This is a genomic window from Promicromonospora sp. NPDC059942, from assembly GCF_042731755.1.
In the GTDB taxonomy this organism is placed as follows: Bacteria; Actinomycetota; Actinomycetes; order Actinomycetales; family Cellulomonadaceae; genus Promicromonospora.
This window is the reverse complement of record NZ_JBHWLR010000002.1, coordinates 501,230-555,443: the sequence shown is the minus strand read 5'-3', so window position 1 is coordinate 555,443 and position 54,214 is coordinate 501,230. Positions and strand designations below refer to the sequence as shown.

The 54,214-nt window shown below is 72.1% G+C and carries 60 protein-coding genes (1 of these 60 only partly in view); 35 read left to right on the top strand and 25 right to left on the bottom strand.

The genetic code is table 11. The annotated features are described in order from the left end of the window. Positions 1-574, top strand: the 3' portion of a protein-coding gene (locus ACFV9Q_RS05030; protein ID WP_377233438.1) for a hypothetical protein. It extends 188 nt beyond the left edge of the window; the window shows 574 of its 762 coding nt (coding positions 189-762); the start codon falls outside the window, past its left edge; the stop codon is at positions 572-574. A gap of 27 nt (positions 575-601) precedes the next feature. Here ACFV9Q_RS05030 and glgA read toward each other — a convergent pair whose 3' ends face one another. After that, entirely contained in the window at positions 602-1,825 is a 1,224-nt protein-coding gene (glgA, locus tag ACFV9Q_RS05025; RefSeq protein ID WP_377233453.1) for a glycogen synthase, read from the bottom strand. A 161-nt stretch (positions 1,826-1,986) separates the two neighbouring features. On the opposite strand from glgA, the gene glgC reads away from it, so the two are divergent. After that, the gene (gene glgC / locus ACFV9Q_RS05020; RefSeq protein ID WP_377233437.1) at positions 1,987-3,228 is read left to right on the top strand and encodes a glucose-1-phosphate adenylyltransferase; all 1,242 of its coding nucleotides are present in this window, start codon (positions 1,987-1,989) and stop codon (positions 3,226-3,228) included. A gap of 162 nt (positions 3,229-3,390) precedes the next feature. Next, complete coding sequence (serB, locus tag ACFV9Q_RS05015; RefSeq protein WP_377233436.1) at positions 3,391-4,011, top strand: phosphoserine phosphatase SerB; 621 nt, start codon at positions 3,391-3,393, stop codon at positions 4,009-4,011. A gap of 108 nt (positions 4,012-4,119) precedes the next feature. Here the strand turns inward: serB and ACFV9Q_RS05010 are convergent, their stop codons facing one another. The 3 genes from ACFV9Q_RS05010 to fabG all read right to left on the bottom strand — a co-directional run bounded on the left by ACFV9Q_RS05010 (position 4,120) and on the right by fabG (position 6,354). Continuing rightward, positions 4,120-4,659, bottom strand: coding sequence for a SixA phosphatase family protein (locus ACFV9Q_RS05010; RefSeq protein WP_377232292.1), 540 nt, complete (start codon positions 4,657-4,659; stop codon positions 4,120-4,122). 17 nt (positions 4,660-4,676) lie between these two features. Beyond that, a complete protein-coding gene (fabI, locus tag ACFV9Q_RS05005; protein WP_377232293.1) occupies positions 4,677-5,447 on the bottom strand; it encodes an enoyl-ACP reductase FabI in 771 nt (256 codons plus the stop codon). Between the two features lie 160 nt (positions 5,448-5,607). Then, complete coding sequence (gene fabG / locus ACFV9Q_RS05000) at positions 5,608-6,354, bottom strand: 3-oxoacyl-ACP reductase FabG (protein ID WP_377233435.1); 747 nt, start codon at positions 6,352-6,354, stop codon at positions 5,608-5,610. Positions 6,355-6,608: 254 nt separating this feature from the next. Between fabG and ACFV9Q_RS04995 the strand changes: the two genes are divergently transcribed. The 3 genes from ACFV9Q_RS04995 to ACFV9Q_RS04985 are packed head-to-tail and all read left to right on the top strand — an operon-like array spanning position 6,609 to position 8,202. Then, positions 6,609-7,013, top strand: coding sequence for a DUF3099 domain-containing protein (locus ACFV9Q_RS04995; protein WP_377233434.1), 405 nt, complete (start codon positions 6,609-6,611; stop codon positions 7,011-7,013). Continuing rightward, positions 7,013-7,264 (top strand): hypothetical protein, encoded by a 252-nt coding sequence (locus ACFV9Q_RS04990; RefSeq protein ID WP_377232295.1) that lies wholly within the window; start codon positions 7,013-7,015, stop codon positions 7,262-7,264. Before ACFV9Q_RS04995 ends, ACFV9Q_RS04990 begins: the two co-directional genes overlap by 1 nt. Then, positions 7,261-8,202: an SURF1 family protein gene (locus tag ACFV9Q_RS04985; protein WP_377233433.1), complete on the top strand. Its 942-nt coding sequence runs from the start codon at positions 7,261-7,263 to the stop codon at positions 8,200-8,202. The genes ACFV9Q_RS04990 and ACFV9Q_RS04985 overlap by 4 nt, the downstream gene beginning before the upstream one ends. A 152-nt stretch (positions 8,203-8,354) precedes the next feature. Here the strand turns inward: ACFV9Q_RS04985 and ACFV9Q_RS04980 are convergent, their stop codons facing one another. Next, on the bottom strand, positions 8,355-9,953 hold the full coding sequence (locus ACFV9Q_RS04980; RefSeq protein ID WP_377232507.1) for an ABC-F family ATP-binding cassette domain-containing protein: 1,599 nt from the start codon (positions 9,951-9,953) through the stop codon (positions 8,355-8,357). 127 nt (positions 9,954-10,080) lie between these two features. On the opposite strand from ACFV9Q_RS04980, the gene ACFV9Q_RS04975 reads away from it, so the two are divergent. Together ACFV9Q_RS04975 and ACFV9Q_RS04970 are read left to right on the top strand one after the other, a co-directional pair. After that, positions 10,081-11,271, top strand: coding sequence for an MFS transporter (locus ACFV9Q_RS04975; RefSeq protein WP_377233432.1), 1,191 nt, complete (start codon positions 10,081-10,083; stop codon positions 11,269-11,271). Between the two features lie 53 nt (positions 11,272-11,324). Then, entirely contained in the window at positions 11,325-11,981 is a 657-nt protein-coding gene (locus ACFV9Q_RS04970; protein WP_377233431.1) for a hypothetical protein, read from the top strand. A gap of 43 nt (positions 11,982-12,024) precedes the next feature. Here ACFV9Q_RS04970 and ACFV9Q_RS04965 read toward each other — a convergent pair whose 3' ends face one another. The 4 genes from ACFV9Q_RS04965 to ACFV9Q_RS04950 all read right to left on the bottom strand — a co-directional run bounded on the left by ACFV9Q_RS04965 (position 12,025) and on the right by ACFV9Q_RS04950 (position 16,919). Then, a complete protein-coding gene (locus ACFV9Q_RS04965) occupies positions 12,025-13,497 on the bottom strand; it encodes an aminoacyl--tRNA ligase-related protein (RefSeq protein ID WP_377233430.1) in 1,473 nt (490 codons plus the stop codon). Between the two features lie 163 nt (positions 13,498-13,660). Then, positions 13,661-14,548, bottom strand: a complete 888-nt coding sequence (locus ACFV9Q_RS04960) for a neutral zinc metallopeptidase (protein ID WP_377233429.1) — start codon at positions 14,546-14,548, stop codon at positions 13,661-13,663. Between the two features lie 278 nt (positions 14,549-14,826). Beyond that, the gene (locus ACFV9Q_RS04955; protein WP_377233428.1) at positions 14,827-16,257 is read right to left on the bottom strand and encodes a serine hydrolase domain-containing protein; all 1,431 of its coding nucleotides are present in this window, start codon (positions 16,255-16,257) and stop codon (positions 14,827-14,829) included. Positions 16,258-16,274: 17 nt separating this feature from the next. Beyond that, positions 16,275-16,919, bottom strand: coding sequence for a DedA family protein (locus ACFV9Q_RS04950; protein WP_377233427.1), 645 nt, complete (start codon positions 16,917-16,919; stop codon positions 16,275-16,277). 127 nt (positions 16,920-17,046) lie between these two features. Between ACFV9Q_RS04950 and ACFV9Q_RS04945 the strand changes: the two genes are divergently transcribed. From ACFV9Q_RS04945 to ACFV9Q_RS04930, 4 genes are all read left to right on the top strand, one after another. After that, on the top strand, positions 17,047-18,222 hold the full coding sequence (locus tag ACFV9Q_RS04945; RefSeq protein ID WP_377233426.1) for a sensor histidine kinase: 1,176 nt from the start codon (positions 17,047-17,049) through the stop codon (positions 18,220-18,222). Next, positions 18,213-18,851, top strand: coding sequence for a response regulator (locus ACFV9Q_RS04940; protein ID WP_377233425.1), 639 nt, complete (start codon positions 18,213-18,215; stop codon positions 18,849-18,851). The genes ACFV9Q_RS04945 and ACFV9Q_RS04940 overlap by 10 nt, the downstream gene beginning before the upstream one ends. Before the next feature lie 107 nt (positions 18,852-18,958). After that, positions 18,959-19,861, top strand: a complete 903-nt coding sequence (locus ACFV9Q_RS04935) for a hypothetical protein (protein ID WP_377233424.1) — start codon at positions 18,959-18,961, stop codon at positions 19,859-19,861. A 163-nt stretch (positions 19,862-20,024) separates the two neighbouring features. Then, positions 20,025-20,294 carry a DUF1905 domain-containing protein gene (locus ACFV9Q_RS04930; protein WP_377230036.1) on the top strand — a complete coding sequence of 90 codons (270 nt, stop codon included), beginning with the start codon at positions 20,025-20,027 and terminating at the stop codon, positions 20,292-20,294. A gap of 12 nt (positions 20,295-20,306) precedes the next feature. Here ACFV9Q_RS04930 and ACFV9Q_RS04925 read toward each other — a convergent pair whose 3' ends face one another. Continuing rightward, positions 20,307-21,422: a serine hydrolase domain-containing protein gene (locus ACFV9Q_RS04925; protein ID WP_377233423.1), complete on the bottom strand. Its 1,116-nt coding sequence runs from the start codon at positions 21,420-21,422 to the stop codon at positions 20,307-20,309. Positions 21,423-21,587: 165 nt separating this feature from the next. Here ACFV9Q_RS04925 and ACFV9Q_RS04920 point away from each other — a divergent pair, with 165 nt between their 5' ends. Continuing rightward, entirely contained in the window at positions 21,588-22,172 is a 585-nt protein-coding gene (locus ACFV9Q_RS04920; RefSeq protein ID WP_377233422.1) for an NAD-dependent epimerase/dehydratase family protein, read from the top strand. Between the two features lie 19 nt (positions 22,173-22,191). Here ACFV9Q_RS04920 and ACFV9Q_RS04915 read toward each other — a convergent pair whose 3' ends face one another. Together ACFV9Q_RS04915 and ACFV9Q_RS04910 are read right to left on the bottom strand one after the other, a co-directional pair. Beyond that, on the bottom strand, positions 22,192-22,704 hold the full coding sequence (locus tag ACFV9Q_RS04915) for a hypothetical protein (RefSeq protein WP_377233421.1): 513 nt from the start codon (positions 22,702-22,704) through the stop codon (positions 22,192-22,194). Between the two features lie 36 nt (positions 22,705-22,740). Beyond that, positions 22,741-23,286, bottom strand: coding sequence for a hypothetical protein (locus ACFV9Q_RS04910; RefSeq protein WP_377233420.1), 546 nt, complete (start codon positions 23,284-23,286; stop codon positions 22,741-22,743). A gap of 426 nt (positions 23,287-23,712) precedes the next feature. Between ACFV9Q_RS04910 and argS the strand changes: the two genes are divergently transcribed. From argS to ACFV9Q_RS04895, 3 genes are all read left to right on the top strand, one after another. Continuing rightward, positions 23,713-25,503, top strand: coding sequence for an arginine--tRNA ligase (argS, locus tag ACFV9Q_RS04905; RefSeq protein ID WP_377233419.1), 1,791 nt, complete (start codon positions 23,713-23,715; stop codon positions 25,501-25,503). A gap of 69 nt (positions 25,504-25,572) precedes the next feature. Further along, entirely contained in the window at positions 25,573-26,148 is a 576-nt protein-coding gene (locus ACFV9Q_RS04900; protein WP_377233418.1) for a dihydrofolate reductase family protein, read from the top strand. 81 nt (positions 26,149-26,229) lie between these two features. Next, positions 26,230-26,889 (top strand): DUF998 domain-containing protein, encoded by a 660-nt coding sequence (locus ACFV9Q_RS04895; protein ID WP_377233417.1) that lies wholly within the window; start codon positions 26,230-26,232, stop codon positions 26,887-26,889. Between the two features lie 8 nt (positions 26,890-26,897). On the opposite strand, the gene ACFV9Q_RS04890 is transcribed toward ACFV9Q_RS04895, so the two are convergent. After that, positions 26,898-27,836, bottom strand: coding sequence for an aldo/keto reductase (locus ACFV9Q_RS04890; protein WP_377233416.1), 939 nt, complete (start codon positions 27,834-27,836; stop codon positions 26,898-26,900). Positions 27,837-27,967: 131 nt separating this feature from the next. Between ACFV9Q_RS04890 and ACFV9Q_RS04885 the strand changes: the two genes are divergently transcribed. Continuing rightward, entirely contained in the window at positions 27,968-28,588 is a 621-nt protein-coding gene (locus ACFV9Q_RS04885) for a TetR family transcriptional regulator (RefSeq protein WP_377233415.1), read from the top strand. Positions 28,589-28,609: 21 nt separating this feature from the next. Here the strand turns inward: ACFV9Q_RS04885 and ACFV9Q_RS04880 are convergent, their stop codons facing one another. From ACFV9Q_RS04880 to ACFV9Q_RS04865, 4 genes are read right to left on the bottom strand one after another with little or no spacing between them, the layout of a single operon-like run. Beyond that, positions 28,610-28,951, bottom strand: a complete 342-nt coding sequence (locus ACFV9Q_RS04880) for a hypothetical protein (RefSeq protein ID WP_377233414.1) — start codon at positions 28,949-28,951, stop codon at positions 28,610-28,612. Between the two features lie 56 nt (positions 28,952-29,007). Further along, positions 29,008-29,289 carry an ASCH domain-containing protein gene (locus tag ACFV9Q_RS04875; RefSeq protein WP_377233413.1) on the bottom strand — a complete coding sequence of 94 codons (282 nt, stop codon included), beginning with the start codon at positions 29,287-29,289 and terminating at the stop codon, positions 29,008-29,010. Next, positions 29,220-29,747 carry a cytidine deaminase family protein gene (locus tag ACFV9Q_RS04870; protein ID WP_377233412.1) on the bottom strand — a complete coding sequence of 176 codons (528 nt, stop codon included), beginning with the start codon at positions 29,745-29,747 and terminating at the stop codon, positions 29,220-29,222. The genes ACFV9Q_RS04875 and ACFV9Q_RS04870 overlap by 70 nt, the downstream gene beginning before the upstream one ends. A 42-nt stretch (positions 29,748-29,789) precedes the next feature. Further along, positions 29,790-30,266, bottom strand: a complete 477-nt coding sequence (locus ACFV9Q_RS04865) for a DUF4291 domain-containing protein (RefSeq protein WP_377233411.1) — start codon at positions 30,264-30,266, stop codon at positions 29,790-29,792. A 346-nt stretch (positions 30,267-30,612) separates the two neighbouring features. On the opposite strand from ACFV9Q_RS04865, the gene ACFV9Q_RS04860 reads away from it, so the two are divergent. Continuing rightward, positions 30,613-31,284, top strand: coding sequence for a hypothetical protein (locus ACFV9Q_RS04860; protein WP_377233410.1), 672 nt, complete (start codon positions 30,613-30,615; stop codon positions 31,282-31,284). A gap of 144 nt (positions 31,285-31,428) precedes the next feature. Here the strand turns inward: ACFV9Q_RS04860 and ACFV9Q_RS04855 are convergent, their stop codons facing one another. Continuing rightward, a complete protein-coding gene (locus ACFV9Q_RS04855; RefSeq protein ID WP_377233409.1) occupies positions 31,429-32,463 on the bottom strand; it encodes a serine hydrolase domain-containing protein in 1,035 nt (344 codons plus the stop codon). Between the two features lie 393 nt (positions 32,464-32,856). Between ACFV9Q_RS04855 and ACFV9Q_RS04850 the strand changes: the two genes are divergently transcribed. Beyond that, complete coding sequence (locus ACFV9Q_RS04850; protein ID WP_377233408.1) at positions 32,857-33,372, top strand: GNAT family N-acetyltransferase; 516 nt, start codon at positions 32,857-32,859, stop codon at positions 33,370-33,372. A 5-nt stretch (positions 33,373-33,377) separates the two neighbouring features. Here the strand turns inward: ACFV9Q_RS04850 and ACFV9Q_RS04845 are convergent, their stop codons facing one another. Further along, positions 33,378-34,553 (bottom strand): GTP-binding protein, encoded by a 1,176-nt coding sequence (locus tag ACFV9Q_RS04845; RefSeq protein WP_377233407.1) that lies wholly within the window; start codon positions 34,551-34,553, stop codon positions 33,378-33,380. Between the two features lie 125 nt (positions 34,554-34,678). Here ACFV9Q_RS04845 and rpmB point away from each other — a divergent pair, with 125 nt between their 5' ends. The 6 genes from rpmB to rpmF are packed head-to-tail and all read left to right on the top strand — an operon-like array spanning position 34,679 to position 36,059. Next, positions 34,679-34,915: a 50S ribosomal protein L28 gene (gene rpmB, locus ACFV9Q_RS04840; protein WP_026365262.1), complete on the top strand. Its 237-nt coding sequence runs from the start codon at positions 34,679-34,681 to the stop codon at positions 34,913-34,915. Beyond that, complete coding sequence (rpsN, locus tag ACFV9Q_RS04835; RefSeq protein WP_377232391.1) at positions 34,915-35,220, top strand: 30S ribosomal protein S14; 306 nt, start codon at positions 34,915-34,917, stop codon at positions 35,218-35,220. Before rpmB ends, rpsN begins: the two co-directional genes overlap by 1 nt. A 59-nt stretch (positions 35,221-35,279) precedes the next feature. Continuing rightward, the gene (ykgO, locus tag ACFV9Q_RS04830; RefSeq protein ID WP_020013141.1) at positions 35,280-35,402 is read left to right on the top strand and encodes a type B 50S ribosomal protein L36; all 123 of its coding nucleotides are present in this window, start codon (positions 35,280-35,282) and stop codon (positions 35,400-35,402) included. Positions 35,403-35,418: 16 nt separating this feature from the next. Continuing rightward, on the top strand, positions 35,419-35,721 hold the full coding sequence (locus ACFV9Q_RS04825) for a type B 50S ribosomal protein L31 (RefSeq protein WP_377232392.1): 303 nt from the start codon (positions 35,419-35,421) through the stop codon (positions 35,719-35,721). Continuing rightward, a complete protein-coding gene (gene rpmG / locus ACFV9Q_RS04820; RefSeq protein WP_285106734.1) occupies positions 35,721-35,888 on the top strand; it encodes a 50S ribosomal protein L33 in 168 nt (55 codons plus the stop codon). The genes ACFV9Q_RS04825 and rpmG overlap by 1 nt, the downstream gene beginning before the upstream one ends. A gap of 3 nt (positions 35,889-35,891) precedes the next feature. Continuing rightward, the gene (rpmF, locus tag ACFV9Q_RS04815; RefSeq protein ID WP_377232394.1) at positions 35,892-36,059 is read left to right on the top strand and encodes a 50S ribosomal protein L32; all 168 of its coding nucleotides are present in this window, start codon (positions 35,892-35,894) and stop codon (positions 36,057-36,059) included. Between the two features lie 83 nt (positions 36,060-36,142). Here the strand turns inward: rpmF and ACFV9Q_RS04810 are convergent, their stop codons facing one another. Both ACFV9Q_RS04810 and ACFV9Q_RS04805 read right to left on the bottom strand, forming a co-directional pair. After that, complete coding sequence (locus ACFV9Q_RS04810) at positions 36,143-37,429, bottom strand: ATP-grasp domain-containing protein (protein ID WP_377233406.1); 1,287 nt, start codon at positions 37,427-37,429, stop codon at positions 36,143-36,145. Positions 37,430-37,558: 129 nt separating this feature from the next. Then, complete coding sequence (locus ACFV9Q_RS04805; protein ID WP_377233405.1) at positions 37,559-38,968, bottom strand: MFS transporter; 1,410 nt, start codon at positions 38,966-38,968, stop codon at positions 37,559-37,561. A 256-nt stretch (positions 38,969-39,224) separates the two neighbouring features. On the opposite strand from ACFV9Q_RS04805, the gene ACFV9Q_RS04800 reads away from it, so the two are divergent. Then, positions 39,225-39,749, top strand: a complete 525-nt coding sequence (locus ACFV9Q_RS04800) for a VOC family protein (protein WP_377233404.1) — start codon at positions 39,225-39,227, stop codon at positions 39,747-39,749. Here ACFV9Q_RS04800 and ACFV9Q_RS04795 read toward each other — a convergent pair. Then, positions 39,746-40,642 (bottom strand): LysR family transcriptional regulator, encoded by an 897-nt coding sequence (locus tag ACFV9Q_RS04795; RefSeq protein ID WP_377233403.1) that lies wholly within the window; start codon positions 40,640-40,642, stop codon positions 39,746-39,748. The two genes, ACFV9Q_RS04800 and ACFV9Q_RS04795, sit on opposite strands and share 4 nt — an antisense overlap. An 81-nt stretch (positions 40,643-40,723) precedes the next feature. On the opposite strand from ACFV9Q_RS04795, the gene ACFV9Q_RS04790 reads away from it, so the two are divergent. After that, a complete protein-coding gene (locus ACFV9Q_RS04790; protein ID WP_377233402.1) occupies positions 40,724-42,028 on the top strand; it encodes an MFS transporter in 1,305 nt (434 codons plus the stop codon). Positions 42,029-42,132: 104 nt separating this feature from the next. Here ACFV9Q_RS04790 and ACFV9Q_RS04785 read toward each other — a convergent pair whose 3' ends face one another. Beyond that, the gene (locus tag ACFV9Q_RS04785) at positions 42,133-42,633 is read right to left on the bottom strand and encodes an SRPBCC family protein (protein WP_377233401.1); all 501 of its coding nucleotides are present in this window, start codon (positions 42,631-42,633) and stop codon (positions 42,133-42,135) included. 1 nt (position 42,634) lies between these two features. Then, entirely contained in the window at positions 42,635-42,997 is a 363-nt protein-coding gene (locus ACFV9Q_RS04780; protein ID WP_377228377.1) for an ArsR/SmtB family transcription factor, read from the bottom strand. Between the two features lie 178 nt (positions 42,998-43,175). Between ACFV9Q_RS04780 and ACFV9Q_RS04775 the strand changes: the two genes are divergently transcribed. Beyond that, positions 43,176-44,450 carry a sialidase family protein gene (locus ACFV9Q_RS04775; RefSeq protein ID WP_377233400.1) on the top strand — a complete coding sequence of 425 codons (1,275 nt, stop codon included), beginning with the start codon at positions 43,176-43,178 and terminating at the stop codon, positions 44,448-44,450. A 148-nt stretch (positions 44,451-44,598) separates the two neighbouring features. On the opposite strand, the gene ACFV9Q_RS04770 is transcribed toward ACFV9Q_RS04775, so the two are convergent. Next, the gene (locus ACFV9Q_RS04770) at positions 44,599-45,633 is read right to left on the bottom strand and encodes a LacI family DNA-binding transcriptional regulator (RefSeq protein ID WP_377233399.1); all 1,035 of its coding nucleotides are present in this window, start codon (positions 45,631-45,633) and stop codon (positions 44,599-44,601) included. A 141-nt stretch (positions 45,634-45,774) separates the two neighbouring features. Here ACFV9Q_RS04770 and ACFV9Q_RS04765 point away from each other — a divergent pair, with 141 nt between their 5' ends. The 7 genes from ACFV9Q_RS04765 to ACFV9Q_RS04735 all read left to right on the top strand — a co-directional run bounded on the left by ACFV9Q_RS04765 (position 45,775) and on the right by ACFV9Q_RS04735 (position 54,086). Next, complete coding sequence (locus ACFV9Q_RS04765) at positions 45,775-47,004, top strand: amino acid ABC transporter substrate-binding protein (RefSeq protein ID WP_377233398.1); 1,230 nt, start codon at positions 45,775-45,777, stop codon at positions 47,002-47,004. A 4-nt stretch (positions 47,005-47,008) separates the two neighbouring features. Next, on the top strand, positions 47,009-47,893 hold the full coding sequence (locus ACFV9Q_RS04760) for a branched-chain amino acid ABC transporter permease (protein ID WP_377233397.1): 885 nt from the start codon (positions 47,009-47,011) through the stop codon (positions 47,891-47,893). Continuing rightward, on the top strand, positions 47,877-48,980 hold the full coding sequence (locus ACFV9Q_RS04755; protein WP_377233396.1) for a branched-chain amino acid ABC transporter permease: 1,104 nt from the start codon (positions 47,877-47,879) through the stop codon (positions 48,978-48,980). Before ACFV9Q_RS04760 ends, ACFV9Q_RS04755 begins: the two co-directional genes overlap by 17 nt. Continuing rightward, positions 48,977-49,714, top strand: a complete 738-nt coding sequence (locus ACFV9Q_RS04750; protein ID WP_377233395.1) for an ABC transporter ATP-binding protein — start codon at positions 48,977-48,979, stop codon at positions 49,712-49,714. The genes ACFV9Q_RS04755 and ACFV9Q_RS04750 overlap by 4 nt, the downstream gene beginning before the upstream one ends. Further along, positions 49,704-50,498 carry an ABC transporter ATP-binding protein gene (locus ACFV9Q_RS04745; RefSeq protein ID WP_377233394.1) on the top strand — a complete coding sequence of 265 codons (795 nt, stop codon included), beginning with the start codon at positions 49,704-49,706 and terminating at the stop codon, positions 50,496-50,498. Before ACFV9Q_RS04750 ends, ACFV9Q_RS04745 begins: the two co-directional genes overlap by 11 nt. A gap of 115 nt (positions 50,499-50,613) precedes the next feature. Continuing rightward, a complete protein-coding gene (locus tag ACFV9Q_RS04740) occupies positions 50,614-51,663 on the top strand; it encodes a ThuA domain-containing protein (RefSeq protein WP_377233393.1) in 1,050 nt (349 codons plus the stop codon). A 71-nt stretch (positions 51,664-51,734) separates the two neighbouring features. Beyond that, positions 51,735-54,086, top strand: a complete 2,352-nt coding sequence (locus ACFV9Q_RS04735) for a PQQ-dependent sugar dehydrogenase (protein WP_377233392.1) — start codon at positions 51,735-51,737, stop codon at positions 54,084-54,086. The last annotated feature ends 128 nt before the right edge of the window (positions 54,087-54,214 follow it).

The window sequence follows — 54,214 nt, the reverse complement described above, 5'->3', positions numbered from 1 at the left end:
CGAGGTCTGCGCGCTGCTGCCCGCGCCGGGTGACGCCGCGGGCGTCCCGGCGGCCGCGAACCACGAGGCCACGGAGGCCGGCGAGTGCGTGGTGATCACGACGCCGGCCGGGAGCTGGGCCGCCGTGCCGCGGGTGCAGGCGTTCGGCAGCCACATCGAGCCGGGGCACCTGGTGACGTGGCGCGTGCTGCCGGTCCCCGCGTGGAGCACGCTGGTGCACGGCACGATCGGCTCGGTGGCCGACGCCGAGCGCGAGCTGCGCACGAGCCTGATGACGGCCACGGACGCCCTCGACCAGCTCGACGTCGCCCGCTGGCGCGACGACGCGGCCGACGCGATCGAGCGCATCCGCTCGGCCAGCACGTCGTCGTGGCCGGTGCCGCACCTGGACGGCCGGCGCGCCCGCGTGCTGGACCTCGCCAGCCGGCTGCGCGCGATCGTCGCGCTGGGCACGGTGGACGACGGCGGGGCCGTGAACGTCTTCCAGGTCGACCAGCGCTCCACGGCGCTGCGCGAGGTGGACCGCACGGCACGCCACGCGATGAGCGCGGCGACCTACGGCCAGATCGCCTGACGGGCTGCGCCTGAGGCGTCCGGCGCGCTACGCGCCCGCGAGCACCCGCTCGTAGACGTCCATGGTGCGGTCCGCGATGGCGGCCCAGGTGAAGTGCTCCTCGGCCCGACGGCGGCCGGCGGCTCCCATCGCCGTCGCGCCGTCGGCGTCGGTCGCCACGCGGGTCAGGGCCGCCGCGAGGTCGGCCACGAAGCCGTCGGGGTCGAGCGGGGTGCCGGTGCCGTCGTCGGACTGCTCGATCGGCACCAGCAGCCCGGTGACGCCGTCGTCGACCACCTCGGGGATGCCGCCCGTGGCCGTGCCCACCACGGGCAGGCCCACGGCCATGGCCTCCAGGTTCACGATGCCGAGCGGCTCGTAGACGCTCGGGCAGACGAAGACGGTGCACGCGCCCAGGACGGCGATCAGGTCGGGCCGCGGGAGCATCTCCTCGATCCAGACGACGCCGGTGCGGGTCTCGCGCAGGCGCTCGACCAGACCCCGGACCTCGGCCATGATCTCCGGAGTGTCGGGCGCCCCCGCGCACAGCACGAGCTGCACCTCCGGCGGCAGCTCGGCGGCCGCGCGCAGCAGATACGGCAGACCCTTCTGCCGGGTGATCCGGCCGACGAACACGACGGCGGGCCGGCCGGGGTCGATGCCGTGGCGGCGGACGGTCGCGGCGGCGTCCGCCTGCGCGACGTCGTCGTCGGCGTCGGGCCGCCGCCAGCCCGACAGGTCGATGCCGTTGTGCACCACGTGCACGCGCTCGGGGTCGAGCTCCGGGTAGACGCGCAGGATGTCGGCCCGCATGCCCGCGGAGACCGCGATGACGCCCGCGGCGCCCAGGTACGCGGTGCGCTCGGCCCACGAGGAGAGCGCGTAGCCGCCGCCGAGCTGCTCGGCCTTCCAGGGCCGCAGGGGCTCCAGGGAGTGCGCCGTGACGACGTGCGGCACGCCGTGCAGGAGGCCGCCGAGGTGCCCCGCCATGTTGGCGTACCAGGTGTGCGAGTGCAGCAGGTCGGCGCCCGCGACGTCGTCGGCCATCACGAGGTCCGTGCCCAGGGTGGCCAGGGCGGCGTTGGCGTCCGCGAGCGCCGTCGGCGTCGTGTAGCCGGTGACGCCGGACGCCTCGGTCGCGGCGTCGCGCGGGCCGTCGAAGCAGCGCACGCGCACGTCGGCGTGCTGGGCGAGGACGGCGGCCAGCTCGGCGACGTGCACGCCCGCCCCGCCGTAGACGTGGGGCGGGAACTCGCGGGTCAGCAGGTCCACGCGGAGCGCGCCGCCGGGCCGGGGGGCGGCGTCCGGCGCGGCGTCGGGACGGGGGGCGGAGCCGGGGGCGGCGGGAACGTCGGGCACAGTGCCAACCTAGCGTGCGCGACGTCTCAGCGTGCCACCTGACGTAACCGGCCGAAAGGCCCTAATCTCACCGTATGGCCTCCGCCCCCCGCGTCCTTGCGATCGTCCTCGCCGGCGGCGAGGGAAAGCGGCTGATGCCGCTGACCGCCGCCCGCGCCAAGCCCGCTGTGCCCTTCGGCGGTATCTACCGCCTGGTCGACTTCGCCCTGTCCAACATCGTCAACTCGCGGTACCTGCACGTCGTGGTGCTGACGCAGTACAAGTCGCACTCGCTGGACCGCCACATCTCCAAGACGTGGCGCATGTCGCCGCTGCTGGGCAACTTCGTGGCGCCGGTCCCCGCGCAGCAGCGCGTGGGCAAGCACTGGTACCTCGGCAGTGCCGACGCGATCTACCAGTGCCTCAACATCATCGACGACGAGCGTCCGGACATCGTGGTCGTGGTGGGCGCCGACCACGTCTACCGCATGGACTTCTCGCAGATGGTGGACGCGCACATCGAGTCGGGGGCGCGCGCGACGGTCGCGGCGATCCGGCAGCCGATCGACATGGCCGACCAGTTCGGCGTCATCGACGTGGACCCGGGCGACCCCACGAAGATCCGCGAGTTCCTGGAGAAGCCGACCGACCCCACGGGCCTGCCGGACTCCCCCACCGAGGTGCTGGCCTCGATGGGCAACTACGTGTTCGACGCCGACGCGCTGGTCGAGGCCGTCACGCGCGACGCCGCCGACCCGGACTCGCGGCACGACATGGGCGGCGACATCATCCCGGCGTTCGTGGCCCAGGGTGAGGCGGGGGTCTACGACTTCATCCGCAACGACGTGCCCGGCTCCACCGACCGGGACCGCGACTACTGGCGCGACGTCGGCACCATCGACTCGTTCTACGACGCCCACACGGACCTGATCGCGGTGCACCCGGTCTTCAACCTCTACAACATGGAGTGGCCGCTGTACACGGGCTACACGGGGCTCCCGCCGGCCAAGTTCGTGCACGCGGGCCCGGGGCGGATGGGGCACGCGGCGGAGTCGATCGTGTCGCCGGGCGTGCTCATCTCGGGCGCGCAGGCGGCCGGGTCCGTCCTGTCCCCCGGCGTGCACCTGCACTCGTGGTCGAACGTGTCCAACTCGGTGCTGATGGACGACGTCCAGGTGCACCGCTACGCGCACGTGCACCGGGCGATCGTCGACAAGAACGTGATCATCAACGAGCGGGCCCGCGTGGGCGTCGACCACGACGAGGACCGGGCGCGCGGCTTCACGGTGACGGAGTCGGGCCTGGTGGTGGTCCCGAAGGGCACGGTCGTGGACTGACGCCGGCGCGGGTCGCCTCGCCGGCCAGGCCCGTGGCGTTGAACGTAGGGGTAGTCGCACTCTGAGCGCTCAGAGTGCGACTACCCCTACGTTCGGCGCTCACGCATCGCAAGGGGTGGACGCCGCGGCGCAGCGGCACCCCGCTCCGGCACACTGGGGAGCGTGAAGCGACTCATCGTGTCCGACGCCGACTCCACGTTCTTTCGCCAGGAGGTCATCGAGCTCATCGCCGAGCACGCGGGCACCCGCGACGAGGTGGCGGCCGTGACCGAGCGTGCGATGCGGGGCGAGCTCGACTTCGCCGGGTCGCTGCGGGAGCGCGTCGCGACGCTGGCCGGCGTGCCCGTCGAGGCGCTGGAGAAGGTGCGCGCGGCCGTGGAGCTGATGCCGGGCGCCCGGGAGCTGGTGGCCGAGTGCCACGCACGCGGCTGGACGTTCGGACTGGTCTCGGGCGGGTTCGAGGAGGTCGCCGGGCCGATCGCGCGGGAGCTCGGGATCGAGCTCGTGCGGGCCAACCGGCTCGAGGTCGCCGACGGCGTGCTGACCGGCCGCACCGTGGGCCCCGTCGTCGACCGGGCCGCCAAGGCGGCGACGCTCCGTGAGTGGGCCGCGCAGGTCGGCGTGCCGATGGAGCAGACGGTCGCCGTGGGCGACGGCGCGAACGACCTCGACATGATCGCCGCCGCCGGGGTGGGTGTGGCGTTCAACGCCAAGCAGATCGTCCGCGACCAGGCCTCGCACGTGATCGAGGACCGCCTCGACAACCTGCTGACCCTCCTCTGACCGACCACAGCCCCCGTTGAGTGCGGGACATCTGCGCTCTTCCGGGTGCCAGAAGCGCAGATACCCAGCACTCAACGAGGGCTTGCGGGTGCGGCCGGATCAGAGCCGTCAGGCCGGGCGCGTGACCTCCGTCAGGCGGGCCGTCTTGCGGTCCCACTCGGCCCAGGCCAGGTCGGCCTCCAGCACCGAGTACGTCGCCGTCGGCACGCCGACGCGCACCTGAGCGAGGGCGCCGTCCTCCGAGCCCGGACCCGCCAGGAGCTCGGCCGTGCCCGCCATGGCGGGCTCGTGACCGATCACCAGGACGGTCCGCGCCGCGGGGTCCAGCTCACGCACCAGCGCGAGGACGCCACGCGGCATCGCACCGAGCAGGTCGTCGGTGAAGGCCACCGCCGGCTCGCCCAGGTGCTTGCGCACGAGGTCCCAGGTCTGCCGCGTGCGCAGCGCCCCGGAGACGAGGACGGCGTCGGGCACGAGGCCGGACGCGACCAGCGCCGCACCGACCTTCCCTGCCTGGTCCCGGCCACGCAGGGCGAGCGGCCGGGACTCGTCGGGAAGTTCCGACGCCGGCTCCGCCTTCGCGTGCCGGAGCAACACCAGACGCCGTGACGGCGTCGTGGTGGGCTCCGTGCCCGACGCTCTGCCCATCAGTGCCTCCTGCCCATCTATTGGCCCATGGCGTGCACGCCGCCGTCGACGTGCACGATCTCGCCTGTCGTTGCCGGGAACCAGTCGGACAGCAGGGCGGCCACGGCGCGCGCGGCCGGCTCTGCGGTGGTCTGGTCCCAGCCGAGCGGGGCTCGCGTCGGCCAGGCGTCCTCCATCGTCGCGAAGCCCGGGATGGACTTGGCGGCGGTGGTCCGGATGGGCCCAGCCGAGACGAGGTTGCAGCGGATTCCTTCAGGGCCGAGGTCGCGCGCCAGGTAGCGGTTCGCGGACTCCAGACCGGCCTTGGCCACGCCCATCCAGTCGTAGACGGGCCAGGCGAACTGCGCGTCGAACGTCAGGCCGACGACGGCGCCGCCGTCGGTCATCAGCGGCTTGGCGGCCACCGCGAGCGACTTGTACGAGAACGTGGAGACGTGCACCGCGGTGGCGACGTCCTCCCAGGTGCCCGAGAGGAAGTTGCCGCCCATGACGGACTGCGGCGCGAACCCGATCGAGTGCACCACGCCGTCGAGCCGCTCGAAGCCCTCCGCGCGCACGGCGTCCGCGAGCGCGTCGAGGTTCTCCTGGCTGGTGACGTCCAGCTCCACGACCGGCGCCTCGACGGGGAGACGCTTGGAGAAGGCCTGGGTCAGCTTCATCTGCCGTCCGAAGGACGAGAGCACGACCTCCGCGCCCTCCTCCTGGGCGAGCCGGGCGGCGTGGAATGCGATCGACGAGTCCGTCAGCACGCCCGTGACGAGCAGCTTCTTACCTTCGAGGAGACCCATGTTGTCCTTCCGATCAGGCGCAGGCGTGCCGGAGCAACCCCTGTGCTGGGTGCGAGCGTAATGCGGATTGCTGCGCGGAACGAAACTCCGCGCCGTTCTCGATGCCGAGAATGTTGGATATGTACGGGCGAAACCGCAGGCAGCGGCGTCAGACTACGGGTCAGTGCCCCATGCCGAGGCCACCGTCGACGGGGATGACGGCACCCGTGACGTAGCCGGCGGCGTCGGACGCGACGAAGGAGACCACGGAGGCCACCTCGTCCGGCGTGGCGAACCGGCCGGCCGGGATCGACTTCAGGTAACCGTTGCGCACGTCCTCGGACAGCGCGGCCGTCATGTCGGTCTCGACGTACCCGGGCGCGACGACGTTCGCGGTGATGCCGCGCGTCCCGAGCTCCCGGGTGATCGAGCGGGCCATGCCGACCAGGGCGGCCTTCGACGACGAGTAGTTGACCTGGCCGGGGCCGCCGGACAGGCCGACGATCGAGCCGAGCAGCACGATGCGGCCCTTGCGGGCCCGGATCATGCCCTTGGACGCGCGGCGCACGCAGCGGAACGTGCCCTTGAGGTTCACGTCGATGACGGTCTCGAACTCCTCGTCGCTCATGCGCATCAGGAGCTGGTCCTTGGTCACGCCGGCGTTGGCCACGAGCACCTCGACGGGGCCCAGGTCGGCCTCGATGGCGGTGAACGCCGCGTCGACGGCCGCGGTGTCGGTGACGTCGGCCACGTAGGGCTCCACGCCCTTGGGCAGCTCACCACCGCGGTAGATCGTGGCGACGCGGTCGCCGTCGGCGACGAACCGCTCCGCGATGGCGCGGCCGATGCCGCGTGCGGCACCCGTCACGACGACGACACGGCCGGTCGGACCTGCGGCAATGCTCTGAGTGGCGGGCGTGGTGGTCACCTGAGGCTCCTCGATGCTGGGCTTTTCGCAAAGGGCCGCGCGAGGCTGGGGGCCGCGGCCGGTACCTGGGTCGATCCGGGTCCGCTGCGACGCTACCCCGCGCGTCGTACGCGCGCCGCGCGCGCCGGGCCACAGGGATGGACCGGACCTTGTCGGTTTTCTACAACAACCCCGAGCGTATCGGGCACGCACCGGGTCGTGTGAGGTACGTCGGCATCGTGTCCGACGTCGTCGGACGCACGTAGACTGACAGGATGAGCGAGCCGGTTCCTTCCATCACCTCGGCCCCCGAGCCGCTGGCGGTGGACCAGGCGCGCCGCACGCGCAGCTACCTCATCCAGATGTCCATCCGCGTGGTCTGCATCATCGGCGCCGTCGTGGTCGACGGCTGGGTCCGCTGGGCCCTGGTGGCCGCAGCGGTGGTGCTGCCGTACTCCGCGGTGCTGGTCGCCAACGCCGGGCGCGACCACACGACGCACGACACCTCCCCCGTCACGCCGCAGGCCGCCCCGATGCTCGAGGAGCTGCCCGAGGACGCGCCCCCGGCCGCGCACCAGGACCACGCGGCGGACGACGGTCCCGACGACCAGGGCGCCGACGACGGGACCGGACGGCTGAGCTACGGCTCGGGCCGCGTGATCAACCACGTGGACGACTGATGGACGTGCTGGGACTGGCGGGCGCGACGCCCGACGCCGTTCCCGACGGCGAGCTGATCTGCAGCGCCAAGGGCTGCCGCAACGAGGCCGTCTGGGGCCTGCTCTGGAACAACCCGAAGCTGCACACGCCCCAGCGGCGCAAGGTGTGGCTCGCGTGCGACGAGCACCGCGAGCACCTCGAGCAGTTCCTGGGGGCGCGGTCCTTCTGGAAGCAGACCGTTCCGGTGACTGAACTGGACCGGGCCTCGTGAGCGACGCGTCGGTGCCCGCCCTCGGGCCGGACGACGCCCGGGGGCCCCGCACGACCCGCCAGTGGGTGATCCTCGCGGTGGGCGCCGTGGTCCTCGCCGCGCTGTGCCTGATCGCGGGCCGCTGGCAGTGGAACAGGTACGAGTCCCGCGAGATCGAGATCGACCGCATCGAGAACAACTGGTCCGCGCCCGCGGTCTCCGTCGACGAGATCCTGGCGGGGCCGGGGGCCGTGCTGCCGGAGTCCGACGTCTGGCGCCCGGTCGAGCTGGAGGGCAGCTACGTGACCGACGCGACGGTGCTGCTGCGCAACCGGCCCGTCGCCGGCCAGAACGGGTACCACGTCCTGGTCCCGTTCGAGGCCCGCCTGCCGGACGGCCAGGACATCGTGCTGGTCGTCGACCGCGGCACCGTACCGCTCGGGTCGGACGGCTCGGAGCCCGAGGCGGTCCCCGCGCCGCCGTCGGGCGACGTGACCGTGGTGGTCTCGATGCGGGCCGACGAGCCCGCCTCGACGCGCGGCGCCCCCGGTGGTCAGGTGCAGGCCATCTCGACGGCGCAGGTGCTCGCGGCGGGGGCCGACGGCGCGGACTGGGCCAAGGGGCGGACCGTCGGCGCGTACGGCGCCCTCCGCTCGGAGACGCCGGCACCCGACATCCAGCTCGCCACCCTGCCCAAGCCCGACACCGACCCCGGGTCGCACCTGTCCTACGCGTTCCAGTGGTGCATCTTCGCGATCGGCGCGATCGCCGGCTACGTGCTGCTGTGGCGCCGCGAGCGCGGGGCGCTGCGCGGCGAGAACGTGTCGGCGGGCGACCTGCTGCTCGCCTCCGGCGAGGAGTCCGACGGCGAGGGCGTGCGGGCGCGCAGACCGGCCCGCGAGCGCCGTCCGACCGCAGAGGACGAGGAGGACGCGCTGATCGAGGCCCAGCTGCGCTGAGCGCGCAGCAGGCCCGGACAGCGGGTCCGGGGAACGACTTACGCAGCCGAGGGGGTAACGCTGAGCTAGCAGTGCTCGCTCAGCGTTACCCCCTCGGCTGCGTCATCAGTTTCCCGGAGAGCCGCTCGGCAGGCTCTGGCTCAGACTCCAACTCACGCGAGGGAGACGAGCTCCTGGTAGCTGTCGTTCCAGAGGTCCTCGTCGCCGTCGGGCAGCAGCAGCACGCGCTCCGGCTCCAGGGCCTCGACGGCGCCGTCGTCGTGCGTCACCATCACGACCGCGCCCTCGTACGTCTTGAGCGCCCCGAGGATCTCGGCCCGGGAGGCGGGGTCGAGGTTGTTCGTGGGCTCGTCGAGCAGCAGCACGTTCGCGCCGGAGACGACAATGGTCGCGAGCGCGAGCCGCGTCTTCTCGCCGCCGGACAGCACGTGGGCGGGCTTCTCGGCGTCGTCCCCGCTGAACAGGAACGAGCCGAGCACGGAGCGGACCTGCGTGTCCGTCAGGTCGGGCGCGGCATGCCGCAGGTTCTCGACGACGGTCGCGTGCATGTCGAGCGTGTCGTGCTCCTGGGCGTAGTAGCCGAGCTTGAGGCCGTGCCCGGGCTCGACCTCGCCGGTGTCCGGGGCCTCGACGCCCGCGAGGATGCGCAGCAGCGTCGTCTTGCCGGCGCCGTTGAAGCCGAGGATCACGACGCGCGACCCGCGGTCGATCGCCAGGTCGACCCCGGCGAACACCTCCTGCGACCCGTACGCCTTGGACAGCCCGCTCGCGGTGAGCGGCGTGCGCCCGCAGGGCGCCGGCGTCGGGAACCGGAGCTTGGCCACGCGGTCGGCGGCGCGCTCGTTCTCCAGGCCGCCGAGCATCTTCTCGGCCCGCTTGATCATGTTCTGCGCGGCGGTCGCCTTGGTCGCCTTGGCGCGCATCTTCTCGGCCTGGGCGAGCAGCGTGCCCGCCTTCTTCTCGGCGTTGGCCCGCTCGCGCCGACGACGCCGCTCGTCCGTCTCGCGCTGCTCCAGGTACGTGTCCCAGCCCATGTTGTACTGGTCGAGCTCACCCCGGTTGGCGTCCAGGTGGAACACCTTGTTCACCGTGGCGCGCAGCAGGTCGACGTCGTGGCTGATCACGATGAACCCACCGTTGTACGCCTTGAGGTAGTCGCGCAGCCAGATGATCGAGTCGGCGTCGAGGTGGTTGGTGGGCTCGTCCAGCAGCAGCGTCTCGACGCCGCTGAACAGGATCCGCGCCAGCTCGATCCGGCGGCGCTGACCACCGGAGAGGGTGCTCAGGGGCTGGCCCAGCACGCGCTCGTCCAGGCCGAGGTTCGCCGTGATGATCTGCGCCTCGGACTCCGCGGCGTACCCGCCGGCCGCGAGGAACCGTGCCTCCAGCTTGGGGTACCGCTCCAGCGCGGCCGCCTGGGTGGCCGGGTCGGCCGACGCCATCTCGCCCTCGGCCTCGCGCATCTGCGTGATGACCCGGTCGAGGTTGCGGGCCGAGAGCACGCGGTTCATCGCGAGGACCTCGAGGTCGCCCGTGCGCGGGTCCTGCGGCAGGTAGCCGATGTCGGTACCGCGCACGATCTGCCCGCCCGTGGGCTGGGTCTCGCCCGCGAGGGTCTTGGTCAGCGTGGTCTTGCCGGCACCGTTGCGACCGACCAGGCCGATCCGGTCGCCCGAGGCGACCCGGAAGGTGGCCTCGCTCAGCAGCACGCGCGCGCCGACGCGCAGCTCGACGCCATGGGCAGTGATCACGCAGGTGGTCCTCACGGTCAGGGGGATGGTGGCAGGGTGGATCGGCCCACGGCGGCGGGGGCCGGTCCAGTCTAGGGGGTGCGGGTGCGGCAACGGGCAGGTCGCGACGAATGTCACCATGGAGCCCATGCCCAGTTCACGTGGTGAGGTCACCGCCTGGCAGCCCGGCGACGTGCGCGACGCGGCCGGCGGCCTGTTCGCCCTGGCCCTCGCCACGTTCGTCGCCGTCACCACCGAGCTGGTCCCGGTGGGGCTGCTCCCCCTGATCAGCGACGACCTCGCCGTGTCCGAGTCCGTGGCGGGCCTCCTGGTCACCGCGTACGCGTTCATGGTCGCGGCGCTCGCCCTGCCGCTGACGTCGGCGACGCGCCGGCTGCCGCGCAAGACCGTGCTGCTCGGCACGATCGCCGTCTACACGGTGAGCAACGTGATCGTCGCGCTCGCCCCCACCTTCGCCGTCGTCGCCGCGGCCCGGGCGCTGGGCGGGGCGGCGCACGCCGTCTTCTTCTCGGTGAGCATCGGGTACGCGTCGCGCCTGGTGCGGCCGCACCTCGCGGGACGGGCCCTGGCGCTCGTCACGCTGGGCGCATCGGCCGGGTTCATCCTCGGCGTCCCGCTGTCGACGTCGCTGGGCACCGCCGTCGGCTGGCGCAACGCGTTCCTCGTCCTGACGGGCGTGTGCGTCGTCGCGGGCGTGCTCACGGCCCTGCTGCTGCCGTCCGTCGCGGGCGGCGGCGCTCCCCCGGACGACGCCGCCCGCGGCGCCCGGCGCACCGCCCTCGCCCAGGTCACCACGGCCAACGCGCTGGCGTACCTCGGCCACTTCACCGTCTACACCTACATCTCCGTGCTGCTCCTGGGCGCCGGGCTCGCCACCGCGGCGCTCGGTCCCGCGCTGCTGCTGATCGGGGCGCTCGGGCTCGTCGGGGCCGCGTTCGCCGCCGCGCGGCTCGACGTCCGGCCCCGGCAGACCACGGTCATCACCCTGTCCGTGGTCGCGGGCGGCGTGCTCGCCCTCGGGATCGTGTTCCCGGCGACGGTCGGCACGCTCGCCGCCGCGGCCGTGTGGAGCATCGGCTTCGGCGCCGTCGCCGCCGTGTTCCAGACGGCGGCGATACGGACGCACGGAGCCTCGCCCGACGTCGTCGGCGCGCTGGTGAACGCGACGGCGAACATCGGCATCGGCGGCGGCGCGGCGCTCGGCGCCCTCGTGCTCGACGGCGCGGGCGTCGCCGCCGTCCCGTACACCGGCGCGGCGCTCGTGGTGGCCGCGCTGGTCGTGGTGCTGGTGGCGCGCAAGGCGTTCCCGGGCAGGTGATCCCTTCACCGCCAGGACGCGCGCGCCCGGCGACGCGGACGTAACGTCCGCCCATGGGCCCTGAGACCTCTGGCGTTCCGGTCACCGTCGCCGGCGCCCTGCCGCACCTGCGCGCGGGCCGCCTGACGGGCGGTGACGACCTCACGGCCAACCGGCCGGCGAAGCACCTGATCGCCCGGCGCCGCGCCTACTTCCGGCAGCACGCCGCGGCCGTGCTGCGCGGCCGGCTGACCGGCCGGCCCGACGAGTACCACCGCGAGCTGCGGCACCGGATCACCGGGGCCCGCGGCGCCGCCGACGAGCTCTGGAAGCTCGTGGCCCGGCGGCCGGTCTGGCGCGTGCTGCAGTCCGTCCAGTCGGACGGCGGCGCCCTGGAGCTCGACCAGCTCGTCATCGGGCCCGGCGGGGTCTTCACCATCCACTCGATCCACCGGCCGGCGCACGAGGTCACCGCGGAGGCCGCGCGCAACGAGGCGCGCCGCACCCAGGAGATCCTGGGCCGGGCCACGCGCGTACCGATCACCGTGCGGCCGGTCATCGTCTTCGTGCGCACCAAGGAGCCCCGCGTCGAGGGCTCGAGCGAGGGTGTCGAGGTGCTGACGGCCCGGGAGCTCGTGCCCTGGCTCGAGAAGCACCGGCCGGTGCTCACCGACCGCGAGCTGGAGGTCGTCCACCTGGCGGCCCGCGACCGGCGGACCTGGGTGCGCTGACCGCCCGGCGACGCACCGCGCGGTCCCGCAGGCCCGGCGGCACTCACAGGCTGACCCGCGGCACCCGCCGGCGCGCCGCCTCCGCCAGACGGTCGCCCAGCTCCGCGAGCGGTACCGAAGCCCTGGCGCCCGACGCCGGATCGGTCACCGCCAGCGCGCCCGCCGCCACCTCGCGGGTGCCCAGCACGCCCAGCAGCGCGTCCCGCCGCTCCCGGGCCCGGCGGATCCGGCTGCCCAGCGAGCCCTCCCGTTCCACCCGGACCCGCAGGCCGCGGGCCTTCAGGTCGGCGGCGAGGTCGTCGACGAGCTGGCCGACACCCGGGGCGCCGTCGGAGGCCCCGTCGGAGGTGCCGTCGGAGGCGCCGTCCGGCAGGGGCAGCAGGCAGACCTGCACCGGCGCGAGCCAGAACGGGAGCCGTCCGCCGTGCCGCTCCAGGAGGAACGCGACCATCCGCTCCATGGCGCCGACGGTGCCGCGGTGGATCATCACGACGCGCTCGCGCTCGCCGGACGCCGCGACGTAGGTCAGGTCGAACCGCTCGGGCTGGTTGAAGTCGAGCTGGACGGTGGCGAGGGTCTCCTCGTGGCCGCGCGCGTCGAGCACCTGGACGTCGATCTTGGGGCCGTAGAACGCCGCCTCACCGGCCTCGGCGTGCCACGGCACGCCGGCGGGCGAGGCGACGTCGTCGAGCACCGCGCGCAGGGCCTCCTCAGCCGCGGCCCACTGCTCGGGCGCGCCGAGCCACCGCTCGGAGGCGTCCCTGCCGGACAGGCGCAGGTACGCCATCTCGATGCCCAGGGTGTCGAGCACCTCCAGGACGGCGGCCAGCGCGGTGCGCACCTCGGCCCCGACCTGGTCGGGACGGCAGAAGACGTGCGCGTCGTCCAGGTTGATCTGCCGCACCCGGCTCAGCCCCGACAGCACCCCGGAGCGCTCGGCCCGGAACATCGACGCGAGCTCCGCGTACCGCACGGGCAGGTCGCGGTACGACCGCGGCTCGGACGCGTAGATCTGCGCGTGGTGCGGGCAGTTGGCGGGGCGCAGGACGAGGGGGTCTGCGTCGGCCGCCGCGCTCGACGGGCCGGGAGCGACGTCCGGGCTGCCGTCAAGGTCCGGGCCGCCGTCGGCCTGCGGGGCCGGGCCGGAACCGTCGGCGTTCCCGCCGAGGTACATCGGCGGGAACATGTCGTCCGCGAACTTGGCCCAGTGGCCCGAGCGCTCGTACAGGGACCGCTTGCCGAGCACCGGGGAGTACACGGGCTCGCACCCGGTGCGCAGCGCGACCTCGCGGGCGTACTGCTCCAGCTCGTACCGGATCGCCGCGCCGGCGGGCAGCCACAGCGGCAGGCCGGGCCCGACCAGCGGGCTGGTGTCGAAGATCCGCATCTCACGGCCGAGGGTGCGGTGGTCGAGGACGGCGGGTGCCTCGGCGGGTCCGGGACGGACGGCCGGTGCTTCAGCCGCTGCCTGGGACCGGGGCTGGGCCTGCTGCTGGTTCGGTGCGGGGACGTTCATGACGGTGCTCCTTCGATGGAGGAGCCGCCCCGGTACCGCCGTCGAGCACGGCAAAGGCCCCGGAGCGAGCTCCGGGGCCTGGGTGCTGAGTGCAGGTCAGCGCGCGCCGGAGGGGTCCGGCGTCGTCGTGCGTGCGCTGAGGTGCATGCCGCCCACCGTAACGTCAGAGGGTGCGGGCGTCCAGGGCGTTGCAGTCCTGGATGGTGCCGCCGCCGTACCCGATCGAGAACCACCGCACGCGCTGCTCGCTGGAGCCGTGCGAGAACGCCTCGGGGTTCACGCCGCCGCCGGAGCGGCGCTGGATGTTGTCGTCGCCCACAGCCGCGGCGGCGGACAGCGCCTGCTCCAGCTGTGCCTGCGAGATGGGCTGGAGGAACGGGACGCCCGTGTCCGGGTCCTTGGTGGTCGCGGCGTTGCCGGCCCACATCCCGGCGAGGCAGTCCGCCATGAGCTCGATGCGCACCGAGTCCGACTCGGGGCCGGTGCCCGACCGGTCGGCCTGCTCGAACAGCCCGAGCTGGTTCTCGATGTGGTGCCCGAACTCGTGCGCCGTCACATACATCTCCGCGAGCGGCCCGCCCTCCGCGCCGAACTGGCTGGAGAGCTGGTCGTAGAACGAGAGGTCCTCGTACACGGTCGTGTCGGCCGGGCAGTAGAACGGCCCCGTGGCCGACGTCGCGGAACCGCAGCCGGTGTCGACCGCGTCCTTGAAGCTGACGACCTCGGGCAGCTCGTACTCGACGCCGCCCTGCTCCGGGAGCGTCTCGGCCCAGTACACGTCCAGCGAGTCGACGGCGGCGCTGAGCCGGCACTCCTGGTCGACGTTCGCCTGCTCGGCGGTGCACGTGCCGATGTACTGCTGCTCACCGCCACCACCGCTGTCGGTGGTGGTCCCGAGGATGTCGGCCGGGCTGTTGCCGGTCAGCACCATGTACAGCAGTGCGATGACGAGCGCCGCACCGCCGCCGACTCCGGCGCCGACGGCGCCCCGGCGTCCGCCGCCCTTGCGGACCCGGCCGCCCTCGAACTGCCCGCCCTCGCTGAAAGTCACCTGACAACGCTACCGCGGGAGCGCCCGGGTCACGCGGAGGGCCGTTTGCCGCGATTCACCCTTTCGACCCCGAATGCGACGTACCGGGGACCACAGATCCATCTCGGGTCCAACAACGCGATCAACATCGGGGGCGAGGGCAACACCGCCTCGACGAACGGCTGGTGAGCAGACGAGGTCACGTGCGCGACGCGTGTTGCGGAGAGTCGACAACGTCCACTCTCCGCAACACACCCTGAGCGGCAACCCGACCTGACCGGCTGGCCGCTCGCCGTGCCCTACCGGCCCGTCCGCGCGCGGTACTCGGCCAGGGGCCAGGACGTCATCGCGCCGATCCGCACCGAGACGATCTCGCCGTCGGCGTCGCGCTCCGTCTGGACCGGCTCGCCCACCGTGCCGAACCCGGCCACGGGCTCCTGCACCAGCCGGCCGTCGGACACGACGAGGCGCTGCGCGACCTCGGCGGGCTCGGCGGCGCGCACGTTGATCGCGTGCAGGATCCCGCCGAGGTCCACGATGTCGGCCACGCCCCACAGGTTGGCGAACCGCCCGACGGGCGCGTCGGCCGGCACGCCGGTCGCCGGGTCGCCGCCCTTGCCGGAGGCACCCGCGAGCACCTCGGCGGCCGCCACCTCGTCCGCCGCCGCGAGCGCCAGGTTGATCAGCTGGATGACGCCGGTGGCGATCTGCCCGGCGGTGCCGTCGACGGAGTTGGTGAGGGAGGAGACGACGATGCCGTCGACCGGGTCGATCCAGGTGCGGGTGATGTGCCCCGGGTAGCCGCCGGAGTGCCCGACGACCTCGCGGTCCCCGACCTTGCCGACCTCGATGCCGACGCCGTAGCGGCCGAGCTCCTTGCCGCGCACCGCGACGCGGGACTCGTCGCGCTGCATGATGCGCTTGCTGGCGTCGCTGATCAGGGTCGTGTCGCCGTGGACGTGCGCGGCGCCGTAGCGGACCATCTCCCGTGCCGTGGAGTACCAGCCGGTCGCCGCGGCCATCGCCCGGGTGTCGACGTGCGGGATGACCTGGCGCGCGTCGCCGTGGGCGATCCGCCCGGTGTGGCCGGCGGCGTACTCGGCGGCGCGGGCGGGGTCCAGCTCGGTACCGGTCCGCGTCAGGCCCAGCGGCTCGACGACGGCGACGCGGGCCACCTCGTCGTACGTCTTGCCGGTGACCTGCTCGATGATGATGCCGAGCAGGCTGTAGCCGATGTTCGTGTACTTGAAGTGCTCGTTCGGCTCGAACACGACGCCCTCGGCGCGTACGCACTCCAGCACCTCGGCGCGGTCGAGGAAGGGCCGGTGGTGCTGCCAGAAGTCGCCGTCGGAGGAGTCGCGGATGATCCCGGCCTGGTGACCGAGCAGCTCCCGCACGGTGACGCCGGCGGCGCGCGAGCCGTCCAGCTCCGGCACGAGGTCGCCCACGCGGTCGTCGAGCCGCAGCTCGCCGCGCTCCACGAGCTGCATCACCATGACGCCGGTGAACGTCTTGGAGTGCGACGCGACACGGAACAGGTGGTCGCTGGTGAGGTCCTCCCCCGTCTCGACGTCAGCCTTGCCCCAGGCGAGGTCGACGAACACCTCGCCGCGGCGTCCGACGGCGAGCTGCAGGCCGGGGATGCCGTGGTACGCGGCCTGGAACGAGGCCCAGTCGGCGAGGTAGGGGGCGATGGAGCGGAGGGTCTGGGCGGTGCGGTCGTCAGTCACGGTTGCATCATGCCCGATCAGCGCTGGCGGGCATGGCGCGGCCGGTCGGGGTTGCGCAGCGTCTTGACCAGCCACCACACGATCAGCAGGACGACCACGACGATGACGACCTTCTGGAACACGCCGACGCTCTCCTCGACGATGTGCCACTGGTCCCCCAGCAGGTAGCCGGCGCCGACCAGCAGGGTGTTCCACACGCCCGAGCCGAGCGTCGTGAACAGCAGGAAGCGCGTCAGCGGCATGCGCTCCACACCGGCCGGGATGGAGATGAGGCTGCGCACGATCGGGATGACGCGGCCGATGAGCACCGCCCAGTCGCCGTGCCGGTTGAACCAGGTCTCCGCCTTGTCGACGTCCTCCAGCTTCACCAGCGGCATCCGGTCCACGATGTTGCGCAGCCGGTCCCGCCCGAGCCACGCGCCGAGCCCGTACAGGAGGACCGCACCGACCACGGACCCCGCCGTGGTCCAGACGAGCACCTGCCACAGCACGAGCGTGCCCTGCGCCGCTGTAAAGCCTGCCAGCGGCAGGATCACCTCGCTCGGAAGGGGCGGGAACAGGTTCTCGAGGGCGATCGCTACGCCTGCGCCCGGTGCGCCGAGGGTCTCCATGAGCCCGACGGCCCAGTCGGCGACGGTCGTGGCGAAGCTTTGTGTCGTCATGCCCCTACGCTATTCGGCCCGGGAGGGTCGGCGGACTGCGGTAGTCCGTCACGGCGTGCGGGTATGCCGCAGGTGACGTGTGGTTTTCCGCAGTCCGTCCGGCCGCCGTCCTCCCTATCCTGACGAGGTGACCCCAGCCCCCGCCGCCCCGCGCAGCTCCCCCGTACGGGTGATGTGGGGTGCTGCCCTCGGCGCCGTCACCTGGCCGATCGACCTGTTCTGCGCGGTGCTGGCGCTGCTGACGGCAGGCGGTCCGGTGCCGCTCGGGCCGGTGCGCGCCGCGGTCGCGTGGCACCGCCGGCGCGCGGTCCGGTTCCTCGACTGGTCCGACGCGGGCGTCCCGCTCACCTCCCGGCGCGCCGCCGCGTACCTCGCGCTGCGCGTCGGCATGAGCTCGCTCAGCCTCCTGGTGCTGGGGCTGCTGGTGTACGGCGTGTTCGGGGTGGTCGTGAGCCTGGCGTCCTGGCTGTTCGACGTGCGCCTCACCGTGGACGCCGCGGTCCAGGGCGACGGTCTGTCGACGTGGGACGTGATCGTGCTGGTGCCCATCGGCGCGATCCTGCTGTACCTGGACCTCATGGGGCTGTTCGGGGTGGGTCTGCTGGACCGGTGGACCGCCGCCCGGTGGTTGTCGCCGAGCCGCAGCGAACGCCTGGAGGCGCAGGTCGAGGAGCTGACGGTCAGCCGCGCGGACCTGCTGTCCGCACTGGACACGGAACGCGGCCGCATCGAGCGGGACCTGCACGACGGCGTGCAGCAGCGGGCCGTCGCCCTCGGGCTGCTGGTCAACCGGGCGCGGCGGCTGGCCGGGCCCGGCTCGGCGGGCTCCCTGCTGCTGGAGCAGGCGGGGCGCGAGGCGGAGCAGCTCGTGACGGACCTGCGCGACGTCGCCTGGCGGGTACGACCCACCACGCTGGACACGCACGGGCTGGAGCCGGTGCTGCGGCAGCTCGTGTCGCGCACCGCGGTGCCGACGGTGCTGGACTGGGCGGTGCCGGTGCGGCTGCCGCCCGGGGTGGAGACGACGGTGTACTACGTGGTGGCGGAAGCGCTGACGAACGTGGCGAAGCATGCGGGGGCCGAGGGTGCCCACGTGGCCGTGCGACTCACCGACGACAAGAACCCGGAAGCCGGCGACGTGCACGTGGTGATCAGCGACGACGGCGCGGGCGGCGCCGCGCCCCGCCCCGGCCACGGGCTCGCGGGTCTGACCGGCCGCGCGGCCGCAGCGGGCGGGGCGCTGACCATCGAGAGCCCGGCCGGCGGCCCCACGCGGATCGAGGTGACGCTGCCGTGCGAGTGATGCTGGCGGAAGACTCCGCTCTGCTGCGTGAAGGTATCCGCAGCCTTCTGACGGACGAGGGCCACGACGTCGTCGCGGCGTACGGCTCCGCCGACGGCCTGCTGCAGCGCCTCGAGGCCGAGCGGCCTGATGTCGTCGTGCTGGACGTCCGCATGCCCCCGACCCACACCGACGAGGGCGTGCGGGCAGCGGTGCAGATCCGCGAGCGCTGGCCGGAGGTGGGCATCCTCGTGCTGTCGCAGTACGTGGAGCGGCAGTTCACGCAGGTGCTGCTGGGCGACGAGGCGCGCGCCGTCGGTTACCTGCTCAAGGACCGGGTGATGGGTGTGGACGACTTCCTGGAGGCCCTCGACCGGGTGCGGGCCGGGGGCCTGGTCCTGGACCCCGAGGTGGTGGGGCAGCTGTTCCGGGACACGTCGCACCCGCTCGGGTTCCTGAGCGAGAGGGAGCGGGAGGTGCTGGCGCTGATGGCCGAGGGGCGCACCAACGCGGGGATCGCCCGGGCGCTGTTCATCTCGACGTCGGCGGTGGAGAAGCACTCGAACGCGATCTTCGACAAGCTGGAGCTGGTGGCGGCGGACGGATACAACCGGCGGGTGCTGGCGATCCTGCGGTGGCTCGAGTCGTAGGTCTCGTCGCCAGGCCTGGGTCCGTCGAGTGCTTCGGTACTCCCGGCCTGTGACGACTGAAGCGGCTGGACGGCCAGGGCGTCACCGGGGCGCAGTAGCCTCACCTCGTGTCCCTGCCCGAGACCGTAGCCCGGCGGCTGATCCAGGTGCGCCTCCTGCTGGACAACGACGACAGCCTGGCGATGAACCATCAGGTCTTGGGACCGGCAACCGTTCTGCCTACCGGTGTTCACCCTGATCACGCCGACGTGCTCGAGGTCGCCAATGGTTTCGTTCTCGGCGTGGTCCAGCTGAACGACGGGCCCCGGCCCGCTGGGTACGATCCGTTCGCCGGGCTCGCCCCGGGACAGAACGCGCCGCCAGGTGTCTGGCACGTATTCGGTGGCATGCACGACGTCGACCTGCTTGTCGTGAACGAGGACGACGGCTCCGTATGGCTCGTCGACGGCGAACCAGGTGGCCACTGGACGGACGGGACGGGCTTCCGGCGGCTCACCGACGATCTCGCGACATTCCTGGGCGACTTCGTGCTCGGCCCCCGGTACCGGGAGCTCACCAAGATCCCCGATGACGGCTGGGCCGACATCACGGACAGGATTGACGAGCTCCAGCCCCTCGTGGAGTACGTCCGCTACGAGGCCCGCGAACCGAACCGCCGCATGTCCTACCCGGGCGTCTTCGCACTGGCCAACGGTCTGGCTCACTCCGGGCGGCTGTCAGAGACGGACCGGGCCTGGTGGCGTACGCACAACGACCTCATGAACGCGGCCTACGTGGACCCGGCATCCGTCGACCCGAGCGTCTATGACCGCAACCGGCACCCCTATGCCCGCGCGTTCTTTCGCGCCGACGCACTTGAGCTGCTCGACATCACGCGTGGCTATCTCGACCTGCTCGACCGTTACGGTGTCGGCTGGCGCTCCGTCCGGACCTTCGATCCCGGCCGCATCCTGTACGCCGACGACTCCCAGGTCATAGCCGAGCCCTGGCACGCCCAGTCGTACTGTTAGGTACCCCAAGCAGTCCGCCCGAGGGACCCAGCGCGGAGAGCAACAACCCCCGCTTCTCGACGGCGGCCACGCCGACGATGGCTGGAGTCGTGACCGCTGGTGGTCCCGCGGTGCCGTGCCATGGTGGAACCCCATCGACGACTGGCGAACGGACGGTGCCGGGATGCACGAGCAGTTCACCGCGACCCTGCAGAAGAGCCCGAACGAGGGCGGCTGGACCTACGTCGTGTGGCCGGGGTCCGTCGAGTTCTTCGGCACCCGCGGCCTGGTCAAGGTCCGGGGCACGATCGACGGCCACCCGTTCCGGAGCTCGTTCATGGCGTTGGGCGACGGCACCCACAAGCTGCCCGTCAAGGCGGACGTCCGCAAGGCGATCGGCAAGAAGGAGGGCGATGACGTGACCGTCGTCCTGCAGGAGCGACTGGACGGCTAGGAGCGCCTCCAGTCACGTCAGGCAGTACGCCGCGCCCGTGGCGGTCGCGAACGAGATGAAGCCGTCGTCGTCGCCGGAGGCGAGCAACATCGTGAGGCTTCGGCCGTCGTCGCGCCGGTAGGCGTAGGTGACGTAGCCGAGCAACTGTCCGCCGTGTCCCCACAGCGTGCCGCCGCAGGGCAGGTCGAACCGCTCCAGGCCCAGCCCGTAGTGGAAGCCCATGCCCATCGGGACGGTGGTGCGCATCTGCACGAGGGACTCCTCGCTGATCAGGTCACCGCCCAGGAGGGCCTCGAAGAAAGCCTGGAGATCACGGGTCGTGGAGACCATCTCTCCCGCGGCCCAGTCGAGCGAGACGTTCTGCTCGGTGACGTCGACTCTCTGCCCGTCCTCGAGCGTGGTGGTCGCATGGATCGCAGGCTCCGGGATGGTGGGGTCAGCGCCCGGGAACGATGTCCCGGTCAGGTTCAGCGGACCGAGGATCCGGTGCTCGATCACGTCGCTGTACGTGCGGCCGGTGACGGCCTCGACGAGCCTCCCCGCCACGATGTAGTTGGTGTTGGAGTAGCGGAAGTCGGTGCCCGGCGCGAAGTACGGCCGGTGCTCGAAGGCGGCGTGCAACAGCTGGTCGGGGAGATGGCCCGCGAAGCGCGCCTCGCCGCGCCACCGGTTGGTGGACCAGCCCTCTCCCTTCATGTAGTCGTACAGGCCGCTGGTGTGGTTCAGGATCTGCCGCACGGTGATCTCGGCGCCGTTCGGCACGACGCCGGGCAGGTAGGTCTCGACGGGCGCATCAAGGTCCACCTTGCCCTCGTCGACGAGCTGCAGGATCGCCGTGGCCACGAAGGTCTTGGTGATGCTGCCGATCCGGAAATGCTCGTCCCCGGACGGCTCGCTCGCGAAGCTGCTCGTCGAGGAGCCGGACGTCCAGGCGCCTGCGGGTCCGGGTTCCGTGACTCTCAGCAGGCTGGCCGAGGTCGAGACTGCGGTGCCGGCGGTCACCGAGGCGAGCACCTGGTTGCGCCCGAGGAGCAGGGCGACGGTGACCGTCCCGATCATGGTGACGGCACCGACGAGGAGGACGGCGATGGCTCGGCGGACATGATGCGGTCCTGACGTCGTGAACATGCTGTTCAACCTAGGAAACCGAGGTCGAGCGGAGACTGCGGAAAGCCGTACAGGCCGGTGCGGACGTCCCCAGGGAGCTGTCGGCCGGGGCGGGCGCAACGACGCACTTCCGGCCTTCTCAGCCCGGGCTTTGCACCCCGCGAAGCCCCTTCCTAGGCTGCTCCGGTGCGCATCTTCCTCGCCGGCGCGACCGGCGTGATCGGGTCCCGTCTGCTGCCGCTGCTCGTCGCTGCCGGCCATGACCTCGCCGGGACCACGCGCTCGCCCGAGCGCGCGGACCTGATCGTGAGCCTCGGCGGCAGCCCGGTCGTCGTCGACGTGTACGACGCGGCAGCGCTCACGGCCGCAGTCGCCGCGTTCCGGCCCGACCTGGTGATGCACCAGCTCACCGACCTCCCCGACGACGTCGCGGCGATCCCGTCGCGCGCTGCGGCGAACTCCCGCATCCGCACCGAGGGCACGGCCAACCTGCTCGCGGCGGCACGGGCCGCGGGCGCGCCCCCCGTGCTCGCGCAGTCCATCGCCTGGACGCCGCCCGGCCGGGGCGACGCCGTGGCCTGGCACGAGGCCGCCGTCCTGGACGCGGGCGGGGTGGTGGTCCGGTACGGCCAGCTCTACGGCCCGGGCACGTACTTCGAGACGGAGCCGCCCGCCCACCCGCGGATCCACGTGGACGACGCCGCGAGGCTGACCGTGCCGCTGCTGAACGCGGAGCCGGGGGTCGTCGTGCTGGCGGATCTGCTGGACTGACCCGGGCTGCCCCTGGGGCTCAGGGCCGGCCGCCCAGGTCGTGCAACCACCCGGCGATCTGAGCCAGGTCACCAGCAGTCACCCCGACCGCCGGGTCCACCCCGTGCAGCAGTGCCGCGCCCGGGTGCTCGTCCGCGACCCACAGCCGGTCGGAGTCACTGATCACGTCGTCCACCCACACGAACGGCCGCCCGGCAGCGATCCGGACCAACGCCCTCGTCTTCCATTGCAGGCGGTCGTCCCCGATGTCACGGGAGTACGCGGGGAGCTCGGCGACCGGCAGGCGCGGCAGGCCCAGCAGAGGCGAGACGACGTCGTTCACCGCATCCATCCACGCTGTCGCCCACACCAGGTCGCACTCCAGCTCCACCAGCAACGGACCGAGCGAACCATCGACCTGCGCCAGCCAGGGGTTGGACGGCGCGGTCCACACCGCCGGCGCACCGGGCACGGACGGCCCTCCCGGACCGCCGAACGGGAGCAGTGTCCCGTCCACGTCAAGGAACAGGACGGGTCGCGCTCCGTCGGGCATCCCCGCACGATACCTACCGGTGAGCGGTGCGGGTCGTCACCGTCGGGACGGGCCGCCCAGATCGTCCTGATGGATCAGGCTCGAGCTCGTCGACAGCGCCTTGACGCCCATGCGGGACCGCGCCGCCGCGTAAAAGGCATCACGGGCGCGTCGGAGCTTGAGCGCCTCGCTGTCCCAGCCGTCGCCGTCGAACTCGGTGTCGATGCCTACCCGCGCGAACCCCTCCATCCGCTTGGCGGCAGCTCGCATCCTGCGCGCCGCGGCGACCGTGTCGGTGTCCGCCAACAGGCAGAGCTCCTCCCACGCGTCGGTCACGGCACGATCCAGTTCCTCGCCCGACAGTCGAGCGAGGCCGGCCACGGGATCGACCGGCGGCGTCGTGGCGCCGGGCCGGTACCCGGCGGTGATGCCCGCGACCAGCTGCGAGTACCGGCGCAGCGCCCTCGTGTACCGCAGGCAGGCGTCGTGAAACCTCTCGCGACGCCAGCGCGCGGCGTCGGTGGCCATGGTCGTCGCGAGCGTCCCGACGACGCCGAGCGTGACACCGATGAGGGCGGGAAGCTGCGCGAGGAGGTTGTCCACGGCACCAGGATCACATAACGCCCAAGCCGGACACGCCTAGGCGGTCCCGCCCCCACCGCAGTCGCTCACCACAGCCCGCGCTTGGTGCGCCTGCTGCTCCCCCACAGTCGCTTGGTCAGGTTCTTGCTCCGGCCCTTCGTCGTGCTCCCCCAGAGCCCGCGCTTCCAGCTCTTCGCACGAGACTTCCGACCCCACAGACCAGCCATCAGCGACCCCCTCGCGTACGGACAGGCCTTCAGGCTACGCATGCCTCACGCGACGTGAAATCACACCGGACCTGGTTGACATCCCGGTCCACCTGGTCATGCGTTCCGTCGTCGGCCGCGTAATACATCGGGACGACGGCGTCGGCGGTCCCTAGACTGACCCGACCCCGCCCACCCCTGGGCAGGACCCACCCGTACGATTCCCGAGGAGAAGCCCCGCGTGTCCCACGTCGTCGCGATCAAGGACCAGGTGGAGGCGGCCGTCCGGGCCGCCCTGACCGAGGTGCTCCCGGCCGAGCTGGCCGGCACCGATCCGGTGGTCCGACGATCCGACCGCGCCGACTTCCAGGCGAACGGCCCGCTGGCCGTCGCCAAACGCGTCGGCCGTGCCCCGCGCGACCTCGCCACAGCCACGGCCGACCGCCTCTCCGCCGCCCGCACCGAACCCGACCCAGGCGCCGAGCCCGCCGCCGGCACCCCCGTCACCCCCGAGGTCTCCGGCCCCGGTTTCCTCAACCTCACCGTCCCTGCAGCGACCCTCTGGCGGCAGGTCGCCGCGCGCCTCGCCGACGAGAACCTTGGCATCACACCGATGCGCACCGGCGAGCGCACCGTCATCGACTACTCCGCGCCCAACGTGGCCAAGGAGATGCACGTGGGCCACCTGCGCTCCACGATCATCGGCGACACCCTCGCCCGCGTCCTGGCGCACCTCGGCTCGACCGTGATCCGGCAGAACCACGTCGGCGACTGGGGCACGCAGTTCGGCATGCTCATCCAGTACATCGACGAGCACCCCGAGCAGTCCTGGCAGGGCGAGGCATCGATGTCCGCCCTGGACGCCCTCTACCGGGCGGCCCGGGCCGAGTTCACCGCGGACCCGGCCTTCGCCGACCGCGCACGCGCCCGCGTGGTCGCGCTCCAGTCCGGCGACGCCGCCACGCTGGCCACCTGGCGCGAGCTCGTCGCCGAGTCCGAGGCCGCCTTCCAGGCGGTCTACGACCGCCTCGGCATCCTGCTCACCCCGGCCGACGCCGACGGTGAGTCCCGCTACAACGCCGACCTCCAAGGCGTCGTCGACGAGCTCGTGGACCAGCGCATCGCCGTCGACTCCGACGGCGCCCTGTGCGCCTTCACCGAAGGCGTCGTCGGGCCGGACGGCGATCCGGTCCCGCTGATCGTGCGCAAGAAGGACGGCGGCTTCGGCTATGCAGCCACCGACCTCGCCACGCTGCGCCTGCGCGTCGAGGAGTACCGGGCCACCCGCATCCTCTACGTCGTCGACGCGCGGCAGGCCCTGCACTTCCGGATGGTCTTCGACGTCGCGCGCCGCGCCGGCTGGCTGCCCGACGACGTCGCCGCGACCCACGTCCCGTTCGGCACCGTCCTGGGCGCCGACGGCAAGCCGTTCAAGACGCGCGACGGCGGCACGGTGCGCCTGAACGACCTGCTGGACCAGGCCGTCGAGCGGGCCCGCGCGGAGCTGGCCGAGAAGGACCACGGCCTCACGCCGGCGGAGTTCGAACGCGTGGCGCAGGCGGCGGGCATCGGCGCGGTGAAGTACGCCGACCTGTCGAACACGCGCACCAAGGACTACGTCTTCGACGTCGACCGTATGGTGGCGCTGAACGGCAACACCGGCGTCTACCTCCAGTACGCGCACGCGCGCGTCCGCTCGATCCTGCGCAAGGCGGCCGACGCCGGGGTCGCGATCGGCCGGCCGATCGACCCGGCCCTCCCCCTGCATCCCGCGGAACGGGCGCTGGCCCTCACGCTGGACGAGCTCTCCGTGACGCTCGACGACGTCGCCGGCACGCTCGAACCGCACCGCCTGGCCGGCTACCTGTTCGGCCTGGCCCGCGCATACACCGAGTTCTACGACCAGTGCCCGGTCCTGCGGGCGGACGACGACGGCGTCCGCGCCAACCGTCTGGCGCTGTGCGAGCTGACGGGCCGCACCCTGGCGACCGGGCTCGACCTGCTGGGGCTCGCCGCACCCGACCGGATGTGACGCCGATGAGTCCCGCGGCGCGGACCGGTCTGCCCCCTCGTACCGCACCCGCGACACGAGGGGAACACCATGCCCGCCACCTACACGTTCGACGTCTTCTCCAGCCTCGACGGCTTCGGCGCCGCGGGCGAGGACTGGACGGGCTACTGGGGCAAGCAGGGCCCTGAGCTGCTCGACCGCCGTCTGACCGAGTACGACGCCGACCAGCGCCTGGTGCTCGGGGCCACCACCTACCGCGCGTTCGCGCAGATGCTGGCCTCGAGCACCGAGAACCCGGAGGTGCTCGACCCGTGGGTCACGAAGATGTGGAACCTGCCGACGACAGTGGTGTCCTCGACGCTGGAGAACCCGCTCGACTGGCCGGACGCCACGGTGGAGAACGGCGACGCCGTCGACGTCGTCGCCCGGCTCAAGCAGGAGTCCGCGGTGCCGCTGCGGTCGCACGGCAGCCTGTCGATGAACCGGGCGCTGCTCGCCACGGGCCTGGTCGACCGCGTCCAGGTGACGCTCTTCCCGGTCGTCACCGGGCAGACCGGGCTGGACCCGGTCTTCCAGGGCGCCGCGGACCTCGACCTCGAGCTGATCGAGCACCGGACCCTCGACGGCAGCATCCAGGAGCTCGTCTACGCGCCGACCCTGCACTGACCTGCCCAGGAGGACATCCCCACCCCACCACGGCGGTAAACCCCATGGTCGAGGCACCCAACAGATCCATACCGTCGTGCCATGCCGATCGCACGCTCACGCCCCGCCCCGAGGCAGGCGTTCCTCCTGGCCGGCGCGGCCCTCGCGACGCTCGCCGGCCTCCACCTGCTTCCGGGCTCCGCGGGCGTGGACCCCGTCCGCGACCTGATGTCCGAGTACCCGGTGCGCACGGCGGAAGCGGGCGTGGCCTACACGTTCGCGCTCCTCGGTGCGAACGCCGCCGTCGTTCTGCTGGGCATCCATTGGACACGGGACGGGCTCCTGCGGTCCCGGCCCGTGGCGGCGACGTTCCTTGCCACCTGGTGCCTGAGCCTGCTTGGGCTGACCGTGTTCCTCAAGGACCCTGTCGGCGGCCCGGGTACCTGGTACGGGACGGTCCACCTCGTGTGCACCGTCGCGAACTTCGTGAGCCTTCCCGCGCTCTGCGCCCTGCTGTGGTGGCAGCACCGTCGCGAGTCGCGCTGGCACGGGCACGCCACCACGGCGGGCGTCGTCGCGGGTCTCAGCCTGGCCTGCATGGCGCCGTTCACGGTCGCCCTGCTGACCCGCGGCGAGCCGGGATCGCTCACCGACGCGGGACTGGGCCTGACGGAGCGAGCTGTCGTGATCCTCGACGTCGTGGCCGTCGTCGCGCTGACCCGGTGGTCCCGCCAGGTAACCGAGCAGTGCGGCACCGGATGACCCAGGGGTCAGCGGCTCCGGCTGCCCACCCCGCCGTCGGGCGCGATCTCCGAAATGCGCGCGAGGTCCTCGGCGGTGAGGCGCACCTGGGCCGAGGCGTTGTTCTGAGTGACGCGCTCGGCGTTGCGGGAGCCCGGGATCGGCACCACGTACTCCTGCTGCGCGAGCAGCCAGGCGAGCGCGAGCTGCGAGAGCGTGACGCCCTTCTCCGCCGCCACTTCCGACAGCCGGCGCGCGATCTCCACGTTGGCGTCGAAGTTCTCCGGCGCCCACCACCCGATGAGCTGGCGCACGTCGTCGGGCGTGTACCGGTCGCGGGACTGGACCGCGCCGCTCAGGAACCCACGGGCCAGCGGCGAGTACGCGGCCAGCCCGATGCCGAGCTCCTCCAGGACGGGCAGCAGGGACTCGGGCTCCCTGGCGAAGATCGAGTACTCGTTCTGCAGCACCGAGATCGGGTGCACGGCGTGCGCCCGGCGGATCGTGTCCTCGTCGGCGTTCGAGAGTCCGAGGTACTTGACCTTGCCGGCTTGCACGTACTCCTGCATCACGCCCACGACGTCCTCGATCGGGACGTTCGGGTCGGGCACGTGCTGGTAGAGCACGTCGATCGTGTCGATGTCCAGGTTCCGGAGGCTGTTGTCGACCACCTCGCGGATGTGCTCGGGGCGCGAGTCGGAGCCGTACGTCGACGTGAACCCGAACTTCGTCGCGATCACCACCTCGTCCCTGATCGGCGCGAGCGCGTGGCCGAGCAGCTTCTCCCCCACGCCCCAGCCGTACAGCTCGGCGGTGTCGAAGAAGGTCACGCCCTCGTCGTGGGCGCGGCGGATCGCGGCGATCGACTCGGTGTCGTCGGTCGGCCCGTAGGCCATCGCCGTCCCCATCGCGCCGTAGCCCAACGCGGAGACCGTCAGACCCTGCTTGCCCAGCGTGCGTTGCTCCATGGTTCCCACTCCTTGGTCGAGGGCTCTTGGTCGAGGGTCGGCTCCTAGACTCCGACCGCGAACCCACGTGTCACCATACGCCCATCCTGTCAGTGTCTGACACAAGTGGCACAGGCGCTACCCTGGGGGACATGTCGAGCACGACGAGCAGCGGACCGAGCAGCGGCCGGACCCTGCGCGAGATCAGCCGCGACGCCGTGCGCGCGCGCATTACCGAGATCGCGCTCGAGCTGTTCGCCGAGCGCGGCTTCGAGCAGGTGACGGTCGAGCAGATCGCCGCCGAGGCGGGCATGTCCGCGCGCACCTTCCACCGTTACTTCCCCGCCAAGGAGGACGTCGTGATCGGCGACCCGGCACGCGGCGGCGAATTCGTGCGCGGCGTCCTGGCCGGCCGCCCCCAGGACGAGCCCGTCTGGGACTCGCTGCACCTCGCCTTCGAGGCACTCGTCGCCCAGGCACCCCCCGGGGGCGGGGACGACGAGCGCGGCAAGCGCGCCATGCGCGTGATGGTCAGCGCTGCCTCGCTCCGGGCCCGCAGCCTGGAGAAGCACCTCCTGTGGGCGCGCATGCTCACACCGCTCGTCGCCGCCCGCCTGTCCGACGACGACGCCGCGTTCCGTGCCGAGATCATCGTCCAGTCGGCCCTCGCCTGCTTCGATGTCGCCCTCACCGCCTGGGCGAACGCCGAGGACGGCACGACCGCGGGCGAGCTGCTCGAACGCAGCTTCGCGACGCTCCGCCCCCAGACCTGACGGCATCGCGGCCGGGTGGCGTCAGCGGAACTCCGCCACGACCTCGATCCGCCCCACGATGTTCGCGTTCAGCTCAACCAGGTCCTCCGCGGGGATCCAGTACTCGAGGATCGTCCGCCCGCCGACCTGCTGGACCTCGTACCGGTCGAGAAACTCGGCGGCGACGTCGAACCGGGTCACGTAGCCCGCGCCGCTGGCCTTGACGTTCCAGTCCCGCGCGATGCGCGTGGCGTACTCCTCGTTCAGGACGGGGTAGAAGATCGGCTGGTCAGGGAGCCGCGGGGGCCAGGCACGCCAGTCCGACTCCTCGACCAGGGCCAGCTCCTGCGGCCCGGTCGGCCGCCACAGGGTCACCGTCTTCATGGGCGGGATCCTGACACGGCCGGCACCGGTTGATCGAGCTGCTATCGGGCCCGCGGTCAGCCCGGGTCGACGGTCCGGAACCGCACGAAGTCGACCATGTCGTCGTCCGCGACGTCCGGGTAGTAGTACGTCCGCAGCGCCGTGCGCAGCTCGTCGGCGGTGCAGCCCTCCAGGGCCGCCTGGGCATCGGTGATATCGGCGAACCGGACGTGCTCCACGGAGTCGACGACACCGGGCAGCGCCCGGTACCGGTCCTCGAACTCAAACATCAGCGTGACCGGCCCTGGGACGGCCGGATCGTCGAACCGCGTGGTGGCGGTCTTGCCGCCGTCGACCACGCTCGTCCAGTGCTGCGGGCTGAACCGCAGCACGCGCGGCGGGTCGGCGTCCGGGTGCCGGGACGGGTGCGGAGCAGGTCACGGGCGGGGACCGAGTACGGCCGGTCGTCGCCGGGCACGATCACGCGACAGTCGGGCTGCTGGTCGAGCAGCACCTGTCGGCACCGCCCGCACGGGGGCATGACACCGCGGCCCTCGTCGCCGACTGCGACGATCAGCGCGATCGGGCCGGAGCCGGCGGCGGCCGCCGTGCCCAGCGCCACGAGCTCGGCGCACGGCCCGCCCGTGAAGTGGCCGACGTTGGCGCCGGTGTGGACGTCACCGTGGACGTCCATCACCGCCGACGCCACGGTGTGCAGATAGGCCCCGTCCTCGGGGAGCCGGGCGACGACCTCGAGGGCCGCATCGATCAGCCGTCGCTCGGCCGCGGTGAGCAAGGGGTCGGTCGCCGTCGTCATGCACGGGATCCTGGCACGGCCGGCACCTGCGCACCGAAGGCTTTATCCGTCCGCCCCGATCCGTGCCGCGACGTCCGCCGGCAACGCGTACGGCGTCTCCTGCGGCAGCGCGGGCGAGCCGCCTGCAGTCAGCTCGGCGCGCCAGGCCCGGACCTGGTCGGTGACGTCGTCCAGCCCGACCACCCACTCGTCCACGTAGGCGTCGACGGCGACGCCGCCGATCCCGACCTGCAGGGACCGGTGCTCCAGCGCGCGGCCCGACGGCGTCCGCTCCGGGTCCCACTGGACCCGGACCGGGCTGGACGTCTTCTGCGCGGCCCAGGCCGCGGCGTTGTCGTGCAGCGAGCGGTCGAAGTGGCTCAGGGTGGCCAGACTGAGCGCCTGCTCGAAGCCGGTACGCGACATGCGCACCGCGAGGACCCGCTCCTGGCCGGGCTTGGTCGCCCAGCCGCAGCGGTACATCATCCAGCAGAACGAGGGCTTCACCCAGGTCATCCGCTCGCGCTTGAACGGCGGCACGAACCGCGCACCTGTCGCTTCGGAGTGCTCATCGGCGGATGACGGTACGCATCCGGGCGTCGTCGGGCCAAGGTGATTGTCCCGCTCCGGAACCACCCAGTCGGTGTCCAGGCAACCACCGGATATCACCGTTGTGATGTCGGGGTTACGGCTATTAATGGCGACCTGTCGCAGAGTTCGGTCCTGGAATGTCTTGGTTCATTCCACGTGTTCCAGCTCACGTTCCGATTGACAGGATGAAAACCCCGTCTGACGCTATTTCGCGGTGAACCCACGCTTACGTGCAACACCATTGTTCCGGCGGAGCGATTCGAGGGGAAACACAATGATCCGAGGATTCCGTGTCATGAGTCGTGCGGGAACGGTGCTGGCCATCTCGGCCGGCCTGGTCTGCACGGCAGCAACAGGTGCGAGCGCGATGGTGCAGCCAGGGGCCTACCTGCCCGCGGCCCACCTCATCGGCGCGACCGACCCGGTCGACGCCCCGGCAGCCGACGCTCCCGTCGACGCCCCAGCAGCCGACGCCCCGGTGGACGCGCCGGTGCCCGACGTTCCCGTCGACGCACCCGTGCCGGACGTGCCGGTCGACGCACCCGTCCCGGACGTCCCCGTGGACGCCCCGGTCCCTGATGTGCCGGTCGACGCACCGGTCCCCGACGTTCCCGTGGACGCGCCCGTCCCGGACCTTCCCGTCGACGCCCCGGTGCCTGACCTGCCGGTCGACGCACCCGTGCCCGACCTGCCGATCGATGCGCCGGTCCCCGACCTGCCGATCGACGCACCGGTCCCGGATCTTCCGGTCGATGCCCCGATCCCCGACCTCCCGGTCGACGATCTCCCCGTGCCGGCCCTCCCGGTCGACGACCTTCCGATCCCGGAGCTTCCGGTCCCGCTGCCGCCGACCGGCGGCCTCCTGAGCTCCCTGCTGGACGCGGTCGGCGGCCTGCTCAGCACCCTGCTGGGCGCGCTCGGCGGCGGGCTTCCCGTTCCGCTGCCCGTGCCGCTCCCCGTCGGATGAACATGACGCCGACGTCGGCGCCGTGAGAAACATCTGATAAGCACAGGTGAGGCCCTTTTCCGGAGTTCCGGGAAAGGGCCTCACCGCATTTTGAACAATCGTCCAGAACTACCCTGACCCGCGTCACCGCGCAGGAATCACGGATCAGTCGAAGACCAAGGTCCGGAAGGCATCACGCACCGCCGTGAGCGGGCTGCGGTCGCGGTCGTAGTACAGCTTGTTGGTCAACAACAGTGCCCAACGCTCCTGCTGGGGCGAGATCCACATGCCACAGCCGGTGAAGCCGTAGTGCACCCAGACATCGGCCGAGAGATCGGCTCCCGGCGCTGGATGCCAGAACAGGCCTCGCGCGGGTTCGAGCGCGCCGGTGTGCACCCTCAGGGACTCCTTCGTCCAGGGCGTGCCGAACCCGACCTGACGCGCCGCGCCGGATGTGTCCAGGAGGTAGCGAAGAAAGACTGACAGGTCGCCAAGCGTCGTGAAGGCGCCGGCGCTACCGCAGACACCGCCCAGGAGCCGCGCGGAGAAGTCGTGGGCGACGCCCTTGAGGTGCGCGCCGAGGTCCTGATCGAGTTCCGTCGGCGCACTCCGCCCGGCGACGTCCGCAGGCAACGGCCCGAAGCGGGTGGAGTCCATGCCCAGCGGCTCCCACACACGCTCCCTGGCAAACTGGTCGAGGCGCTGACCGGAGAGATGTTCGACCAGGAACCCGAGAATGATGGCCGCCCGGTCCGTGTAGTCGACAGCCTCGCCCGGCGTCCGGTTCAAGGCTTCGCGCAGGACTCCTTCGCGGATCTCCTGGAGGTCGGTGCCATAGAGATTCTTGAGCTGAGCCCTCAGTGGAAGCCCGGCCGTATGGGTCAAGATCTGATGGGCGGTCACGGATCCGAGGGGATAGCCGTGGACCTCCGGCCAGAAGGCGCCGAGAGGCCTGGCGAGATCGAGTGCCCCCTCTTCCCACAGCGTGCCGACGGACGACCACACCGCGATGAGCTTGGTCAGGCTGGCGACGTCGAAGATCGTGTCCGACGCCATCTGCACCTGCGGGTCGTCAGGATCCAGGACTCCGACGACACCGTGCGCGTCGTAGCCGGCAGCCCCGCCGATCGCCCACACGGCGCCAGGGAAGACCCTGTTGCGCACGCCCTCGTCCAGAAGTTCTTCGATCCGATCCGTCATCGTCCCCCGTTCTATCCCACACCTGGATCCGACAGCTGTCGTAGGTACTGGAGCCTGGCACGAATTGCTACGCTCTGCGCACCGTCCACGCAGGTCAGTGGGCCAAAGGGCCGATCGGTTGGAGTGTCCAGCGATGTCTGACGTCGGGCGGCTGGTCAGGGAACGCGGGCTGGTCGTGCTCTCGCAGGTGACCGCGACGGAGTTCCTGGACACGATGTCCCAGCTTGTGCCTGATGTGGGCCGGCGGCGGCCGGTCGGTCGTGCGCCTCGTCCCAGCGGTCGTGGTGGGCGTTCTCATGTGCCTCCTTGCCGCTCAGTTCGTCGGCCTGGTGGACGTGGTCCCGTGAGCGGTCCACGAGTAGCGCCCGGGGCATCGTCGGATACCTTGAGCCCGTGCCCGACCTCCTGATCGCCCAGCGCCACACGGCCCACCTCGACCGGGTCGTCGAGGCGCTGCGGCAGGTGCACGAGAGCGACGGCTACCCGATGGTCTGGCCCGACGACCCGGTCGCCTGGCTCACTCCTACGGGGACGATCGCGGCGTGGGTCGCACTTGCCGACGGCGTCGTGGTCGGCCACGTCATGCTCGTCGCCGCCGACGGCGTCGAGCACGTCGAGGACCTCGCGACCGCCGCGCGGACGACCGTGACCGGGCTCGCCGGCGTGAGCCGCCTGTTCGTGACACCGAAGGCGCGCGGCTCGCGCATCGCCATGGCACTGCTGGAGCGCATCGAGGACACGCCCACCCGGCGCGGACGGCGGCTCGTGCTCGACGTCGTGGACGACGGCGGCGCGGCCGTCCGCCTGTACGAGCGCCTCGGCTGGGTGCGGGTGGCCTCGGGGCCGGCCGGCTGGACCGGCCCCGACGGCGTCCGCCCGCGGACGGCCGCCTACCTCTGCCCCCGCTGACCGGGTCAGGCGGAGCGGGCGCCGAGCCAGGGGGCGAGGTGGTCCTCGCGCCACAGCCACTCGACGCCGGCGGCGGCCTCCTCGGGCGTGCACAGCGCCGCCTGGAACGCCTCGCGCAGCCGGCGCCGCTCGTCGTCCGGCCCGACGGCGCCCGCGCCCGCCCCGGCATCGCTGACACCGACCACCACGATCCGGGTGTGCGGCGGCGTGCCCGCGCAGACCTCCGACCACGGGCCCAGGTCGCCGACCGCGAGCTGACCGCCCGCGCCGTCCCACAGGCAGGCGAGGCCGGGCCGGTCGGCCACGTGGAAGACGCCGCGGGCCCGCAGTCCGCCCGCGCCGAGCGACTCGATGTGCTCCACCAGCCGCTCCGGGTGGAACGGCAGCGGTGAGCGCAGCTCCAGCGTCCAGCTCCGGTCATCGGGGACGCCGCCCAGGCCGCTGACGACGACGGCGCCGAGCGGGTGCGCCCGGTGCTCGGCGCGCGCCGGCGAGTGCGTGGCGGCGGCGAGCCCGGCGGCCGACAGGGCGTGCAGCCCGTTCACCCGCCGTGTCCCGGCGCCGCGGAGCCGGTCCAGCAGGCCCGACGCCGTGGGCGGCAGCGACACGTCGGCGGGCCCGGCCGGCGAGCCGTGGGCCACCACGAGGTCTGCCTGCTCGATCTGGGCCGCGAGCGCCTCCCCCACCGAGCGCTCGTCGCCGCTGGTGAGGCCGAGGCCGCGTTCGAGCAGGGTGTCGTCGCCGAGCAGGTCGTGCTGGAGGGTGTCGGCGTCGACCACGGTGAAGGACGTGGCGATGCGCGTGTGGTCGAGCGCGCCGCCGCGTGCGGTCTCGGTCGTCAGCGAGCGGGCGGCGGGCAGGGGTTCGGCGCTGATGGGGAGCGCGAGCAGCACGTGGGACCAGCGGCCGTCGCAGGCGAGGCGCGCGATGGTGGGGACGGCGTCCTCGCGGACGGCGCAGGACAGGCAGGCGTGCTCCAGCGGCACCAGCACGTCCTCGAGGACGCCGGTGGCGTCGAGGACGACGCGCCGCAGGTGGTCCTCGTAGATGTCGTGCCGGGCGGCGACGACGCCGGGTGTGTCGGTGAGCAGACCGAACAGCGCGGAGTCGCGCAGCACGGGGTCGGTGGTGGCCAGGACGCTCACCGGGATGATTCCGCGGCGGTCTCCGGTTCGGTACATGCTGCCTCCTCGCCCGGGGGCAGGCCCCGGAATAATTGATAACCGTTCTCAGTTCTGGTTCACTGTAGCGCGATATGAGAACGGTTCTCACCAGCGGCGGCCAGTCCGTCGCCACAGGAGGTCATGTGTCAGCCAGATGCCAGGTGCTGGGCACCGTCCCGGGGTTCGGTCACTCGATTTCGCACTCGCACGTGCGGACCAAGCGGCGGTTCGACCCCAACATCCAGAAGAAGCGCTACTGGGTCCCGTCGCTCGGCCGCAACGTCACGCTGCGGGTGAGCGCCAAGGGCATCAAGACCATCGATCGCAAGGGCATCGACGTCGTCGTCGCCCAGATCCTGGCCAGAGGGGAGAAGGTCTGATGGCCAAGAAGTCCAAGATCGCCGCCGACGAGCGGCGGCGCGAGATAGTCGCCCGGTACGCCGAGCGCCGCGCGGAGCTGCGCCGCACCCTCCGCAGGCTGGACCTGCCGCCCGAGGAGCGCCAGGCAGCCGCCGCGGAGCTGTCGACCCAGCCGCGCGACGCCAGCCCGACCCGGCTGCGCAACCGCGACGCCGTCGACGGACGGCCCCGCGCGTACTCGCGGAAGTTCGGGCTCTCCCGGATCCGCCTGCGCGAGATGGCCCACCGCGGCGAGCTGCCCGGGGTGACCAAGTCGAGCTGGTGAGACCGGCCGGCACCCCCGACGGCCCCGCCGTCGCCCACCCGCTACGCAAGGAGTGACACATGAAGGTTCGCGCATCGCTGCGGTCCCTCAAGGACAAGCCCGGCGCCAAGGTCGTGCGCCGGCACGGCAAGACGTTCGTGATCAACAAGCTCAACCCGCGCTGGAAGGCGCGGCAGGGCTGAGGACAGGAGACAAACCATGAAGCAGAACCTTCACCCCACCTACGGCCCCGTGGTCTTCCGGGACGCGAGCGCAGGCTTCACGTTCCTGACCCGCTCGACGCTCGCCGGCAGCACGGACTCCGGTCCCGGCCGCCCCACGGCGACCATCGAGTGGTCCGACGGCCAGACCTACCCCGTGGTCGACGTCGAGATCAGCAGCGCCAGCCACCCGTTCTGGACCGGATCGGCCCGCGTGGTCGACACCGCCGGACGCGTCGAGAAGTTCCGGCAGCGCTACGCCAAGCACAACACGAGCAACAACAGCAAGGGTGGTAACTGATGGCCTCGCGTACCGACCTTCGTCCCGTGATCAAGCTCCGCTCGACGGCGGGCACCGGGTTCACCTACGTGACCCGCAAGAACCGGCGCAACGATCCTGACCGGCTCGTGCTGCGCAAGTTCGACCCCGTCGCGCGGCAGCACGTCGACTTCCGCGAGGAGCGCTGATCGATGGCGGTCCCCAAGCGGAAGATGTCCCGGTCGCGGACCCGGTCCCGCCGCTCGCAGTGGACGGCCCTCGTGCCCGACCTGGTCGCGGTGACCGTGGACGGGCGCCAGGTGCGCATCCCCGCGCGGCTCGTGCCCGCGGTCCGGCGCGGCCTGGTCGTCCCCGACTGAGACCCGCACCCCGCTGAGCTCGTGGAGCACAGCAGCACGAACGCCCCGGCGCCACAGCGCCGGGGCGTTCGTCGTGTGCCGGGTCAGCGGACGAGCGCACCCGCCTCGACCCGGACCTCGACGCCGGCGGCGAGCTCGTCGGCCCAGTCCTTCGCCGCGTGCCCGGTCGCGTCCACGACCAGCACGTGCCCGATCCGCTCGTTGTTGTCGCCCGGCCGCACCACGCGGCCGGGCGACGGCGTCTCGTGGCCGAGCACGCGTCCGTCGTCCGCCAGGCGCTCCGCGCCCCGGACCTCCCGCACGACGCCGCCCGCCGGGGCGAGCAGGAACGTGACGGCCGCGCTGGTCGCGACCGACGGGCCGGGCACCGGCTCGCGCCCGAGCGCCAGGTCCACCAGCACCCGCAGCGGGTTGAACCCCGTCACGAGGCGGACCAGCTCGAAGATGTACCCGCCGCCCTGGCGCGGGTTCAGCTCGATCAGCCGGGGGCCGGCCGCGGTGAGCCGCACCTCCGTGTGGCTGATGCCGTGCGTCAGGCCGACGGCGGCGAGCACCGCGACGACGTGCGCCTCGATCGCCTCCCGTTCCTCGGGCGTCAGCGGGGCCGGGAACAGGTGCCCCGACTCGACGAAGCCCGACCCCGCCTCGACGCCGGGCTCGGCGACCGACTTCGCGGTGATGCCGAGCACCCGTGTCACGCCGTCGCGGGTCACGGACTCGACGCTGTACTCCGGGCCCTCGACTACCCGTTCGAGCAGCGCGAGCCGCTCCAGCGGCTGGTCCCGGGTGTTGCGCTCCGGCCCGGTCGCCTCGGCGAAGGCCACGGCGAGCCCGGCCTCGTCGACGACCTTGCGCACCGCCGTGCCGGAGTTCATGTCGACCGGCTTGACCACGAGCGGGTAGCCGAGGCTCGCGGCCTCCTTGCGCGCCTGGTCCCAGGTGGCGGCCACCGCGAACGGCACGTCGGGCACTCCCCCGGCCGCCAGCGCGTGCCGCACCAGGTGCTTGCGCGTCGCGGTGCGCAGCACGTCGGCGGGCGCCCCGGGCAGGCCCAGGCCTTCCGCGACGTGGGCGACGGCGGGCAGGTAGTAGTCGCAGGTCGTCAGCACGCCGTCGACCGGCCGGCGTGCCGCGCTCTCCCGGGCCGAGACCTCCCGGGCCGCCGCGAGCAGGACTGCGTCGTCGTTGGTCTCGGCGACCACCACCTCGGCGGCGAGCGCCAGCACCGGGTGGGGCGTGCCGTCGGGCAGCCGGTACAGGTCGGGGTCGCGGGTGATCAGCACGTACTCGTGGCCGGCGTCGCGCAGCAGGGGCGGGAGCATCAGGCCGGTCGACTGGAGCCAGCTCTCGATCATCAACAGGTTCGCCACGTCAGCACGCTCCGCGCGTGCTGACGCGAACGAGAGTCGTTCTCAACATGGCGCACAGCCTGCCACGGATCCCGGGGCCGTACTCGTCGGGCGGGTACGGCCTGTGGAAAAGAGCCGCCCCGCGCTCCGCTACAGCACCCCGTCCGGCAGCGCCGGGTGCTCGTCGGCGGGCGGCTTGGGCCGCGGGATGAGCAGCGCCAGGACGGTGCACACGAGCGACGCGAGCAGGCCGAGCAGCAGGGCCGTGCGGAACGCGTCGCCGGACGGCACCGGGACTCCCTCGAACTGTGCGCCGCCCGCCGCGAGCACGCCGCCCACGACGGCGGCGGCCGACGTAGTGCCCAGGGACCGCATCAGGGTGTTCAGCCCGTTCGCGGCGCCCGTCTCGTGCGACGGTACGACCTGCATGATGAGGGCGGGCATGGCCGCGAACCCTAGTCCGATGCCGACGCCGACCACGATGTTGACCACCAGCACGTGCCACACGTCGAGGTCGACCACGACGGCGATCACGTAGGAGACCGCGATGACGGCGGCCCCGGACGCGAGCAGCGGCTTGGCCCCGAAGCGGTGCGCGAGCCGCCCCGAGACCGGCGACATGGCGAGCATGACCAGGCCGGACGGCATGAGGATCAGGCTGGCCTGCATCAGGGTCAGCCCGAGGCCGCCGGCCGCCGTCGGCAGCTCCAGGAGCTGCGGGAACACCACGTTGGACGCGAACAGCGCGAAGCCCATCGCGATCGAGGCGAGGTTGGTGAAGAGCACGGTGCCGCGCGCGGTCACCCGCAGGTCCACCAGGGGCTCCTCGATACGCAGCTCGTACCAGCCCCACACCAGCAGGACGACGAGGCCGCCGAGCAGCAGCCCGAGCGTGCGCGGCGAGCCCCAGCCCCAGTCGTTGCCGCGCGAGACCGCCAGCAGCACCCCGGTCAGGCCGATCGCGAGCCCGACCACGCCGACGACGTCGAGCCGGCCGCCCGCGCGCAGCGTGCTGACGGGCACGACCCACGCGACCAGCGCCAGCGCGAGCAGGCCGATCCCGGCCGCCACCCAGAACACCACGTGCCAGTCGTAGCGCTCGGTCACGAACGCGCTGATGGGCAGGCCGAGCGCACCGCCGACGCCGAGCGTCGCGCTGACCAGGGCGATCCCCGACCCGAGCCGGTCCCGGTGCAGCACGTCGCGCAGGATCGAGATGCCGAGCGGCACCACGCCCATGCCCATGCCCTGCAGCCCCCGCCCCACGATCAGGAGCACCACGGACGGCGACAGCGCCGCGACCACCGAGCCCAGCGCCAGCAGGCCGAGCAGCACGAGCGCGACCGTCTTCTTGCCGTACATGTCGCCGAGCCGTCCCGAGATGGGCGTGCAGATCGCCGCCACCAGCAGCGTCACGGTGATCACCCAGGCGGTGACGTCACGCGAGACACCCAGGAGGACCGGCAGCTCCGCCTGGATCGGCAGCAGGATCGTCTGCATGAACGACGCCCCCATGCCCGCGAACGCGAGCACCGCGATGACCACCCCCGGCCGGGGCATGCGGGTGAGACGGGAACGGTCGCCAGGGGGAAAGCGGAATCTCATGTGGGGCAGACGATCCTTCGACGAGGGGGCGGGTTCCGCGCACGCGAGCGGCCGCAGCACGAGGTCCGCGCGGCGCGAGGGGGATGCCTGCACCTTACATAGTTGCCCGCGCGAACCACGCGGTGCGCCGTGCGGGCAGTACAGGACCGAAGCTGACCTCTTCTCCGCCTACGGTCGCCGTATCACGCACACCGCTCCGAGAGGACCAGCCATGCCCGAGCAGACCAGCGCCGCCCCCACCGGATACACGTCCGTCGCCCCGTGGGTCGTCACCGACGACACCGGCGCTTTCCTCGACTTCGTCAGCCAGGCCTTCGACGGCGAGGAGCTGGCGCGCGTCGCGACCGAGGACGGGCTCATCGGGCACGGCGAGACCAGGGTCGGCGACACGGTGGTGCTGGCGTTCGACCGCCGGCCCGAGTGGCCGGCCATGCCCAGCCTGCTGCGCGTCTTCGTGCCGGACGCCGACGCCGCGTTCGGCCGTGCGGTGGACGCGGGCGCCACCGTGGTCACCGAGCTCGACGACAACGCCTTCGGCCAGCGCGGCGGACGGGTCCGGGACCCCTTCGGCAACATCTGGTGGGTGGTCAGCCACGTCGAGGACGTCCCGGAGGACGTGATGTGGCAGCGCCTCCAGGACCCGGTCTACGCCGAGGGCATGCGGGTGGCCCAGGCGACGCTCGACGCCGAGCTGAGCGGGCGCGAGCAGGGCCGCAGCAGTGCTCCCGTGCGCTAACCGGTAGCCGGCGCCCCGCGCCCGCCGCGCTCCAGCTCGGCGGCGAGCGCGGCCGCCGCCGCCGACAGCGGGCGGCTCGCCGAGTGGGCCAGGCGCACCGTCCACGTCAGCGCCGGCTCGACGTCGAGCGCGGCGAGCTGCGGGTCCGGCGCGACGGCGGACGCCGGGACGAACATGACGCCGAGCCGTTCGCGCACGAGCGCCTGGCCCAGCTCGAAGTCGGTCGCCTCGGTCTGGATCGTGCGGCGCAGGCCGGCGGCCGCGAAGGCGGCGTCGACCACTGCGCGGTTGCCCCAGCCCACGGGCGAGTCGATGAAGGCCTCGTCCGCGATCTGCGCGAGCCGCACCGTGCCCTGCCCGGCCAGCGGGTGGGTGCGGTGGCAGACGAACCGGATCGGCTCGCCGTCCAGGTAGCGCATGCGCAGCCCGGGGACGGTCTCGCTCGCCGTGGAGACGAGGGCGAGGTCGAGGTCGCCGCTGCGCACGGCGTCGAGGCTGCCCCGCGAGCCCGTCGCCGTCTGCCGGGCATGCACCACCACGGCGGGGTGCGCGCGCCCGAACGCGGCCAGCAGGCTCGCCAGCTCGAAGCCGGCGAGGTGGTTCATCATGCCGAGGCTCACCGTCCCGGCGACCTGCCCGCGCGTGGCGGCGACGGCGGCCCGGGCGGCGTCCAGCGCCGCGAGCACGTCCCGCGCCCGGGGCAGGAGCGCCTCGCCCTCGGGCGTGAGGGCGATGCGGCGGCCCCGGGTGAACAGGGCGCAGCCCAGCTCGCGCTCGAGCTGCTTGACGGCGGTCGACGCCGCGGACTGCACCACCCGGGCGCGCTGCGCGCCGGCGGTGAAGCTTCCCGTCTCGGCGATCGCCACGAAGTACTGGAGCTGATGAGGCTGCACCGACCAACTATCGCAGATCGCGATATCCGGCTTCACAAAGATTCGTTGGACACGATCGGTCGAGCTCGGCACGATCGAGTCGTGACACTCTCGACCAGCACCACACCGCCGTCCGGCATCCAGGCCCTGCCCGAGCCGGCGCAGCCGTCCCGTGCCCAGACCCCGCTCCCCGCGGGCGGCGGCCGTCCGCGCCGGCACCACGCCCGCGGGTTCTGGATCATCGCCTACGTCTTCGCCGTGACGATGGCCTTCGCCGGCGCACCGGCCCCGCTGTACGTGATCTACCAGGAGCGGGAGGGCTTCGGCTCGCTGGCGGTCACGTTCGTCTTCGCCGCGTACGCGGTCGGCGTCATCGCCGCGCTGTTCCTCGCGGGTCACCTGTCCGACCGGTTCGGACGCCTGCGCCTGATCGCCCCCGCGGTGCTGCTGAACGTGCTCGCGGGGCTCGTCTTCCTGACGTCGACGGACCTCGGGCCGCTCCTGCTCGCCCGCCTCGTCTCGGGCCTCGGCATCGGCCTGCTGACCGCCACCGCGACCGCCCACATGACCGAGCTGCACGCCGCCTCGCGCGCCGCGGCGGGCAGGCCCGCCGGCCGGCACGCCGAGATGATCTCGACGGCGGCGAACCTCGGCGGCATCGGCCTCGGCCCGCTCGTCGCCGGCCTCCTGGCCGACGTCGCGCCCGCTCCCCTGCACACCCCGTACCTGGTGCTGCTGTTCGCGCTGGTCGTCGGGCTGCTGCTGATGACGCTCGTCCCCGAGACCGTCGACGCCGTGGGCGAGCCCTGGCACTACCGGCCGCAGCGCGTGACGGTGCCCGCCGCATCCCGCGGCCCGTACGCGGGCGCCCTCATGGCGGGTTTCGTCAGCTTCGCGATGTTCGGGCTGTTCACCTCGCTGGCGCCGTCGTTCCTCGCCCACGACCTGCACGTCACGTCGCACGCCGTCGCGGGACTCGTCTCCTTCGCCGTGTTCGGCTCCGCCGCCCTGGCGCAGATCGCCACTGGCCGGCGCAGCACCCGGGCGCAGCACACGCTCGGGGTGACGCTCCTGGCCGCGGGCCTGGTGCTGATCGTCGGGGCGATGCTCACGGCGACCTTCCCGGCGCTCGTGGCCGGCGGGATCGTCACCGGGGCCGGCGCGGGCACCCTGTTCAAGGCGGGGGTCGGCACGGTGGTCTCCGTCGCGGCCGGCGGTTCACGCGCGGAGGCCCTCGCCGGGCTGTTCCTCGCGGCCTACGCCGGCATGTCGCTGCCGGTCGTGCTGCTCGCCGTCCTCCTGCGCGTGGTCCCGACGTCGGCCGCGGTGCTCGCCTTCGGCGTGCTGATGCTCGTGCTGCTCGCCGCGGCGTCGGCCCTGCTCCGCTCGGGCCGCCGCCCGGCGTAACCACCTCACCTTTGAGGCCCGGGTTTCTTGGCTCTGACCCATCTCAGAGCGAAGAAACCCGGGCCTCAAAGGTGAGTGAAGCAGCGGTGGCCGACGGCGGGTCGTCAGGCGGCCGCCAGCTCGACGGCCAGCTCCTCGACCAGGTCGTAGCCCTCCTGCATGCCGCCCTCCATGCCGGAGCCGACGATCAGGTCGCGGATCTCCTGGCTGGAGACGATCGTGCGGACGGTCAGGGTGGTGCGGCCGTCGTGCTCGGCGAGCGTGTAGTGGTTCAGGCTGGGCTCGGAGTCGCCGTCGGGCATCCCCTCGAACACCTCCGTGTGCGTCATGCGCCCGGGCGCCTCGATCTCGGTGTACTCGCCGTGGAACGCGACCTCGGAGCCGTCGTTCGCGGTCATCACGTACCGCCAGGAACCGCCGACGCGCAGGTCGACGGTCGCCTCGGTCACGGTGCCGCGCCGCCCGGCCCACCAGCGCCTGATCAGCTCGGGCTCGGTGAGCACCCGCCACACCTGGTGCCGCGGCGCGTTGAACTCCCGGGTGACCAGGATCTCGGTGTCGGTCGGGAGCGTCAGGACGGCGCTGCCCTTGGTCGTGGTGGTCATGTCAGTCTCCTTGTCCTGTTCCTGCGTCGGTCGGTGGCTGCGTCTCGAGCTCGTCGAGCACGTCGTCCATGAGGTCGAACCGCTCGTTCCAGAGCCGCTCGTAGCGGGAGACCCAGTCGTGGACGGCGCGCAGCGGCGCGCCGTTGACCCGGTACAGCCGGCGGCGCCCGTCGTCGCGCACGTCCACCAGCCCCACCTCCCGCAGCACCCGCAGATGCTTGGACACCTGCGGCTGGGCGAGCCCGAGCAGCGCGACCAGGTCGCCCACCGCGAGCTCACCGCCGGACAGCGCGTCGAGGATCTCGCGGCGACGCGGCTCGGCCACCGCGTTGAACGCGTCGGTCGTGGTCGCTGCTCGTGCCATGGCCCAAACATATACCCATATCGGCATGCGTCAAGACGTGCGCACACAGGGACGGTGCTTTCATCGTTCGGCACCTTTCCTTGACGACCCATTGGCGCGGCATGCACCGTTGTGCCCGGTCGGCCGCGCACGATCTGCCCGGCCGACGTCTTCCAACGAGGTCTGTGAGGGATGTGGCATGACGCTTTCGCGTCGGATGTTTCTCGGTGGAGCGGCCGGTGTGGCCGCGCTCGGACTTACGGGAGCGGGGGTGGCGTCCCCGCAGCGGGCGTTCGCCCTCGACCCGGACGGCATGGAGAGCAAGATGCTCTTCGGGGACGCGCAGGCGGGCGCCGCGTCGATCCCCAAGGAGAGCGGCAACGGCAACTACCACTCGTGCCGGATCCCGGCGATCCTGGCGATCCCGGGTACGAGCGTGGTCATCGCGGTCGTCGAGGGCCGGCCGAACCACAATCTCGATGACAGCGGCAACTTCAACCTGCTGATGCGCCGGTCCACAGACCTGGGCCTGACCTGGAGCGTCGCGTCGACGCTCGCGGGGGCCAGCCTCGACTGCTGGGCCAACCCCACCCTGGTGCACGACCGGATCACGGGCCGGCTGTACTGCTTCATGCTGCGCCGCCAGTCCGGCGAGCTTGTGGAGGTCGATCCCAAGCTCTACATCGCGACGTCGGACGACAACGGTGCGACCTGGACCGCTCCGGTGGCGCGGACCGACCTCGACCGACCGGGGACCGACAACGACTTCATCGGGCCCGGGAACGGGATCCAGCGCGCCGACGGCTCGCTGGTCGTGCCGGCACGCGGCCGGCTGATCATCAAGGAGCCGGGCGGGGACTGGGTCAACCACGACGTTCCCAACGGCCTGTACGTCAACGACAAGGGAGAGCGTCCACACCCCTACGGCGAAGGAACCGTCGCGGAGCGCTCGGACGGACAGCTGATCCTCAACTACCGCGCAACGAACTGGGAGCTTGACCGAGGCTTCCCCATGGCCCGCCGCGTGGCGATCGGCAACCCGGGTGACTGGCAGATGTTCGGCGAGGAGCACTGGCGCACGCAGATCATCGACCCCGGCAGCCACGGGGCGCAGATCTCGCACACGTACAACGGCAACCCGTACCTCATCCACCTCAACTCCAACAGCTCGACACGTGACAACCGCTACGTGATGACGCTGCGCGCGAGCGCTGACGACGGTGAGACCTGGCGGGTCTATCAGCAGCCACTGAGCAAGGACCCTCTGGCCAGCGAAGGGGACCAGGTGGGCAACCTGCGCGAGGGCGGGTATTCCGCGCTGACCTCGACGGGTAGCGGCATCGTCCTGGCACTCGTCGAAGCCCGTAGGGTGCAGGTCGCCAACCCGACACTGCGCAACCTGAACCTTGAATCACCGTGCGCCGTGGTGCTGCGCCGGTTCGACCCGAGCTGGATCATCACGCCGGCGGCCTGACACCCCCGAGGTGTGTTGCTGTGCGTAGACATTGTCGACGCAACGCACACACAGCCGGAGGGGTAACGGAGAGGGAGCACTGCTACCTCTCCGTTACCCCTCCGGCTGCATCATGCTTTCCCCGGAGCGACCTCCGCGCGGCGCCGCCTCAGCCCCGCGCCGGCGCCGTCGACGCCCGGACCATCAGCCGCTGCTCCGCCGTCCGACGGCGGGCACGCGCCGCCCGCGGCAGTAGGGCGAGCTCCAGCGCCTGCCGCCCCATCTCCTTCATCGGCAGGTGCACCGTCGTCAGCGCGGGCGAGAGGTGGCCGGCCACGGTCACGTCGTCGAACCCGGTCACGGAGACGTCGCCCGGCACCGAGACGCCCCGCTCCCCCAGCACCGACAGCACGCCGACCGCCATGTCGTCGTTGAGCGCGAGGATCGCCGTAACATCGGGGTGGGCGTCGAGGATCTGCCGGGCGGCGTCCTTGCCGCCGTCGAGCGTGAACGCCGCCTCGACCACAGGCAGGTCCGCGAGCCGCAGGCCGTGCGCGCCGAGCGCCTGCTCGACGCCGGTGAGCCGGTCGGCCATGGTGGCCAGCCGCCGCGACCCGGCCGCGACGGCGATGCGGCGATGGCCGAGGCCGAGCAGGTGGTCGGCGATGGCCCGGCCGCCCGCGACGTTGGCCGGCACCACGGCGTCGACGCCGAGCAGGGGGTGCCGGCCGATGACGGCGACCCGCCCGCCGGACGCCTCGAAGGCCTGCACCTGCGCCTTCATCTGCGCCTGGACCTCCCGGTCGAGGTGCCCGGAGCCGGCCACGACGATGATCCCCACGCCCGCGCCCGCGAGCGCCCGCAGCTGGGCCACCTCGGCGTGCGGGTCGCGGCCGGTGTGGCAGATCTGGACCATGCGGCCGTGGGCGCCGGCCACCTCCAGCACGCCGCTGGCGATCTCGGCGAAGTACGGGTCGCCGATCTCGTGCACCACGAGCCCGACGGACGGACTGGCGCCGCTCGCCAGGGAGCGGGCGTGCACGTTCGCGACATAGCCGAGCTCGGCCGCGACCGCGCGTACCCGTTCGGCGAGGGCCTCGGACACCCCGGCGGCCCCGGACAGCGCCCGGGAGGCGGTCGCGATGGACACCCCGGCATGCTCTGCGACGTCGACCAGGCGGAGCCCGGCGGTGTGCTTGCGCATCGAATCTCCTCGCCACAGGTAAAGCGACAGGTAATGGATGGTGCCAACACCCTTGTCACACAGCGTCCCAGTTCCTAGAGTGCCGTAAGCGGTTACGGAAGCGCTTGCCCACAATGATGTGGACCCACAAGGGAGTGGACCATGAGAGCAACCCGACGCCTGACGGTAGCGGCAATCGCCGCGGCCTCGGCACTGTCCCTGTCCGCCTGTCTGGCGAGCCCGGAGCAGGGCGGTGAGGCCGCCGGCGCCGACGACCCGATCGTCGTCGGCGTCTCGCTGCCCCTGACCGGCGACTTCGCCGAGCCGGGCAAGGGGGTCCAGCGCGGCTACGAGGCCTGGGCCAAGCACGTCAACGAGAACGGCGGACTGCTGGGCCGCCAGGTCGAGCTGGTCATCGTCGACGACCAGTCGAACGCGGACCGGGTCGCCTCGGACTACGAGCGGCTGATCAACCAGGACGGCGTGGACCTGGTCTTCGGGCCGTTCTCGACCCGGCTCGTGGTGCCGGCGGCGCAGGTCGCCCAGGACTACGGCTTCTTGTTCGTGGAGCCGGCGGGCGCCGCGGCGGAGGTCTTCGAGCAGGGCTTCGACAACCTGTTCTACGCGGCGCCGGCCATCGCCGACGACCACTACGACCACCTGGCGGAGTACATCCTGGCCCTGCCCGAGGACGAGCGGCCGAAGACGATCGCCGTGGCCTCGATGGACGACCCGTTCGCCCAGGGCACCGCGTACGGCCTGCGCGACCAGCTCGCGGAGGCCGGCATCGAGGTGGTGGTCGACGAGGTGTACCCGCCGAACACCACCGACTTCAGCGGCATCGCGGCGAAGATCGCGGACTCGAAGGCGGACCTGCTGATCGTGGGGTCGCAGTACCAGGACGGCGTGAACCTCGTGGTCGCGCTGCAGCAGCAGGACTACCAGCCGCAGATGGCGGCGATCTCGGGTGCGCCGACGAACGCGGAGTTCCCGGCGGCGATCGGCGACAAGACCGAGGGCATCCTCGCCCCCACCGGGTACACGCCGACTGCGCCCTACCCGTCCAACGAGGAGTTCGTCGAGTTCTACACGGCGGAGCACGACGCCCCGCCGGCCGAGGACGAGGCGAACGCCTGGACCACGGGCCAGGTCGTCGCCGCCGCGGTCGAGGCCGTGGGCTGCGCCGACCCGAGTCCGGAGTGCCAGGAGCAGCTGATCGGGTGGCTCCACGAGAACGAGGTGGAGACCGTCGTCGGCGCGCTGAGCTGGGATGCGCAGGGGCGGCCGCAGAGCGCGCACCTCATCCAGCAGTACGTGGACGGCGAGATCAAGATCGTGCTGCCGGACGACGTCAAGGAAGCCGACCTCGTCCACCCGAAGCCTGCGTGGTGACCCGATGACCGGTGCCCTGTTCGCGCAGAGCCTGGTGCTCGGCGTCCTCCTGGGCGGGCTCTACGCCCTCCTGGCCGCCGGCCTGACCCTGTACTTCGGCGTGATGCGCGTGGTCATGATCGCCCACTCGGCGTTCCTGATCCTGGCCGCCTACCTCGCCTGGTACTTCCACGAGCGCACGGGGATCGACCCGCTCCTGTCCCTGGTCGTCACGGTGCCGCTGTTCTTCGTGGTCGGGTACGGGATGCAGCGGTTCCTGGTGTCCCGGCTGCGGCCCATCACGCTGACCACCATGTCGGTGCTGCTCACGTTCGCGGTCGCGCTGACGATCGAGGGGCTGCTCGGGTTCGTCTGGACCGGCACCCAGCGGCGCATCCAGCTCGGCTACTCGGGCACGAGCATCGAGGTGGCAGGCGTCAGCATCGCCGTCGTGAAGCTCATCGCGTTCGGCCTGGCCGCACTGTCGCTGGGCGCGCTGTACCTGATCCTGCGCCGGACGTCGTTCGGCCGGGCGCTGCGGGCCACCACCCAGCACCCGGAGGCCGCGCGGCTGATCGGTATCGACACCGACCGCGTGGCCGGGCTCGGCTTCGGGCTGGGGCTGGCCACGGCCGCGATCGGCGGGACCGCGCTGGCCCTGGACTACACGATCTACCCGTCGCTGCACTGGCACTGGATCGGGCCGCTCATGGCGATCATCGTCGTGGGCGGGCTGGGCAGCATCCCCGGGGCAGCCATCGCGGCCCTGCTGCTCGGCGTCGCGGCGAGCCTGCTGCAGGTGCCGCTCGGCACCACCTGGGCGCAGACCGTGTTCTACCTGGCCCTGTTCGTGACCCTCATGATCCGCCCGCAGGGATTCTTCGGAGGTCGCCTTGCCCAACGCTTCTAGCGGTACCAGAGCCTCCGGCCCGACGACGTCCGGCCCGACGACGGCGCGCGTGGTCCGGATCGCCGCCCTGCTCGCCCTCGTGGTGGTCGTGCTCCTGTTCCCGTCGCTGGCCCCCGACCCGTTCATCCTGTCCGTGGGCGTGGTGATCCTGAGCTACGCCGTGCTCGCCACGTCCTGGAACCTGGTGGGCGGCTTCACCGGCTACATCTCGCTCGGCCACGCCGCCTACTCGGGCCTCGGCGGGTACGCCACGGCCCTGCTGATCCTGCGGTCCGGGCTGAACCCGTGGCTCGCGCTCGTGCTCGGGGCCCTGATCGTGGCCCTGATCGCGATCCCGGTCGGCATCGCGTCGCTGCGGGTGCGCGGCGCCTCGTTCGTGATCGTGTCGATCGCGCTGGTGCTCATCCTGCAGCTCACGTTCCAGAGCTGGCACACGTTCACCGGCGGCTCGGGCGGGCTGCGCGTGCCCCGGCCGTTCGGCCCGGACGTGCTGCGGCCCGAGCAGCACGAACGGTTCTTCTACCTGCACGCGGTGCTCCTGGCGCTGGCCCTGCTGACCTGGTGGGCCATCGAGCGCTCCCGGCTCGGCGCCGGGCTCAAGGCCATCCGCGAGGACGAGGACAAGGCGCAGGCGCTCGGCGTGCCGACGTTCGCGTACAAGCTCACCGCCCTGGTGACCAGCGCCTTCTTCACCGCGCTGGGCGGCGGCCTGTACGCGCTGTGGTTCGGCTACCTCGACCCGATCTTCCAGTTCTCGATCCTGGTCGGCACCTACATGGTGCTCATGGCGCTGCTCGGCGGGGTGCGCAGCCTGTTCGGCCCGCTGCTCGGCGCCGTCGTCGTCGGGTACGCGGTCGAGGTGTTCAAGTCGCAGTACGGCGACACGCAGTTCCACCTGGTCGCCACGGGCATCCTGCTGGGCCTGGTCGTCCTGTTCATGCCCGACGGCGTCATCCCGGCCCTGACCTCGTTCCTGAACCGGCGGCGTCGCGCGGCGTCGATCCGCGAGGTGAGCGCCGAGGAGCTCGCCCGGCAGCGCGCGGACGCGCAACGCGGCGACAAGCAACCAGAGGAGGCGCCACGATGAGCACCGCATCCGTGAGCACCGAGGGCCTGACCAAGTCGTTCGGCGGCGTCCGCGCCGTCGACGGCGCCTCCGTGGCGTTCCACGACGGCAGGATCAACGCCCTGATCGGGCCCAACGGCTCCGGCAAGACGACGTTCTTCAACTGCGTCACCGGCATGATCAAGCCGGACGCCGGGACGGTGACCTACCGCGACCGCGACATCACGGGGCTCGCCCCGCACCGGATCGCCCGGTCCGGGATCGGCCGCAGCTTCCAGCTCTGCCGCGTCTTCCCGCGGCTCACGGTGCTGGAGAACGTGCTGGTCGCGGTGCAGCCGCACGGCCTGCTGGAACGGCTGCGCGGCATGCGCAACCCGGACGACGTCGCCCGGGCCCGCGAGCTGCTGGCCCGCGTCGGCATCGACCACCTGGAGGACGCAGAGGCCCGCGACATCTCCTACGGGCAGCAGAAGCTGCTGGAGCTGGCCGGGGTGCTCATGGGCGACCCGCACACGATCATGCTCGACGAGCCGGCCGGCGGCGTGAACCCCGCGCTCGTGGACCGCATCGCCGACCTGGTGCGCGAGCTCAACGCCGAGGGCCGCACCTTCATCATCGTGGAGCACAACATGGAGCTGGTCATGGGCCTGAGCGACCACGTGGTGGTGTTCGACCGGGGTCGGCCGATCGCCCAGGGCACCCCCGCCGTCGTGCAGGACGACCCCCTGGTCCTGGAGGCCTACCTTGGCGTCTGAACTCGCACCCCAGGCGGCGGCCGGACCGGCCGCCCGACCCGGCCCCGCGGCCGAACCCCTGCTGCGCCTGACCGACGTGCAGGCCGGCTACGGCCGCGCCGCCCTCGTGCTGCGCGGGCTGTCCGTGACGGTGGCGCCCGGCAGCGTGGTCTGCCTCGTGGGACCGAACGGCGCCGGCAAGTCGACGGTGCTCAAGGTCGCGAGCGGCCTGCTCAAGCCGCGCGCCGGTCAGGTGGTGGTCGACGGCGTCGACGTCACGGGGCGCTCGCCGCAGCAGCTCCTGGCCGCCGGGCTGTCGCACGTGCCGCAGGGGCACAGCGTGTTCCCCGAGATGACGGTGGCCGAGAACGTGCTGCTCGGCGCCTACACCGTGCGCGACCGGTCCGAGGTCGAGGCCCGCACGGACTTCGTGACGGAGCTGTTCCCGCTGGTCGGCGAGCGGTGGTCCGCGCTGGCGGGCGCACTGTCGGGCGGGCAGCAGAAGCAGGTCGAGTTCGCCCGCTCGCTCATGGTGCGGCCCAAGGTCGTGCTGCTGGACGAGCCGTCGATGGGGCTGGACCCCAAGGCGACGGCGGTCGTGTTCGAGCAGGTGCAGCGCATGCGCGACGCCGGCACGGCCGTGCTGCTCGTGGAGCAGAACGCGCGACGGGCGCTGGAGTCGGCCGACGTCGGCTGCGTGCTCGACCTGGGCCGCGTGCACATCACGGGCCCCGCCCCCGACCTCCTCGCGGACCCCCGCCTGGCCCAGCTCTACCTGGGCGGCCGCCCAAGGGAGGCCTCTTAAAACCCACCCTCTCCCGTTGAGTGCTGGGTATTTGTTGCTCTGCGCCCCGTTCGGCCGCAGATACCCAGCACTCAACGAGGTGGGCTGACTGTTGGCTGTTCAAAGGAGAACTGTCATGTCACTCAGAACCACGCTTGGGAACTCGCTCGGCGGTGCCGGGCAGGTGGTGCTCGGCCTCGCGATCCTGGCCGCGCTGCTCGCCGGGCTGCACCTCGCACCGGCCACGTCGGGGGCGCCCGCATCGTCCGGCGGGGCCGCGTCCGGTCCGACGGCGCAGGGCGGCGGGCCGCCGTCGTCCCCCGGCCGCCAGGATCCGTACCAGGACAAGGTGGCCGACTACGGCGTCTGCCGCGGCACCGACCCGGCTTGCTACAACGACTGGGACCTGCCGCGCACCACCGACGGGCGCGTGCGCGTGCTCGTCTTCACCGCGACCGGCGTCTCGCGGCACGCCCACCTGGGGCCGCTGCTGCCCGCGGGCATGAACCCGCCGCTCACCTCGGCGCACGTCGCGCAGAACGCCGTGATCCGGTGGGGGCAGGAGTACGGGTTCGAGGTGGACTGGACCGAGGACGTGCGCCAGCTCGACGCCCCGGCCAAGCTCGCGCCGTACGACGCCGTGGTGTTCCTCAGCAACTCCCGCACCATGCTCGACGACGCGTCGCAGACGGCCCTGCTGCAGTACGTCCGCTCGGGCGGCGGGTTCGTCGCGGTGCACAACACGCTCGGCGCGATGTACCACTGGCCGTGGTTCCAGGGGCTGCTCGGCGGCGCCAACTTCTACGATCACGGGCCGCACCGCGACGGGCAGGTGCTCACCGTCGACCGCCGCGACGCCTCCACGAAGGACCTGCCGCGCCGGTGGGACTTCCGCGACGAGTGGTACAACCTCGAACCGTTCCCGACGGGCGTGCGGTTCCTCGCCGAGGTCGACACGGACACGATCGGCTCCGGCACCGGCTTCAACGGGCACCCCGGGCACGCGGGCGAGCACCCCGTCTCCTGGTGCCAGTACTACGACGGCGGTCGCGCGTGGGTCACCTCGCTGGGCCACGACCCGGCCGCGTGGACCGCTGACTCGACGCTGCCCGGCGCCGACTCGTTCAAGACCCACGTGGTGGGCGGCATCCTCAGCGCGGCCGGCGAGCAGCCCTTCTGCCGGTAGGTCCCTGCCGACGCACCACACCCCGCAACGCAAGCACTCCGCAATGACGACGACGACATTCAGGAGGCACCATGCGCACCAGACAACGATGGCGGTCAGCGGTGGCCGCGGTGGCGATCACCGCTACCGCCCTGGCCGGGCTGACGACGGCGACGCTGGCCACGGCGGCGGCTCCCGCCACCGACGCCGCGGCCGCGGCCCCGGTCGGCGAACCGATCGAGGACCCGGCCCCCGAGGAGAAGCAGTCGACGATCGGCCTCGTGCTCGAGGAGTACGCGCAGTTCCCGAAGACGGAGCCGATCCCGGCGCCCGTCGACCGCCGGCTGATGCGGCACGCGCGCATCAACGGCATCGGGGAGCTGCCGGACGGCTCGGGTCGCACGTACGTCCCGGACCTGAACGGCCCGCTGTACTTCCTGCGCGACGGCGAGCCGCGGGTGTACCTGGACGTGGCCGCGCGGTTCGCGCCGGAGTTCTTCTCCGGGCGCGGCATGGGCAGCGGGTTCGGGTTCGCGGCGTTCCACCCGGACTTCGAGCACAACGGCACCTTCTACACGGTGCACAGCGAGCGCCCCGGCAACGCCGGGCCGCCGTCGGACCCCACGACCTACCCGGCGCAGACGCCGACGTTCCTGCACGCGGTGGTCACGGAGTGGGTGGCAGACGACCCGGACGCCGACGTGTTCTCCGGGACGAGCCGCGAGGTGATGCGCCTGGGCTTCGCGGGTCAGGTGCACGCGATCCAGCAGATCGACTTCAACCCCACCGCCGAACCCGGCGACGAGGACTACGGCCTGCTCTACCTCGCGGTGGGCGACGGCGGCATCGGCGTCGGCACGGGCGTGCCGCAGCAGCGGGGCACGCCCGCCGGCAAGATCCTGCGCATCGACCCGGCGGGCACGAACGGGCCGGGCGGCACGTACGGCATCCCGGCGTCGAACCCGTTCGTGGACACCCCGGGCACGCTCGGCGAGATCTACGCGATCGGCATGCGCGACCCGCACCGGTTCAGCTGGGACACGAAGACGGGCCGCATGTTCCTCGGGCACATCGGCGAGCACGCGATCGAGGCCGTGTACGACGTCGAGGCGGGCGACAACTTCGGCTGGGGCGACCGGGAGGGCCGGTACGTCTTCGACGCCGCCGACCGCTGCAACCTGTACCCGCTGCCGGAGAACGACGACGAGCTCGGCTTCACCTACCCCGTGGTGGCGTACGACCACGACCCGCCGCCCGGCTGGTCGTGCACGGCCGACAGCGGGTACGCGATCAGCGGCGGTTTCGTCTACCGCGGGCGCGACCTGCCGGCGCTGAACGGCAAGTACCTGTTCACGGACCTGGTCGAGGGGCGGGTGTTCTACGCCAAGGAGTCGCAGATGCGGCGCGGGCGTCCCGAGGCACAGATGTACGAGCTGGCGCTGTACGACACCGACGGCACCCGCAGGCGGATGCCCGACTTCACAGGCGACGAACGGGCCGACCTGCGCATGGGCCGCGACGCGTCGGGCGACCTGTACCTGGTGGCCAAGGCGAACGGCAAGATCTGGAAGATCGTGGACACCGTCCACGCGCCGGTACCGCAGGACGTGCCGCGCTCGCTGGAGCAGAGCTCCGTGAGCTTCTACGACTTCGAGCACCCGTTCCAGCAGGACGGCGCCGTCGAGATCGACCGCGGCCTGTCGCGCACCTACCTCAACCTCATCAACGGCGGCGAGGGCATGCGGGTGGCGGACGGTGCCTACCCGGGCAGCAACAACTCGATCCAGCTCGGCCAGATCAACCCGCAGACGGCGGGCAACGACGACTGGAAGGCGGGCGTCTACAACGCGAACGGGGTGAGCACCCTGTCGGCGTTCAACGGGGTGGACGGGGCGACGGTCATGGGCTGGGTCAAGATGACCGGCCAGAACCCGAGCCCGAACACCACCACCGCGAACCCGGACGACTACTACAACGCCGTGGGCCTGGCGGGCCTGCTCAGCGGTGACTCCGACGGGCACGGCGTGCGCGCCCTGCTGGAGATCATCCAGGTGGACGGCGAGCTGCGGCTTGTGGCGCTGGGCCGGCGGCTCGACGGCGGCGCGTCGCAGACCTTCGCCGCGAGCGAGGACTGGCGCACCCTGCTGCCGCAGGACGAGTGGGTGCACCTGGCCGCGACGTTCGACTACACCACCGGGAAGATGGCCCTGTTCCGCAACGGCGAGCGGGTGCCGGGCTTCTACGTGGTGGACGGCGACCCGTGGCAGGTGGACGGCACCGGCACGTCGGCCACGACGCCGCGGGGCATCAAGATCGGCGGCAGCTTCCCGCAGGACACGCAGGAGCGGAACCCCTGCAACTGCCGGATGGACACGATCCAGCTCCTGGACCGCGCGATCACGCCGAGGGAGGTCGCGGCCCAGTACCGCCTCATGACCCGCTGACCCCTCCCCGCGGCATCGTTGAGTGCTGGGTCTCTTCGGGTTTCCAGTCCCGAAAACCGCAGACGGCCAACACCCCGCCCTTCGGGGGCGGGGGGGGACAGAACGCGCGGAACGGCTGCCCAGAAAAC

Coding starts and splice junctions, on each gene's coding strand:
- glgC (WP_377233437.1), top strand. CDS start 1,987: ATGGCCTCCGCCCCCCGCGTCCTTGCGATCGTCCTCGCCGGCGGCGAG.
- ACFV9Q_RS05010 (WP_377232292.1), bottom strand. CDS start 4,659: ATGGGCAGAGCGTCGGGCACGGAGCCCACCACGACGCCGTCACGGCGT.
- fabI (WP_377232293.1), bottom strand. CDS start 5,447: ATGGGTCTCCTCGAAGGTAAGAAGCTGCTCGTCACGGGCGTGCTGACG.
- ACFV9Q_RS04995 (WP_377233434.1), top strand. CDS start 6,609: ATGAGCGAGCCGGTTCCTTCCATCACCTCGGCCCCCGAGCCGCTGGCG.
- ACFV9Q_RS04990 (WP_377232295.1), top strand. CDS start 7,013: ATGGACGTGCTGGGACTGGCGGGCGCGACGCCCGACGCCGTTCCCGAC.
- ACFV9Q_RS04975 (WP_377233432.1), top strand. CDS start 10,081: ATGCCCAGTTCACGTGGTGAGGTCACCGCCTGGCAGCCCGGCGACGTG.
- ACFV9Q_RS04970 (WP_377233431.1), top strand. CDS start 11,325: ATGGGCCCTGAGACCTCTGGCGTTCCGGTCACCGTCGCCGGCGCCCTG.
- ACFV9Q_RS04965 (WP_377233430.1), bottom strand. CDS start 13,497: ATGAACGTCCCCGCACCGAACCAGCAGCAGGCCCAGCCCCGGTCCCAG.
- ACFV9Q_RS04950 (WP_377233427.1), bottom strand. CDS start 16,919: ATGACGACACAAAGCTTCGCCACGACCGTCGCCGACTGGGCCGTCGGG.
- ACFV9Q_RS04930 (WP_377230036.1), top strand. CDS start 20,025: ATGCACGAGCAGTTCACCGCGACCCTGCAGAAGAGCCCGAACGAGGGC.
- ACFV9Q_RS04925 (WP_377233423.1), bottom strand. CDS start 21,422: ATGTTCACGACGTCAGGACCGCATCATGTCCGCCGAGCCATCGCCGTC.
- ACFV9Q_RS04915 (WP_377233421.1), bottom strand. CDS start 22,704: ATGCCCGACGGAGCGCGACCCGTCCTGTTCCTTGACGTGGACGGGACA.
- ACFV9Q_RS04900 (WP_377233418.1), top strand. CDS start 25,573: ATGCCCGCCACCTACACGTTCGACGTCTTCTCCAGCCTCGACGGCTTC.
- ACFV9Q_RS04895 (WP_377233417.1), top strand. CDS start 26,230: ATGCCGATCGCACGCTCACGCCCCGCCCCGAGGCAGGCGTTCCTCCTG.
- ACFV9Q_RS04890 (WP_377233416.1), bottom strand. CDS start 27,836: ATGGAGCAACGCACGCTGGGCAAGCAGGGTCTGACGGTCTCCGCGTTG.
- ACFV9Q_RS04885 (WP_377233415.1), top strand. CDS start 27,968: ATGTCGAGCACGACGAGCAGCGGACCGAGCAGCGGCCGGACCCTGCGC.
- ACFV9Q_RS04880 (WP_377233414.1), bottom strand. CDS start 28,951: ATGAAGACGGTGACCCTGTGGCGGCCGACCGGGCCGCAGGAGCTGGCC.
- ACFV9Q_RS04870 (WP_377233412.1), bottom strand. CDS start 29,747: ATGACGACGGCGACCGACCCCTTGCTCACCGCGGCCGAGCGACGGCTG.
- ACFV9Q_RS04860 (WP_377233410.1), top strand. CDS start 30,613: ATGAGTCGTGCGGGAACGGTGCTGGCCATCTCGGCCGGCCTGGTCTGC.
- ACFV9Q_RS04855 (WP_377233409.1), bottom strand. CDS start 32,463: ATGACGGATCGGATCGAAGAACTTCTGGACGAGGGCGTGCGCAACAGG.
- ACFV9Q_RS04845 (WP_377233407.1), bottom strand. CDS start 34,553: ATGTACCGAACCGGAGACCGCCGCGGAATCATCCCGGTGAGCGTCCTG.
- rpsN (WP_377232391.1), top strand. CDS start 34,915: ATGGCCAAGAAGTCCAAGATCGCCGCCGACGAGCGGCGGCGCGAGATA.
- ykgO (WP_020013141.1), top strand. CDS start 35,280: ATGAAGGTTCGCGCATCGCTGCGGTCCCTCAAGGACAAGCCCGGCGCC.
- ACFV9Q_RS04825 (WP_377232392.1), top strand. CDS start 35,419: ATGAAGCAGAACCTTCACCCCACCTACGGCCCCGTGGTCTTCCGGGAC.
- rpmG (WP_285106734.1), top strand. CDS start 35,721: ATGGCCTCGCGTACCGACCTTCGTCCCGTGATCAAGCTCCGCTCGACG.
- rpmF (WP_377232394.1), top strand. CDS start 35,892: ATGGCGGTCCCCAAGCGGAAGATGTCCCGGTCGCGGACCCGGTCCCGC.
- ACFV9Q_RS04805 (WP_377233405.1), bottom strand. CDS start 38,968: ATGCCCCGGCCGGGGGTGGTCATCGCGGTGCTCGCGTTCGCGGGCATG.
- ACFV9Q_RS04800 (WP_377233404.1), top strand. CDS start 39,225: ATGCCCGAGCAGACCAGCGCCGCCCCCACCGGATACACGTCCGTCGCC.
- ACFV9Q_RS04785 (WP_377233401.1), bottom strand. CDS start 42,633: ATGACCACCACGACCAAGGGCAGCGCCGTCCTGACGCTCCCGACCGAC.
- ACFV9Q_RS04780 (WP_377228377.1), bottom strand. CDS start 42,997: ATGGCACGAGCAGCGACCACGACCGACGCGTTCAACGCGGTGGCCGAG.
- ACFV9Q_RS04775 (WP_377233400.1), top strand. CDS start 43,176: ATGACGCTTTCGCGTCGGATGTTTCTCGGTGGAGCGGCCGGTGTGGCC.
- ACFV9Q_RS04770 (WP_377233399.1), bottom strand. CDS start 45,633: ATGCGCAAGCACACCGCCGGGCTCCGCCTGGTCGACGTCGCAGAGCAT.
- ACFV9Q_RS04765 (WP_377233398.1), top strand. CDS start 45,775: ATGAGAGCAACCCGACGCCTGACGGTAGCGGCAATCGCCGCGGCCTCG.
- ACFV9Q_RS04760 (WP_377233397.1), top strand. CDS start 47,009: ATGACCGGTGCCCTGTTCGCGCAGAGCCTGGTGCTCGGCGTCCTCCTG.
- ACFV9Q_RS04750 (WP_377233395.1), top strand. CDS start 48,977: ATGAGCACCGCATCCGTGAGCACCGAGGGCCTGACCAAGTCGTTCGGC.
- ACFV9Q_RS04740 (WP_377233393.1), top strand. CDS start 50,614: ATGTCACTCAGAACCACGCTTGGGAACTCGCTCGGCGGTGCCGGGCAG.
- ACFV9Q_RS04735 (WP_377233392.1), top strand. CDS start 51,735: ATGCGCACCAGACAACGATGGCGGTCAGCGGTGGCCGCGGTGGCGATC.